The sequence below is a fragment of the Oceanimonas aquatica genome (genome assembly GCF_030732065.1).
GTDB lineage: Bacteria > Pseudomonadota > Gammaproteobacteria > Enterobacterales > Aeromonadaceae > Oceanimonas.
This window is the reverse complement of sequence record NZ_JAVBHX010000005.1, coordinates 55,281-108,879: the sequence shown is the minus strand read 5'-3', so window position 1 is coordinate 108,879 and position 53,599 is coordinate 55,281. Positions and strand designations below refer to the sequence as shown.

Annotated in this window: 58 protein-coding genes (1 of these 58 running past the window's edge); 38 read left to right on the top strand and 20 right to left on the bottom strand. The window is 61.4% G+C overall.

The window, feature by feature from the left end:
* A protein-coding gene (gene flgM, locus Q9290_RS08840) for a flagellar biosynthesis anti-sigma factor FlgM (protein WP_306079283.1) crosses the window boundary here: on the bottom strand, window positions 1-185 show its 5' portion. 94 nt of this gene lie to the left of the window's left edge; 185 of the gene's 279 nt are visible here — the first part of the coding sequence; its start codon is at window positions 183-185; its stop codon lies beyond the left edge, outside the window.
* Between the two features lie 58 nt (window positions 186-243).
* On the bottom strand, window positions 244-909 hold the full coding sequence (gene flgA, locus Q9290_RS08835) for a flagellar basal body P-ring formation chaperone FlgA (protein ID WP_306079282.1): 666 nt from the start codon (window positions 907-909) through the stop codon (window positions 244-246).
* Window positions 910-1,073: 164 nt separating this feature from the next.
* On the opposite strand from flgA, the gene flgB reads away from it, so the two are divergent.
* From flgB to Q9290_RS08775, 12 genes are read left to right on the top strand one after another with little or no spacing between them, the layout of a single operon-like run.
* Entirely contained in the window at window positions 1,074-1,439 is a 366-nt protein-coding gene (gene flgB, locus Q9290_RS08830) for a flagellar basal body rod protein FlgB (RefSeq protein WP_306079281.1), read from the top strand.
* Between the two features lie 2 nt (window positions 1,440-1,441).
* A complete protein-coding gene (flgC, locus tag Q9290_RS08825) occupies window positions 1,442-1,861 on the top strand; it encodes a flagellar basal body rod protein FlgC (RefSeq protein WP_306079280.1) in 420 nt (139 codons plus the stop codon).
* A gap of 2 nt (window positions 1,862-1,863) precedes the next feature.
* Window positions 1,864-2,520 carry a flagellar hook assembly protein FlgD gene (locus tag Q9290_RS08820; RefSeq protein WP_306079279.1) on the top strand — a complete coding sequence of 219 codons (657 nt, stop codon included), beginning with the start codon at window positions 1,864-1,866 and terminating at the stop codon, window positions 2,518-2,520.
* Between the two features lie 19 nt (window positions 2,521-2,539).
* Window positions 2,540-3,727, top strand: a complete 1,188-nt coding sequence (gene flgE, locus Q9290_RS08815) for a flagellar hook protein FlgE (protein ID WP_306079278.1) — start codon at window positions 2,540-2,542, stop codon at window positions 3,725-3,727.
* A 9-nt stretch (window positions 3,728-3,736) separates the two neighbouring features.
* Complete coding sequence (locus Q9290_RS08810) at window positions 3,737-4,465, top strand: flagellar basal body rod protein FlgF (protein ID WP_306079277.1); 729 nt, start codon at window positions 3,737-3,739, stop codon at window positions 4,463-4,465.
* A 54-nt stretch (window positions 4,466-4,519) separates the two neighbouring features.
* Window positions 4,520-5,305: a flagellar basal-body rod protein FlgG gene (gene flgG / locus Q9290_RS08805; protein WP_306079276.1), complete on the top strand. Its 786-nt coding sequence runs from the start codon at window positions 4,520-4,522 to the stop codon at window positions 5,303-5,305.
* Complete coding sequence (gene flgH / locus Q9290_RS08800) at window positions 5,305-5,976, top strand: flagellar basal body L-ring protein FlgH (RefSeq protein ID WP_306079275.1); 672 nt, start codon at window positions 5,305-5,307, stop codon at window positions 5,974-5,976. Before flgG ends, flgH begins: the two co-directional genes overlap by 1 nt.
* 8 nt (window positions 5,977-5,984) lie before the next feature.
* A complete protein-coding gene (fgIL, locus tag Q9290_RS08795; protein ID WP_306079274.1) occupies window positions 5,985-7,091 on the top strand; it encodes a lateral flagellar basal body P-ring FlgIL in 1,107 nt (368 codons plus the stop codon).
* A 17-nt stretch (window positions 7,092-7,108) separates the two neighbouring features.
* Window positions 7,109-7,495, top strand: coding sequence for a rod-binding protein (locus Q9290_RS08790; protein WP_306079273.1), 387 nt, complete (start codon window positions 7,109-7,111; stop codon window positions 7,493-7,495).
* A gap of 6 nt (window positions 7,496-7,501) precedes the next feature.
* Complete coding sequence (flgK, locus tag Q9290_RS08785) at window positions 7,502-8,824, top strand: flagellar hook-associated protein FlgK (RefSeq protein WP_306079272.1); 1,323 nt, start codon at window positions 7,502-7,504, stop codon at window positions 8,822-8,824.
* An 11-nt stretch (window positions 8,825-8,835) separates the two neighbouring features.
* Complete coding sequence (gene flgL / locus Q9290_RS08780) at window positions 8,836-9,732, top strand: flagellar hook-associated protein FlgL (RefSeq protein ID WP_306079271.1); 897 nt, start codon at window positions 8,836-8,838, stop codon at window positions 9,730-9,732.
* A 9-nt stretch (window positions 9,733-9,741) separates the two neighbouring features.
* Window positions 9,742-10,740 (top strand): hypothetical protein, encoded by a 999-nt coding sequence (locus tag Q9290_RS08775; protein ID WP_306079270.1) that lies wholly within the window; start codon window positions 9,742-9,744, stop codon window positions 10,738-10,740.
* Between the two features lie 16 nt (window positions 10,741-10,756).
* On the opposite strand, the gene Q9290_RS08770 is transcribed toward Q9290_RS08775, so the two are convergent.
* On the bottom strand, window positions 10,757-10,966 hold the full coding sequence (locus Q9290_RS08770) for a hypothetical protein (protein WP_306079269.1): 210 nt from the start codon (window positions 10,964-10,966) through the stop codon (window positions 10,757-10,759).
* On the opposite strand from Q9290_RS08770, the gene lafA reads away from it, so the two are divergent.
* The 9 genes from lafA (at window position 10,949) to Q9290_RS08725 (ending at window position 18,424) form a co-directional block, all read left to right on the top strand.
* A complete protein-coding gene (lafA, locus tag Q9290_RS08765) occupies window positions 10,949-11,830 on the top strand; it encodes a lateral flagellin LafA (RefSeq protein WP_306079268.1) in 882 nt (293 codons plus the stop codon). The genes Q9290_RS08770 and lafA overlap by 18 nt on opposite strands.
* Before the next feature lie 230 nt (window positions 11,831-12,060).
* A complete protein-coding gene (gene fliD / locus Q9290_RS08760) occupies window positions 12,061-13,395 on the top strand; it encodes a flagellar filament capping protein FliD (RefSeq protein WP_371930910.1) in 1,335 nt (444 codons plus the stop codon).
* A gap of 18 nt (window positions 13,396-13,413) precedes the next feature.
* Window positions 13,414-13,809, top strand: a complete 396-nt coding sequence (fliS, locus tag Q9290_RS08755; RefSeq protein WP_306079266.1) for a flagellar export chaperone FliS — start codon at window positions 13,414-13,416, stop codon at window positions 13,807-13,809.
* A complete protein-coding gene (locus Q9290_RS08750; protein WP_306079265.1) occupies window positions 13,806-14,210 on the top strand; it encodes a hypothetical protein in 405 nt (134 codons plus the stop codon). Before fliS ends, Q9290_RS08750 begins: the two co-directional genes overlap by 4 nt.
* Window positions 14,210-15,382: a flagellar hook-length control protein FliK gene (locus Q9290_RS08745; RefSeq protein ID WP_306079264.1), complete on the top strand. Its 1,173-nt coding sequence runs from the start codon at window positions 14,210-14,212 to the stop codon at window positions 15,380-15,382. Before Q9290_RS08750 ends, Q9290_RS08745 begins: the two co-directional genes overlap by 1 nt.
* Before the next feature lie 17 nt (window positions 15,383-15,399).
* Complete coding sequence (locus tag Q9290_RS08740) at window positions 15,400-15,885, top strand: flagellar basal body-associated FliL family protein (RefSeq protein WP_306079263.1); 486 nt, start codon at window positions 15,400-15,402, stop codon at window positions 15,883-15,885.
* 9 nt (window positions 15,886-15,894) lie between these two features.
* Complete coding sequence (locus Q9290_RS08735; protein ID WP_306079262.1) at window positions 15,895-16,605, top strand: FliA/WhiG family RNA polymerase sigma factor; 711 nt, start codon at window positions 15,895-15,897, stop codon at window positions 16,603-16,605.
* On the top strand, window positions 16,605-17,486 hold the full coding sequence (gene motA, locus Q9290_RS08730; RefSeq protein ID WP_306079261.1) for a flagellar motor stator protein MotA: 882 nt from the start codon (window positions 16,605-16,607) through the stop codon (window positions 17,484-17,486). Before Q9290_RS08735 ends, motA begins: the two co-directional genes overlap by 1 nt.
* Window positions 17,486-18,424 (top strand): OmpA family protein, encoded by a 939-nt coding sequence (locus Q9290_RS08725; RefSeq protein WP_306079260.1) that lies wholly within the window; start codon window positions 17,486-17,488, stop codon window positions 18,422-18,424. Before motA ends, Q9290_RS08725 begins: the two co-directional genes overlap by 1 nt.
* Here the strand turns inward: Q9290_RS08725 and Q9290_RS08720 are convergent.
* Window positions 18,418-19,329 carry a lytic transglycosylase domain-containing protein gene (locus tag Q9290_RS08720; RefSeq protein ID WP_306079259.1) on the bottom strand — a complete coding sequence of 304 codons (912 nt, stop codon included), beginning with the start codon at window positions 19,327-19,329 and terminating at the stop codon, window positions 18,418-18,420. The two genes, Q9290_RS08725 and Q9290_RS08720, sit on opposite strands and share 7 nt — an antisense overlap.
* Before the next feature lie 173 nt (window positions 19,330-19,502).
* Between Q9290_RS08720 and Q9290_RS08715 the strand changes: the two genes are divergently transcribed.
* The 3 genes from Q9290_RS08715 (at window position 19,503) to Q9290_RS08705 (ending at window position 22,685) form a co-directional block, all read left to right on the top strand.
* Window positions 19,503-19,802, top strand: a complete 300-nt coding sequence (locus Q9290_RS08715) for a hypothetical protein (protein ID WP_306079258.1) — start codon at window positions 19,503-19,505, stop codon at window positions 19,800-19,802.
* An 89-nt stretch (window positions 19,803-19,891) separates the two neighbouring features.
* Window positions 19,892-22,468 (top strand): putative bifunctional diguanylate cyclase/phosphodiesterase, encoded by a 2,577-nt coding sequence (locus Q9290_RS08710; RefSeq protein ID WP_306079257.1) that lies wholly within the window; start codon window positions 19,892-19,894, stop codon window positions 22,466-22,468.
* Between the two features lie 64 nt (window positions 22,469-22,532).
* Entirely contained in the window at window positions 22,533-22,685 is a 153-nt protein-coding gene (locus tag Q9290_RS08705; protein WP_306079256.1) for an entericidin A/B family lipoprotein, read from the top strand.
* A 46-nt stretch (window positions 22,686-22,731) separates the two neighbouring features.
* Here Q9290_RS08705 and Q9290_RS08700 read toward each other — a convergent pair whose 3' ends face one another.
* Together Q9290_RS08700 and hmpA are read right to left on the bottom strand one after the other, a co-directional pair.
* Window positions 22,732-23,571 (bottom strand): HpcH/HpaI aldolase/citrate lyase family protein, encoded by an 840-nt coding sequence (locus tag Q9290_RS08700; protein ID WP_306079255.1) that lies wholly within the window; start codon window positions 23,569-23,571, stop codon window positions 22,732-22,734.
* 135 nt (window positions 23,572-23,706) lie between these two features.
* Window positions 23,707-24,903 (bottom strand): NO-inducible flavohemoprotein, encoded by a 1,197-nt coding sequence (hmpA, locus tag Q9290_RS08695; protein ID WP_306079254.1) that lies wholly within the window; start codon window positions 24,901-24,903, stop codon window positions 23,707-23,709.
* Between the two features lie 172 nt (window positions 24,904-25,075).
* On the opposite strand from hmpA, the gene Q9290_RS08690 reads away from it, so the two are divergent.
* Window positions 25,076-25,672 (top strand): DUF4202 domain-containing protein, encoded by a 597-nt coding sequence (locus tag Q9290_RS08690; RefSeq protein ID WP_306079253.1) that lies wholly within the window; start codon window positions 25,076-25,078, stop codon window positions 25,670-25,672.
* Window positions 25,673-25,805: 133 nt separating this feature from the next.
* Window positions 25,806-27,152 (top strand): Na+/H+ antiporter family protein, encoded by a 1,347-nt coding sequence (locus Q9290_RS08685; protein WP_306079252.1) that lies wholly within the window; start codon window positions 25,806-25,808, stop codon window positions 27,150-27,152.
* A 53-nt stretch (window positions 27,153-27,205) separates the two neighbouring features.
* On the opposite strand, the gene Q9290_RS08680 is transcribed toward Q9290_RS08685, so the two are convergent.
* The 3 genes from Q9290_RS08680 to Q9290_RS08670 form a co-directional block, all read right to left on the bottom strand.
* Window positions 27,206-27,994, bottom strand: coding sequence for an alpha/beta fold hydrolase (locus Q9290_RS08680; protein ID WP_306079251.1), 789 nt, complete (start codon window positions 27,992-27,994; stop codon window positions 27,206-27,208).
* Window positions 27,991-29,043: a M14 family zinc carboxypeptidase gene (locus Q9290_RS08675; protein ID WP_306079250.1), complete on the bottom strand. Its 1,053-nt coding sequence runs from the start codon at window positions 29,041-29,043 to the stop codon at window positions 27,991-27,993. Before Q9290_RS08675 ends, Q9290_RS08680 begins: the two co-directional genes overlap by 4 nt.
* 105 nt (window positions 29,044-29,148) lie before the next feature.
* Window positions 29,149-30,063 carry a LysR substrate-binding domain-containing protein gene (locus Q9290_RS08670; RefSeq protein ID WP_306079249.1) on the bottom strand — a complete coding sequence of 305 codons (915 nt, stop codon included), beginning with the start codon at window positions 30,061-30,063 and terminating at the stop codon, window positions 29,149-29,151.
* 95 nt (window positions 30,064-30,158) lie between these two features.
* Here Q9290_RS08670 and Q9290_RS08665 point away from each other — a divergent pair, with 95 nt between their 5' ends.
* Both Q9290_RS08665 and Q9290_RS08660 read left to right on the top strand, forming a co-directional pair.
* Complete coding sequence (locus Q9290_RS08665; protein ID WP_306079248.1) at window positions 30,159-30,974, top strand: phytanoyl-CoA dioxygenase family protein; 816 nt, start codon at window positions 30,159-30,161, stop codon at window positions 30,972-30,974.
* Between the two features lie 133 nt (window positions 30,975-31,107).
* Entirely contained in the window at window positions 31,108-32,319 is a 1,212-nt protein-coding gene (locus Q9290_RS08660) for a YeeE/YedE family protein (RefSeq protein ID WP_306079247.1), read from the top strand.
* 64 nt (window positions 32,320-32,383) lie between these two features.
* Here the strand turns inward: Q9290_RS08660 and Q9290_RS08655 are convergent, their stop codons facing one another.
* Window positions 32,384-34,006, bottom strand: coding sequence for a GMC family oxidoreductase (locus Q9290_RS08655; protein WP_306079246.1), 1,623 nt, complete (start codon window positions 34,004-34,006; stop codon window positions 32,384-32,386).
* Between the two features lie 336 nt (window positions 34,007-34,342).
* Here Q9290_RS08655 and Q9290_RS08650 point away from each other — a divergent pair, with 336 nt between their 5' ends.
* The 4 genes from Q9290_RS08650 to Q9290_RS08635 are packed head-to-tail and all read left to right on the top strand — an operon-like array spanning window position 34,343 to window position 38,657.
* Window positions 34,343-35,356: a TRAP transporter substrate-binding protein gene (locus tag Q9290_RS08650; protein WP_306079245.1), complete on the top strand. Its 1,014-nt coding sequence runs from the start codon at window positions 34,343-34,345 to the stop codon at window positions 35,354-35,356.
* Window positions 35,357-35,415: 59 nt separating this feature from the next.
* Window positions 35,416-37,368, top strand: a complete 1,953-nt coding sequence (locus Q9290_RS08645) for a TRAP transporter large permease (protein ID WP_306079244.1) — start codon at window positions 35,416-35,418, stop codon at window positions 37,366-37,368.
* Between the two features lie 52 nt (window positions 37,369-37,420).
* On the top strand, window positions 37,421-37,846 hold the full coding sequence (locus tag Q9290_RS08640) for a GlcG/HbpS family heme-binding protein (protein WP_306079243.1): 426 nt from the start codon (window positions 37,421-37,423) through the stop codon (window positions 37,844-37,846).
* A 43-nt stretch (window positions 37,847-37,889) separates the two neighbouring features.
* A complete protein-coding gene (locus tag Q9290_RS08635; protein ID WP_306079242.1) occupies window positions 37,890-38,657 on the top strand; it encodes an IclR family transcriptional regulator in 768 nt (255 codons plus the stop codon).
* On the opposite strand, the gene pdxR is transcribed toward Q9290_RS08635, so the two are convergent.
* From pdxR to cynR, 6 genes are all read right to left on the bottom strand, one after another.
* A complete protein-coding gene (gene pdxR / locus Q9290_RS08630; RefSeq protein WP_306079241.1) occupies window positions 38,654-40,135 on the bottom strand; it encodes a MocR-like pyridoxine biosynthesis transcription factor PdxR in 1,482 nt (493 codons plus the stop codon). The two genes, Q9290_RS08635 and pdxR, sit on opposite strands and share 4 nt — an antisense overlap.
* 133 nt (window positions 40,136-40,268) lie before the next feature.
* Window positions 40,269-40,580: an AzlD family protein gene (locus Q9290_RS08625; RefSeq protein ID WP_306079240.1), complete on the bottom strand. Its 312-nt coding sequence runs from the start codon at window positions 40,578-40,580 to the stop codon at window positions 40,269-40,271.
* A complete protein-coding gene (locus tag Q9290_RS08620; RefSeq protein WP_306079239.1) occupies window positions 40,580-41,284 on the bottom strand; it encodes an AzlC family ABC transporter permease in 705 nt (234 codons plus the stop codon). Before Q9290_RS08620 ends, Q9290_RS08625 begins: the two co-directional genes overlap by 1 nt.
* A 126-nt stretch (window positions 41,285-41,410) precedes the next feature.
* Window positions 41,411-43,078 carry an energy-dependent translational throttle protein EttA gene (ettA, locus tag Q9290_RS08615; RefSeq protein WP_306079238.1) on the bottom strand — a complete coding sequence of 556 codons (1,668 nt, stop codon included), beginning with the start codon at window positions 43,076-43,078 and terminating at the stop codon, window positions 41,411-41,413.
* Between the two features lie 226 nt (window positions 43,079-43,304).
* Window positions 43,305-44,357 (bottom strand): BMP family protein, encoded by a 1,053-nt coding sequence (locus tag Q9290_RS08610; RefSeq protein WP_306079237.1) that lies wholly within the window; start codon window positions 44,355-44,357, stop codon window positions 43,305-43,307.
* Window positions 44,358-44,514: 157 nt separating this feature from the next.
* Window positions 44,515-45,405, bottom strand: coding sequence for a transcriptional regulator CynR (gene cynR, locus Q9290_RS08605; RefSeq protein WP_306079236.1), 891 nt, complete (start codon window positions 45,403-45,405; stop codon window positions 44,515-44,517).
* Between the two features lie 115 nt (window positions 45,406-45,520).
* Here cynR and Q9290_RS08600 point away from each other — a divergent pair, with 115 nt between their 5' ends.
* From Q9290_RS08600 to Q9290_RS08590, 3 genes are all read left to right on the top strand, one after another.
* Entirely contained in the window at window positions 45,521-46,180 is a 660-nt protein-coding gene (locus Q9290_RS08600; protein ID WP_306079235.1) for a carbonic anhydrase, read from the top strand.
* A gap of 43 nt (window positions 46,181-46,223) precedes the next feature.
* On the top strand, window positions 46,224-46,694 hold the full coding sequence (gene cynS, locus Q9290_RS08595) for a cyanase (RefSeq protein WP_306079234.1): 471 nt from the start codon (window positions 46,224-46,226) through the stop codon (window positions 46,692-46,694).
* A 367-nt stretch (window positions 46,695-47,061) separates the two neighbouring features.
* Complete coding sequence (locus Q9290_RS08590; RefSeq protein ID WP_306079233.1) at window positions 47,062-48,696, top strand: methyl-accepting chemotaxis protein; 1,635 nt, start codon at window positions 47,062-47,064, stop codon at window positions 48,694-48,696.
* 72 nt (window positions 48,697-48,768) lie between these two features.
* On the opposite strand, the gene Q9290_RS08585 is transcribed toward Q9290_RS08590, so the two are convergent.
* Genes Q9290_RS08585 through Q9290_RS08575 form a run of 3 tightly spaced genes read right to left on the bottom strand, consistent with a single transcriptional unit; the run spans window position 48,769 to window position 50,165 of the window.
* Window positions 48,769-49,194: an ExbD/TolR family protein gene (locus Q9290_RS08585; protein WP_306079232.1), complete on the bottom strand. Its 426-nt coding sequence runs from the start codon at window positions 49,192-49,194 to the stop codon at window positions 48,769-48,771.
* The gene (locus Q9290_RS08580) at window positions 49,191-49,811 is read right to left on the bottom strand and encodes a MotA/TolQ/ExbB proton channel family protein (protein WP_306079231.1); all 621 of its coding nucleotides are present in this window, start codon (window positions 49,809-49,811) and stop codon (window positions 49,191-49,193) included. Before Q9290_RS08580 ends, Q9290_RS08585 begins: the two co-directional genes overlap by 4 nt.
* Window positions 49,812-49,814: 3 nt before the next feature.
* On the bottom strand, window positions 49,815-50,165 hold the full coding sequence (locus Q9290_RS08575) for an energy transducer TonB (protein ID WP_306079230.1): 351 nt from the start codon (window positions 50,163-50,165) through the stop codon (window positions 49,815-49,817).
* A gap of 525 nt (window positions 50,166-50,690) precedes the next feature.
* Between Q9290_RS08575 and hutZ the strand changes: the two genes are divergently transcribed.
* The 3 genes from hutZ (at window position 50,691) to Q9290_RS08560 (ending at window position 53,038) form a co-directional block, all read left to right on the top strand.
* Window positions 50,691-51,233, top strand: coding sequence for a heme utilization protein HutZ (gene hutZ / locus Q9290_RS08570; protein WP_306079229.1), 543 nt, complete (start codon window positions 50,691-50,693; stop codon window positions 51,231-51,233).
* 134 nt (window positions 51,234-51,367) lie between these two features.
* The gene (locus tag Q9290_RS08565) at window positions 51,368-51,802 is read left to right on the top strand and encodes a CBS domain-containing protein (RefSeq protein WP_306079228.1); all 435 of its coding nucleotides are present in this window, start codon (window positions 51,368-51,370) and stop codon (window positions 51,800-51,802) included.
* A gap of 54 nt (window positions 51,803-51,856) precedes the next feature.
* A complete protein-coding gene (locus tag Q9290_RS08560) occupies window positions 51,857-53,038 on the top strand; it encodes a benzoate/H(+) symporter BenE family transporter (protein ID WP_306079227.1) in 1,182 nt (393 codons plus the stop codon).
* A 7-nt stretch (window positions 53,039-53,045) separates the two neighbouring features.
* Here Q9290_RS08560 and Q9290_RS08555 read toward each other — a convergent pair whose 3' ends face one another.
* The gene (locus Q9290_RS08555; protein WP_306079226.1) at window positions 53,046-53,543 is read right to left on the bottom strand and encodes a fasciclin domain-containing protein; all 498 of its coding nucleotides are present in this window, start codon (window positions 53,541-53,543) and stop codon (window positions 53,046-53,048) included.
* Window positions 53,544-53,599 lie beyond the last annotated feature (56 nt).

Here is a 53,599-nt window from a genome sequence, read left to right as displayed (position 1 = left end):
TTTTCCATGTCGACCTCGGGCAAGGCATTCAGGCTTTCCTGTGCCTGTTGCACCATGGCCAGCTCCGGGCTGAGTTCGGCCTGAGCCTGTTTACCCTGAGCCTGAGGCCTGGCCGTGGTCACCCGGGGGGAATCCTGGCTTGAAACCAGGGTCAGAGGAGGTGTGCGATGCGGGCTGATTTTCATATGAGGTTCCATTGTGTTTGCAGCTGTCTGTAATCAACGACCCCGTTGACGGCCATCTTTAACGCAGACTTTGTACCCGGTTTTTGTCTACGACTCTGGCTTGAATGACCTTGCCCGAGCCGGTGTTGCGCACCCGCACCAGCTCGCCCTGGCTGCCGTTACTCAAGGCCAGGCCCCGAGTAGTGATGGTAAAGCCGTCACCTACCGCCTCGATCACCACCTGTTCCTTCTTTTTGACCAGCCACGGTGGCGCCAGCAGCGCCGGATACAGAGGCTCCCCCGCCGGCAGATCCCGCAGCAGTCGCTGCCGGGGTGGCTGGCGCCCGGCCACAAAGCCCCTGTACAGCCGCTCCAGGCTCAGGCTCTGTAACTGCACTGCCGACGGCGTCAGCTCCTGCTCCCGGCGCAGGCGCTCGGCGGCCACCCACACCGGCATGCGCACCGTCACTTTCACCCGGGCGCGGGTGGTCCAGCCGGGCTCATCCGGGCAATGAACAAGATAAGGCACCCTGCCCCAGGGTTCGCCATCGGCCTGGGCCGGCTCAAAGCGCAGCGGCCGGGAGCACGCGGGCAGGCGGGATGCACCGGCGGGCAGCCAGGGCGTGAATTCGGCCTGGTAGGGCAGCCAGTCCTGCTCGGCGGCGTGCCGCGCCAGGCGTTGCTCGGCAGCCTGAGTCAGATCCCCGGCCAGCTCCGCCTGCACCGAGCAGGATAAGGTCAGCAACAGCAGCCAGGCCCGCTTTCCGGGGGGAAAAAGCCCTTCCCGAATGCACCGGAAAATGCCGGGGGTTAACTTGTAAATGTTTGAAAGTATTGTCATTTATTTGATGGCACAAATCTTGTAAGTCGAGGGCGAAACCAATGTGAGCAACTCGAAAGGTACAGCAAATGGCACTGGGGTTCGACAAGGCGCTGGGCATTCATCCACACGCATTATCGCTCAGGATGGACAGAACGCAATTACTGGCCGGCAACCTGGCCAACGTGGATACCCCCGGCTATCAGGCCCGGGATATCGACTACAAGGCGGTGTTGCAGCAGACCGAAAATGCCCTGCAGCAGGGCGTGGACAAGCCGGGTGTGCAGGCCGACAGCCTGTACCGGGTGCCTTACCAGCCGTCCCGGGATGGCAATACCGTCGAGCTGTCGGTGGAGCAGACCGCCTTTGCCGAAAACGCCATGGACTTTCAGACCAGCCTGACCTTTCTGAACATCAAGTTACGCGGCCTGCAACAGGCCATAGAAGGACGTTGATTATGTCGTTTCGCGGAGTTTATGACATCGCGGCCAGCGCCCTGCAGGCGCAGACCAGCCGCATGAATACCGTGGCCTCCAACCTGGCCAACGCCGGCTCGGTGGCCGCCAGTGAAGAGGAGGCCTACCGGGCCATCAAACCGGTGTTTGCCACCCTTTACCAGCAAACCCAGGCCGGCGAGCTGGCTGGTGCCAAGGTCAATATTGCCGGGGTGCTGCCCTCGGATCGTCTGCCCGAGCAGCGTTACCAGCCGGATCATCCGCTGGCCAACGCCGACGGCCACGTTTACTACGCCGGGGTCAATGTGATGGAAGAAATGGCCGACATGATGTCCGCCTCGCGCAGTTTTGAATCGGCGGTGGAGGTGATCGGCCGGGTCAACAGCATGCAGCAGGGCCTGCTCAACCTGGGGCAGCGTTAATCATGGCACTGGCAAGCATTAACGGGCTGGACAACGCCATGGGCAGCCAGAAGAGCGCCATCGCGCCGGGCAACGAGGTGGGCAACCTGCGCAGTGAATTTCTGCAGATGATGGTGGCCCAGATCAACAACCAGGATCCCCTCAACCCGCTCGACGGCACTCAGTACGTCACCCAGCTGGCCCAGTTCAGCATGGTGGAAGGCATTGAGCAGATGAAGTTGCAGGGGCAGCAGCAGGCCACCCTGCTCGATACCCTGCAGGTGCTGGGCAGCACCTCGCTGATGGGCAAAAAGGTCACGGTACCGGTGCAGTCCATCAGCCTGAGTGATGCGGAAAGCCTGAGCGGTACCCTGCCGGTGCCGGCGGGCACCGAGCAGCTCACCCTGGAGGTCTATGACCAGCAGGGCCAGCGGGTGCACCAGCAGGAGTGGACTTCTCCCACCGGCGATCAGACTTTTGCGCTGGCCGAGCTGCCTGCCGGTGAGTACGAGTTCAGGGTGACCGCCACTCGGGACGGCGAGAGCCTGTCGCTGTCGCCCTACATGGAGCGCACCGTGGAAAAAGTCAGCCTGCCTGCCGGGGGCGGCGACATCATGCTGGGACTGGCCGGTGTCGGCCAGATGTCATTGTTTCAGGTGACCGAGTTCGGTCAGTCCTAACACATTAAGGAAGTCAGTTATGTCCATGAGTATCGGCCTCAGCGGCCTGCGGGCCACCAGCCAGTCGCTGGGCGTGATCAGCCACAACATCGCCAACGTCTCCACCGCCGGCTTCAAGAGTGCCCGGGCGGAATTTGCCGCCGTTTACGGTGGCGGTCAGCCGGGCGGGGTAGAAGTGAACAACGTGTCCCAGAACTTCGAGCGGGACGGAGACGTGGTCAACACCGGCCGCGCCCTGGATCTGGCCATTTCCGGCAACGGTTTTTTCATGACCAGTCTGAACGGCCAGACCGCCTTTACCCGGGCCGGCACCTTTAACCGCGATGCCGACAACTATGTGGTGGCCGGCAATGGCATGCGCCTGCAGGGGTTCATGACCAACGAGGTCGGTGAGCTGCAGCAGGGGGTGGTCGAGGATCTGCGGGTGGACGGTGCCGGCCTGCCGGCCAAGGCCAGCACCCGGGTGGAATTTACCGCCAACCTGAAGGCGGACGCCGAAACCATCGACCCGGCGGTGACGCCCTTTGATCCGGCCGATGCCAACAGCTACAACTTTTCCCAGTCCAGTGAAGTCTTTGATTCGCTCGGCACCCGTCATGTGATGACCCAGTATTTCGTCAAGACCGCCGACAACACCTGGCAGGTGAATTACCAGATGGACGGCGCCGCCATGGGCACGCCTCAGACCATGACCTTTGACACCGCCGGCAAGCTGACTTCCGCCAATACCGTGAACCTGACCCACACCCTGGCCTCGGCCGACCCCCTCAACATCACCCTGAATCTGGAAGGCACCAGCCAGTATGCCGGCGACTTCAGCGTGTCCCGCAACCAGCCCGATGGCTACACCGCCGGCGAGCTGGCAGGGATTCGTTTTGAGTCCAATGGCGACATGTATGCGGTGTTCACCAATGGTCAGGATCAGCTCAAGGGCAAGGTGGTGATGGCGGACTTCGCCAACCCCAACGGCCTGCGTCAGGGCGACGGCACCAGCTGGTATCAGAGCTTTGCGTCCGGCGCACCCACCCTGGGTGACCCGGGTACCGGCACCCTGGGCAGCCTGACCGCCGGCGCCTATGAAGGCTCCAACGTCGAGCTGACCGGTGAGCTGGTCAACCTGATGACCGCCCAGCGCAACTACCAGGCCAACTCCAAAAGCATCAGCGCCGCCGACAAGATGACGCAGGTGCTGTTCAACTCCTTCTGAGGTCGCTGAATGGATCGTTTGCTTTATACCGCTATGTCCGGGGCCCAGCACGCCATGATGGCTCAGGGTATTCGTGCCAATAACCTGGCCAATGCCAATACCCAGGGGTTTCGCGCCGACTACGAGCAGGCCTCGGCCCGTTTTCTGAACGGTGACGGTCTGCATACCCGGGCCCTGGCCCGAAGCCTGCCTGCCGGCACCAACCTGGCTGCCGGCCCCCTGCAGCAAACCGGCCGCGAGCTGGATATCGCCATTCAGGGCGAGGGCTTTATCGCGGTGCAGAGCGGTGAGAATGAAGGCTACACCCGGGCCGGCAACATGCTGGTCAGCCCGGAAGGCGCCCTGACCATCAACGGCCACCCGGTGGTGGGGGAAGACGGCCCCCTGGTGCTGCCCGAGTTCAGCCGGCTTGAAATCGGCCGTGACGGCACCGTCAGCCTGACTCCACCGGGGGGCGGCGCCCTGATTGAAGGGGGCCGCATCAAGCTGGTGCGGCCCGAGGAAGGCCAGCTGCAAAAGGGTTTGGACGGCCTGTTCTACGCCGACCAGCCGGTGCCGCTGGCCATGGACGAGGACATTGCGCTGAAGCAGGGCTACCTGGAAGGGGCCAACGTCAACGTGGTGGAAGAGATGGTGCAGACCATGGCCCTGGGACGGCAGTTCGAGCTGCAGGTTCGGGCCATGAAAACCGCCGACGATCAGGCCCGGGCCGGCGCCCGGCTGATCCGCGGCAGCTGATCAACAGGGCTGCCGGCCTTCGGCAGCCGAGTAAACAGAACAGGGTAATTACGCATGCATGCAGCATTATGGGTAAGCAAGACCGGTCTGACCGCGCAGGATGCGCGCATGACCGCCATTTCCAACAACCTGGCCAACGTCAATACCGTGGGGTTCAAGCGGGACAGAGTCGCCTTTGAAGATCTGTTCTACCAGGTGCAGCGCCAGCCGGGCGCGGCGGCGGATCAGCAAAACCAGATCCCTACCGGCATTCAGATGGGTAACGGCGTCAAGGTGGTGGGTACCCAGAAGGTGTTTACCACCGGCAATTTTCAGAACACCGGTCAGGAGCTGGACATGGCCATTGTCGGCCAGGGCTTTTTTCAGATTGAGCGCCCCAACGGCGAGCTGGTGTATACCCGTAATGGCCAGTTTCACCGCAATTCCGAAGGCCTGATGGTCAACGCCGAGGGCCTGCCGCTGGTGCCCCAGGTTGAGATACCGGAAAACGCCATCAACGTCACCGTGGGCACCAACGGCATTGTTACCGCCAACCTGGCGGGGCAGGCCGAGCCTCAGGAGCTGGGCCTGATCACCCTGGCCAATTTCTCCAACCCCGCCGGCCTCGAGGCCATGGGCGGTAACCTGTATCGCCAGACCGCCGCCTCCGGCGAGCCGATGGAAGGCCAGGCCGGGGACGATGCCCTGGGCACCCTCAAGCAGGGCACCCTGGAAGGTTCCAACGTCAACGTGGTGGAGGAAATGGTGGACATGATCACCACTCAGCGCTCCTACGAGATGAACGCCAAGGTGGTGTCCGCCGCCGATCAGATGCTGAAGTTCGTCAGCCAGTCGCTGTGATGAAATCTCGTTATTGCATGCTGGCGGCCGTGTTGCTGATGCTGAGCGGCTGCACCACCTATGAGCTGATCCCGCCCGAGCCGGGCGAGGACGACTGGGCGCCAACGCCACCGACCGTGCCTGCTCACCAGCAGGCCCGCCATGGCAGTGCCTTCAGCAACCAGACCATGATCGCCCTGTTTCAGGACAGGCGCGCCTTTCGCGTGGGCGACATGCTGACGGTGTTGCTGCAGGAGCGCACCCAGTCCAGCAAGAAGGCCGACACCAGCCTCGACAAGAGCAGCAACATCGATATTCCGGTGCCGCTGGTGGGGCGCAAGCTGCGCACCAACCTGACGGTGGAAGGCGGTGCCGACCGGGACTTCAACGGCTCGGCCAGCACCAGCCAGCAGAACACCCTGTCGGGCTCGATCACGGTGACCGTGGCCGAGGTGCTGCCCAACAGCGTGCTTCGCGTGAAAGGGGAGAAGTGGATTCGGCTGAATCAGGGTGATGAATACGTGCGCCTGCAGGGGCTGGTGCGCATCGACGACATCGACAGCCAGAACCGGGTGCCGTCCCAGCGTCTGGGCGATGCCCGCATTACCTATGCCGGCCGCGGCGCCCTGGCCGACACCAACCAGGCCGGCTGGCTGTCGCGGTTCTTTAACAGCAGCTGGTTCCCCCTCTAGGAGCGAAGATGAAATATTCCTTTGTGATCATGCTCTGGCTGGTGCTCGCTGCTCTGGCGCCGGCCCGGGCCAGTGAGCGGCCCTTGCTGGACGTGGTGGACGTGCAGGGCATTCGCGACAACCAGCTGGTGGGCTACGGCCTGGTGGTGGGCCTGTCGGGCACCGGTGATCGCAGCCAGGTCAAGTTTACCGGCCAATCGATGACCAACATGCTGCGCCAGTTCGGCGTGCAGCTCGAAGACGGCACCGACCCCCGGCTCAAGAACGTGGCGGCGGTGTCGGTGCATGCCACTTTGCCGGCGCTGGCCGGGCGCGGCCAGACTCTGGATGTGACGGTGTCGTCTATCGGTGACGCCAAGAGCCTGCGCGGCGGCACCCTGCTGCTGACGCCCCTGCGCGGGGTGGACGGCCAGGTCTACGCCGTGGCTCAGGGCAACCTGGTGGTGGGCGGGCTCAAGGCCGAGGGCAACAGCGGCTCCTCCATTACCGTCAATGTGCCCACCGCCGGACGCATTCCCAACGGTGCGCTGATCGAGCAGGAAATTCCTTCGAGCTTTGTCAGCGAGCCGGTGGTGACCCTGAACCTGAAGGACGCCAACTTTCGCAGCGCTCGTAACGTGGAGCTGGCCATTAATCAGGTGTTTGGTCCCGATGTGGCCCAGGCTACCGGCCCCCGGGCCATTGAGGTACGGGCGCCGGCGGATGCCCGCCAGCGGGTGACCTTTATGTCGATGCTAGAAGATGTGCGCGTCGAGACGGGGCCCAAACGCCCGAAAGTGGTGTTCAACAGTCGCACCGGCACCGTGGTGGTGGGGCAGAACGTACGGGTGCGTCCGGCGGCGGTGAGCCACGGCGATCTGACGGTGACCATTACCGAGCGCTTTAACGTGAGCCAGCCCAATGCCCTGTCTCAGGGTGAAACCGCGGTCACGCCCGAGTCGGATCTCAAGGTGGATCAGGAGCCGGGCAAGATGTTTGTCTGGCCCGAAGGCACCGAACTCAATGAAATCGTACAGGCGGTCAACAGTCTGGGTGCCAAGCCGGATGCGCTGATGTCGATTCTGCAGGCACTGGACGAAGCCGGCGCCCTTGAGGGCGAGCTGGTGGTGTTGTAACGGGGAGCAAAACAACAATGAAAACCGAACAGAGCCAGTATCTTAACTGGCAGGGGCTGGAGCGCATCAAGCGCCAGTCGCCCGAGCAGGGGCTGGAAAAGGCCGCCGAGCAGTTTGAAGCCATGTTTTTGCAGATGGTGCTGAAAAACATGCGCTCCGCCACCGATGCCCTGCGGGATCCCGACAGCCCTTTTGCCCCGGGCCCTCAGCAGGCGATGATGCGTGACTGGCACGATGGCCAGATTGCCATGAACATGGCTTCCCAGGGCCAGACCGGGCTTCGGGAGCTGATGGTGAACCAGCTTGGGGGCCAGTTAAAGAGTGCCGCCGGGGCGGTCGTTAACAACAATGAGACCTCCCTTGCCGCCTTCAGCCAGCCGCTGCGGGTGGCCAAAAACGGATAATGTGAAATGGCGATGATTAACAATGGCCTGTCGGGGCTGCAGGCGGCCCAGACCGCCCTCAACACCATGAGCCAGAATGTGGCCAACGTGAACGTACCCGGTTACAGCCGTCAGGAAGTGCAGTTGGCGGCCCGCCAGACCGGCTTTGGGGTAATGGGCGGCAGCGGCGTTCAGGTGACCGGTCTGCGCCGGGTGGCCGACGAGTTTCTCACCGCCCAGTTGTGGCGGGCCGAGTCGGAGGCGGGCCAGCGCCGGCAGGTAAGCGATTACCTGGGACAGATGGAAACCGTGCTGGGCAGTGAAGACAGCAGCCTGCTGCCCGGGCTTAACCAGTTTTTCGCCTCCCTGCACGGGGCGGCGGAAACCCCCCAGAGTGTGGCGCCGCGCCAGCAGATCATCGCCTCCGCCAAGGCCCTGGCCCAGCGCTTCAACCACCTCAGCTCCCAGCTCGATGCCCAGGAGCGGCGAGTGCTGGATCAGCTCGATGCCACCAACAGTCAGGCCAACAGCCTGCTGACCCAGGTGGCGGAGCTCAACGAAAAAATCAAGGCGGTGGGCGCCAAGGGCGGTAATGTTGGCATTCTGGAAGACAGTCGTGACGAGACCCTGCGCCAGCTTGCCGGGCTGGTGGATATTCGCTCGTCCCGTCAGGCCGACGGCACCATCAATGTCAGCCTGACTCAAGGGCAGCCACTGGTCTTGGGTAACCAGGCGGCGCAAATCAGCCGCGACGATACCCAGGTATCCGTGCATTTCAGTGGCCAGGACTATCCCCTTAACGGGGACATCGGCGGCAGCCTGGGCGGGCTGATGCTGCACCGGGCACAGCAGCTGCAACCGGCCCGTGACGAGCTCGACACCATTGCCGAAGGGATGGCCGACCAGATTAACCAGCAGCTGGCTCAGGGGGTGGATCTCAACGGCCAGCCGGGTGCGCCGCTGTTCAGTTTTACTCCCGGTGATGGCGCCGGCAGCCTCAAGGTCAGTGACGGTTTTACCCCCGAGCAGCTGGCCCTGTCCGGCAGCACCAGCCCGGGGCCGGGCAACAACGATAACCTGCAGGCCCTGCTGGGGCTGGAAGACGGCAGTTACGAAAGTTATCGCGGCCTGGTGGGCGATCTCGCCATTACCAGCGCCCAGTGGCAGGCCGATGCGGCGGCGTCCGACAATATTCGTATTGAGGCCCAGGCCCGGCGCGATGGCGTGAGCGGCGTCAACCTCGACGAAGAAGCCATGAACATGATGAACTATGTGCAGAACTACCAGGCCAACGCCAAGGTGATCGGCACCGCCGATCAGCTGTTCAATACCCTGCTGAACATGATTTAACGGGAGCCGATATGCGCGTCAGTACAGGACAAATTCAGCGGATCATGATGCAGAGCATGCAGCAGGGCGGCGCCGACTACGGCAAGCTGCTGCAACAGATGGGCAGCGGTGACCGCATCATGAAGCCGTCGGACGATCCCCTCGCCACGGTACGGCTGCAGGGGATCGACAAGGAAATCAGTGCCATCGAGCAGTACGAGAAAAACGCGGTACAGGTCACCAGCCGGCTGGGCCAGCAGGAAACCCAGATCGACGCCATGAAGGACATACTGCTGCGCCTGCGGGACATGACGGTGGAGGCGGGTAACGGCACCTACAACCTGGAAGAGCGCCGGGCCCTGACTCAGGAGATGGAGTCCCTCAAGGCCACCCTGCTGGATCTGGTCAATGCCCGCAACGAAGAGGGGCATTACCTGTTTTCCGGTTCCCGGACCGACGTGCCGGCGGTGGCCGAAACCGCCCCTGGCGTGTTCACCTATCAGGGGGATGACTACCAGCGCCAGGTGACCATTGCCAACGGCGTGACTGTGGCCGCCAACGACACCGCCGAAGGGCTGATGTTCAACGGTGGCAACCTGCTGCAGGAGGTGCACGATTTTATCGGGCTGCTGGACACCGCCACCGGCAATATCGGCACTTCGGTGGCCGACATGCTCAACAGCCTGGACAAGGGCATCGGCAACCTGACCCGCACCCTCACCGACATTGGCGGGCGCATCAACGGCCTGGAGCAGGTGGTGGCCACCCATGGTGAAATGAAGGTGTTCGGCCAGGGCCTGCACAATGAGCTGTCGGCACTGGATTACGGCGAAGCGGCCATGAACATGCAGCAGATGCTGCTGGCGCTGCAAAGCAGCCAGCAGGCCTTTGTGAATGTGAACAAGCTGTCGCTGTTCAATGCCGTGTAAGGACATCTGATGCAACTCGCCAGCACGCGCCCCGGCGCGGTTCAGACGTCGCTTGATCCCGCCGGTGGCATTGCCGCCGCGCCCGGCCTGGCCGACAAGGCCGACAGCAGCAAAGCTCTTTCTGGTTCTCCTGCCGGGCTGTCGGCGCCGGGCCGCTATCAGCAATGGGGCAAGCTCAGTCAGGCCCAGTCCAGCGTGGCCCGGCTGCAGGCGGCGGAGCAATCCCTGAGCCAGGCCTGGCAGCAGTTGCGCACCCTGGCCCAGCGCATGCAGGCCTCCACCATGAGTGCCGACCAGCAGCAACAATGGGGTGAGCAATTGTCGCGGCTCAGCGACCAGCTGCAACAGCAGGGCCGGCTCGATGCCCGGCTGCAACCCAAGGCACTGGAAGGCAACGCCGCCCGTCATCGCTTTCAGCTCGACAAGGTGGATCTGCTGGGCGTCAAGGGCACGCGGGAGCGCATTACCCTGCTGCTGGCGGGCCAGCAGCAGGCCATGGGCATTACCATTCGGCCCGGCCAGCGGCCCGCCGACACGCTTGGCCAGCTTAACCGCCATTTAAAACCCCTCGGCATCGCAGCCTCCGCGGAGCAGGGCCGGGTACAGCTGGTGGCCACCGACAGAGCCGAGGCCATTTTGCGCCAGCCCATATTGATGCAGGGCGAGGGCGTTCGTGTGCCGGCGGGTGAGCCGGTGCTGATCAAGCCCACTCCCGAGTCTGATGCGCTGCTGCCTCTGCAGCAGGCGGCGCGCAAGGGAGAGCTGGCCAGCGAACGGGAGCACCTGCAGCGGGTACTAAACCACATTCAGGACTACACCGCCCGGTTACAGGAGCAGCGCCGCTTTATTTTGCAGCAAATGTCTGCTGAATGGCCGGCGGTGCCAACCCCCACCGGCGAGGCGCCACTCGGCAACCGCGGCAGCCCCTTTGAAAAGCTGGTGTCGGCCCTGGTGGCTCAGGCCAACGTCGCCCGCCATAACGCCGTGGCGTTATTGCGCAAGGAGTAAGCCAGCTTCGCACTTGTTAAACTCCGGCATTGTCTGCCGGAGTTTTTCTTTTTTCAGTATTCATTCGTTTTAGCTCTCGCGTTTTACTTCTCACCTCTTTCGCTTTACGACTTGCAAATTTTTTTATTTTTTCTTTCAAGTTGTCCCAATTCGTCGCCGTTTTAAATGGGTGAATCAAGCCAATCATGCTTTTAAAAAGGAAACGATTATGGGCCTGTCTATTCATACCAATTACACCGCACTGGTCACCCAGAACACCCTGAACAGCACCAACAAAATGCTGGGCACCGCCATGGAGCGCCTGGGCACCGGTTTCCGCATTAACAGTGCCGCCGATGATGCTGCCGGCCTGCAGATCGCTACCCGCCTGCAAGCCCAGAGCAACGGCATGAGCGTGGCCATGCGCAACTCTCAGGACGCCATCTCTCTGCTGCAGACCGCCGAAGGTTCTTTCGATGAAATGACCAACATCGTTCAGCGCATGAAAGACCTGTCTACTCAGGCGGCGAACGACACCAACAGCGCCGACGATCGCAAGGCCCTGTCTGCCGAGTTCAACGAACTGGGCAAAGAGCTGGCCAACGTCATGACCAACACCCAGTATGCCGGCGAAGCCCTGTTCGACGTGGCCGGTACCGGTGGCAAGTTCGGTACCGCCGGTGGTATGACCTTCCAGATTGGCTCCAGCTCCGCCGAAGCCATGACCATGGACGTATCCACCGAAGTGGGTGCCGTGGCTACCGCCCTGGGAGCTCTGAACGCCCAGTTTGCCGCTGCTCCCGCTGCCGATGCCAAGCTGGAAACCCAGGCCGGCGCCAGCGGTGCCATCGACCTGGCCAATACCGCCCTCGATGCCATCGGTACCGTGCGTGCCCAGTTTGGTGCCAACATGAACCGTCTGGAGCACACCATCAACAACCTGTCCAACATGCGTGAGAACAACGAAGCCGCCAAGGGCCGCATCATGGATGCCGACTTTGCCCAGGAAGCGTCCAGCATGTCCAAGAACCAGATGCTGATGCAGTCCGGCATGTCGGTGCTGAGCAATGCCAACCAGATGAGCGGTCTGGTGATGTCTCTGCTGCGCTAAGCGCGGATTAACGGGGCCGAAGCATCGGCCCCGGTTGTGTTCCTTTCTTTTTTGCCGGGCGGTAATACCGCCACAGGTACGTCTTCTTTCTTTTTCGGCCCACTGTTGTGGGCCGCTTTTTTATTTTTTTTGTTTCTGCTTTTCCCTTCTTTTTATTATTCAAGTCACAGGTTGTCGTTGTCGTTGTTCGAATAATAAGTACGCAGTTATTTATTATTTCGGAGGTGGCGATGTTTGGAATGAACGGAATGGATCCGTCCTCAATGGCACAGATGCTGATGTCGGCGGACCGGGCTCCCCTCGACGGCCTGCTGCGCACCCAGCGCGGCCAGCTGAGCGCCCAGAAAGAGGCCTACAGCCAGATCAAGGGAAAGCTGCAGGCATTGCAGGATGCCATCAAGAGTCTTACCACGGGCACCGGCCTCAGCAGTCAGTCGGCCAGTTTCAGTGCCGAAGGGTACGCCAGCGCCACGGTGAAATCGGGGGCGGCCAATGCCGACTATCAGCTTTATGTCAAACAGCTGGCTCAGCCGGATCAGTACTCTCTGGCGCTGGACGAGAACTGGACCGTACCCAGCCAGGGCCTGCTCGATATCACCCTCGATGGCCAGACCCTGAGCCTGGATCTGTCGACCCTGGATCCGTCCACTGGTCTCTCCGGTCTGCGGGACGCCATCAATCAGGCGGCAGACAACAACGGCGTGCAGGCGTCTCTGGTGCGGGCCGATGGCCAGACCCACCTGATGCTGACCGGCAGCAAAACCGGTGCCAGCCAGGCCATGACCATCAACCTGAGCGGAGGTAACGGTGAAGCCGCCTACACAGAGCTGCAAACCGCCATCACCAACAAGACCCAATTGTCCGGTGCCCAGGATGCAGTCATCGAACTCGGCGGCGCCAGCGGCTTGCAGGTGTCGAGCAGTACCAACACCTTTGATGGCCAGATAGACGGCCTCACCCTGACGGTGACCAAAGCCCACGCTCAGGATGAATTCGGCAATTACACCGATGCGCCGCTCGGGCTCAGCGTGGCGACGGATCAGGCCGCCATTGAGGAGTCGCTGAGTGGCATTGTGGACGCCTACAACGCCCTGGTAAGCGAGGTGCAGAAGCACACCCAAAGTAAGGAAGGCAAGGGGGCCGCGCTCGCCGGCGACAGCATGGCCCGGGGCCTGCTGGGGCGGTTGCGCGGTACCTTGTCCAATCCGCCCGCCGATTTCAGCCTGGCACAGCTCGGCATCAAAACCGACCGTTACGGCAAGCTGTCCCTCGACACCGCCGCCATGGCCAAACTGCAGGAAAGCCAGCCCGGCGCACTGGAAGAGGCCTTTACCGGTGCCAATGGCCTGCTGACCCGGCTGGAGGCCGACGCCAAACCCTATCTGGATCGCAACGGCACCCTGGTGCAGCGGGACCGCAGCCTGCAAAGCGGTCTGGACCGCATTGCCGACCGGCAGGAAGCCCTGGATATGAGAATGGACAAGGTCTATCAGCGCTATCTGTCCCAGTTCACCCGCATGCAAACATTGGCACAGCAAATGCAACAGACCATGAGCATGTTTTAACGGAGCCAGGAGCTGACCATGTTTGATGCCGATGCCGGCCTTGATATTTACCAGCACACCCAGACCGATGCCCGCGCCGCTCAGGCCTCGCCCCGGGAGCTGGTACTGATGCTGATGGACGGACTGATGGATGAGATCGCCCGGGCCGAGGGCCATATTGTTGCCGGCCGGGTTGAGCAAAAGGGCAAGTCTATCTCCAAAGCCATTGATATTATTGGAGGTTTGGACAGCTCCCTGGACATGAACAACGGCGGTGAGCTGGCCCTCAACCTGCATGCCCTGTACGACTTTTGCGGTCGCCAGCTGTTCAGCGCCAGCGTGAACAACGATGCCTCACTGCTGGAGCCGGTAAACAGAGTGCTGACCGATTTGCGTGACGGCTGGCAGGGTCTGGGCAGCGAGGTACCGGCATGACGCGGGAGCGGAATGGTTCCGGTCCCGCGGCGGAAGCGGCGATTCCTTCCGCTGCCGGCGTGCGGGATGAGGGCGGTCGCTCCGAGCTGGCGCCCATCTTTGCCCGTTTGCTGATGCTGCAACAGCGTACCGCTCAGGCGCTGGATGCCGGCCAGTGGGGCTGGCTGAGTGAACTCGACAGCCAGCTGCAAAAGGCCCTGACCGAACTGGAACCCTACCGGGCGCAACTGAACCCCAAACAAACCAGCCTGCTGCAGCGGTTTGCCGAGCAGTATCGCCAGCACTGGCGCAAGGTCAGCGAGCAGGCCGGTGAGCTGGATCGCCAGCTTGGCCGCTTGCGCGACCAGCGCCAGGGCTCTCTGGCCTATGACTGGGTCAGCCAGCTGGAGGACGGAGCGTGATGTCATTGCCTGCGGCCCTGCCGGCACAGGGCAGGGCGGCGCCGGCGGGGGCCGGCAACAGCGTCATGGCCGGAGCCGATGCCCGGACGGAAGCGGGCGGCTTTGCCGGTGTGGCCGAACGCATTCGCAGCCGCCTTGATTCTTCCGCCGTGACCGGTGAGGCACTGGCCCTGCCGGCGGATGAGCCGGTGAGTACCGGCGTCGAACCCGAACACACACCGGCTGCCGAAGGCGCCGAAACCGACGCCGGCGTTGCCCGGAAAGATGATGCGGCCCCGGACATCGTTCAGTCCGATTCGAGCCCGAATGATGAGCTCATTCTTCGCGACGAGGGCGCTCTCGACAAGGAAGAGAGCGCGCCAGCCGATACCGGCACAAATACCGCTGTTGAAACCGAAGCGAATGCTCAGGCGGTGATATCGGTTTCAGGGCTGAGTGAGCCCGAGCCCGATGCGGTGCCTGCTCCTCAGGCTCAGGCGGCTTCCGCCGAAGCGCCGGTGCAGCTCTGGCGCCTGCGTGAGCAGGCCCAGACCAGAGGGACTGAGCCCCGGCATACTCTGCCCGACACCGCGGCTCGCCAGACCTCCAGGTTGCCCGAGCCCAACGCCCTGCTGCTGCAACGTCTGAGCGGCAGCGAAGCGGCACCTGCTGCGCAGGCAGCAACCAGCCCGGCCACCCCAGAGGCGCCTCCGCTCTTTGCTCATGCCCTGTCCGCACTGCGCACGGCCCCCACCGGCAGTCACGAATGGGCGCCGGTGCAGTTGCAGCCCGGTGACAAGGCCGCCCTCGGCGAACAGCTGCTACAAACACTGAAAGACAAGGTGGAACTGCAACTCAACCAGCGGGTACAGCAGGCCCGCATCAAGCTGGATCCGCCCGAAATGGGACGCATGGAGCTAACCGTGCGGCTCGAGGGTGAGCGCCTGCATGTGCAGATCAACGCCAGCCACAGCGGTTTGCGCGACGCCATTACCGCCCAGGCCGACCGGCTGCGTCACGATCTGCTGGCCCATCACGGCGCTGGCGTGGAAGTGCACGTGGGTCAGGATGGCCGGCAGGAGCAGCCCCCCTTATTTAACCAAGACATGCAAATCGGTGCGGCAGTGGCCGAACCGGAAGACGAGCGTGCCAGCGGGCCCATGGGCCTTGGCTGGATCAACGCCCTGGCCTGACAGAGGAAACCAATCAAGTGGCTAAAAAATCCCGTTCCCCCCTGATGATGGCATTGCTGCTGCTGGCGGTACTGCTGACCGGCATGGGCGCCGGTACCTTTGTGCTGGCCGATTACCGGCAGCAACTGGAAGCGGATGGCTGGCTGGCCCTGTTCAAGTCGAGCCCCGAGCCCGAGCCGGTGACCGAGCCGCAATTTCAGCCATTGGAGCAATTCGTGATCGGCCTGCCCGGCGCCGAGCGTAACCATTATATGGTGCTGGAGCTGGCGCTGATGAGTCGCCGGCCACAGCAGGTGGCGTTGTGGGAAGGCGTGCTGCCGGCCTTGCGCAACACTACCCTGACCTACTTCAGCGGCTTTGATCACGAGCAGGTACAGGCGCAGTTGCAGGACATGAGCAAATTCGAGAGTGAACTGCAGGTGGCATTGAACCAGCGGCTGCAGGGCTATGGCTATGCGCCGTCGGTGGAAGCCGTGCTGATCACCAAGCTGGTTATTCAATAGGAGATGGCCATGTTGCTGGAGCAGGAATGGTCCCGGGACTGCGATGCGGGCACCCACAACGAAAGCTACTGGCTTAATCAGTACCTGCCGCTGGTCAAGCGGGTGCTGGGCCAGCTCAGAAACCAGGTCAACACGGTGATCGACGCCGACGATCTGTCCCAGATTGGCATCATGGGGCTGCTGGAAGCCATTCGCCGCTATGGCGGCCCGCCCGATGAGGGCTTTGCCGGCTTTGCCTTCAAACGGGTGCGCGGGGCCATTCTCGACGAGCTGCGCCGCCACGACTGGCGCCCGCGCCAGCTGCGCCAGCAAAGCCATCAGTGTGCGCAGACCGAGCGCGAGCTGATGCGCAGTCTGGGTCGGCGCCCCACCGAGACCGAGCTGGCCGATGCCATGGGGGTGGAGATGGACGAGTTGCGAAACATTCTTTACGCGGGCCAGATGGCGGAAATGGACAGCCTGCAGCAATTGCTGGAGCACGGCCATGAGCCGGCCCAGGATGAAGCCCTCGACCGGCTGGAGCAGCAGCGCCACATTCGGGCGCTGCTGGGCCGCCTGCCGGAGCGGGAGCAGCGGCTGATGTCGCTGTATTACCAGCACGATCTGAACATGAAGGAAATCGCCCTGGTGCTGGATTTGACCGAATCCAGGGTATGCCAGCTGCACAAGCAGTGCCTGGCGTTGTTGAACCGGGAATTTGCCCAGGGTGGAGAAAAATAATGCAGAAGCTCGCAGGTATCGCCGTTATTCTGGTGTGCGTGTTTGGTGGGTTTATCATGGCCAACGGCAAGCTGGCGGCGCTGTGGCAGCCGGCGGAGATCGTGATCATTCTGGGTGCCGGCCTGGGGGCCTTGATCCTCGGTAACTCCGGTGCCGTGCTCAAGGGCATCTGGCATCAGCTCAAGGCGGTGGCCCGCGGCCAGAAAAACGATGCCGAGCTGTATCGCCAGTTGCTGCCGCTGCTGCACCAGCTGTTGCAGGAAACCCGGCTCAAGGGCCTGAAGGCGCTCGATGGCCACGTGGAGTCGCCGGGTTCCAGCCCGCTGTTCGGCCGTTACCCATTGGTGGCCGAGAACCCCGAACTGCTGGGGTTTATTATCGATAATCTGCGCATGCTGGGCATGGGCAAGCTCACCGCCCATGAGCTGGAAACCCTGCTGGAGCAGGAAATCGACGCCCTGGAAGAAAGCATGCTCAAACCGTCCCATGCCATGGCCAAAACCGCCGACGCCATGCCCGGTTTTGGCATTCTGGCGGCGGTGATGGGCATCATCATCACCATGCAGCACCTGGACGGTCCCCTTACCTACATAGGGGTGCACGTGGCCGCGGCCCTGGTGGGCACCTTTCTCGGTATTTTCGTCTGTTATTGCCTGCTGAGCCCGCTCAGCAACGCCATGGAGCAGTGGGTCAGCCGGCGCATTACTGCCCTGGAGTGTGTGAAATCGGTGCTGGTTGCCCATGTCGGCGGCAAGTCGCCGTTGCTGGCGGTGGATGCGGGCCGCAAGCTGATTGAGCAGGACATCAAGCCCGGCTTTATCGACATGGAGTCCTGGGTCAGTGAGAACGACAACAACAATAACGGTGCGGAAGCGGCCTGATGCGCGAACACGGAACTGTTATCGTCAAGCGCCGGTCGCGCAATAAGGGGGAGGCCAGTCACGGTGGCGCCTGGAAGGTGGCCTTTGCCGACTTCGCCCTGGCCATGATGGCCTTGTTCATGGTGTTGTGGATCCTGGCGGTATCGAGCGAACAGGAGCGGGAAACCGTATCCAGCAAGCTGCGCGATTACTCGGTGTTTGAGGGCAGCACCAGTCCCTACCTGCTGGGCGGCACGCCCTTTCCGGTGGATTTGCAGGGCCAGCCGCTGGAGCAGATCCCCGGTCAGGCCACCGAGCTGCAGGATATTTCCCTGGCCACCGAGCCGTTGCAAAGCCCCGCCGAGCTGCGCCCGGGCCGGGTGGAAAGCGAGCAGGACAAGCGCCGGCTGGCGCTCCTGATCGGTGAGCTGGCGGAACGTCAGGGCATGGAAAACAACCTGGAGCTGGATATCGTGCCCGAAGGATTGCGTATTCGCATTCACGATCAGAGCGACCAGCCCATGTTCACCCGTGGCAGCGCCCGCATGGAAAAGGAGTTCGAGCAGTTACTGCATACCCTGGCGCCGATTTTTGAAAAGGTGGAAAACCGCCTGGTGATCTCCGGCCATACCGACTCGGTGCGCTACGTCAGTCAGCACTATTCCAACTGGGATCTGTCCGGTGCCCGGGCGCAGAATGTGCGCCAGCTGCTGGAGCTGTCCGGCGTCCCCCGTGAACGGGTGCTGCAGGTGGTGGCCATGGCCGATCAGGCGCCCTTTGACCGGGACAACCCCACCTCCGGTGACAATCGCCGGGTCGAGCTGCTGCTGCTGAGCCAGCAGGCAGAGCAATTGTTGCAGACGCTGTTTGAAGCGGGGCTGCCCGACGGCATCTTCAACAAGCAGCAGCAAAGTGCCCGTCTGGCCGCCGAGGCAAAGCCGGCGATCATCACTCAGTAAGGGCGCCAGCCCGGTGGGGCGTCCTGGCTGAAGACAGCCCCCACTTCCCCAAACAGGCCGCCGGCGCCGGACAAGTCCAGCCCCGCGGCCTGCGTCGTAAACAGCGGTTGCGCATTAATGGGTACCAGCCGCTGTGCCCGGTGTTGACCGGTGTGGCCCACAAGAATCGAGACTTCCCGCTCCGCCGGCACGCTGTTCCCTTTCAGGGCCAGGTTCTGGGCCTTCAGCTCCTTGACCGTGACTCCCAGCCGGTGCGCCAGGGTGCTCAGTGACAGCGGGCCTTTGACCTTGTGCTCGGTCAGTGACGGCCGGCTGGCCCTGGGGGGCCCCAGCAGCTTTTGTACCGCCAGAAAGCGGGGCACATAGCGCCGGGTTTCGGCGGGCAGCGGCAGCTGCCAGAAATTACGGCTGCCGCTGCGCTTCATGGCCCGCCGCACCCGTCCTTCGCCGGCGTTATAGGCCGCCAGGGCCAGCAGCCAGTCGCCGTCGAAATAGTCATGCAGCCAGGCCAGGTAGGTGAGCGCCGCCCGGCTGGCGCTGAGCGGGGCCAGCCGGCCGTCGTAGTCGTCGTTCACCAGAATGCCAAAGCGCTCTGCCGTGGCCGGCATCAGCTGCCACAGTCCGGCGGCGCCGGCGGGCGACAGGGCGCCGGGCAGATAGGCGCTTTCCACCACCGGCAGCCAGGCCAGCCGGGCGGGCAGACGATGGGCGCGCAGCAGCGGCAGCAGGTGGGGAAGCCAGGCTTCCGCCCTGGCGCGGCTGCGCTCGAGGTAAGCCGGATGGCGGCGCAGGTAGTCGAGCTCTTTTTTGACCGCAGGATGAGCGTACAGCCCTTCGTCAAAGGAAAAAGCCGAAGCCGGCGTGGCCCAGAGCCACAGCGCAAACAGAGGAAACAGAATTTTCATGGCGAAGTGACTAGCAAGTTGCGTACCCGGTCGCAAAGCCGTTTGATGCCGGCCTGGTGGCGCATGGGGAATCCGGTTTTTCACTCGCTGGGAACCCGGTCTCGCACCCGGTTTCATTTCGCATCGCATTTGGCCGTTTGTCAGGATGGGAGACTTTATTCCAAGGAGACACCATGCGCCAGCCCCAGGGGCTGCGGCCGACCCTCGGACGCCAACTGCATAAACTGACCCTTTATCTTATCGTGCTGCAGCCACTGTTGTTGCTGCTCTACGCCTGGCGCGCACCTTACATGCGGCTGGGGGAATTTGCCCTGGCCAGCCTGCTGTTGCTGGGTTACCAGTGGGCCATGGGCCGGCTGCTGTTTTTGCAGGCCCGACGCAGCAACGACGGCTACCTGGTGTATCCGGTGGTGGGGGCGGCCCTGCTGCTGGCCCTGCTGGTAATGCTGGCGGCGCTGAACCAGCGATTTTGATTTGCATCAAATAACCCTGGGGTTGGCGGTGCGTCGAATGACGCCCTCACATATAATCGCCGCTTTGGAAACAGGGAGAGTTCCATATTATGGCCGGACGTCCGACCACCATTCGGCGGTATCTGCTTAACCGCACCCTGCTGTTTTCCGTCATCGGTTTTTTGCTGTTGCTGGTGGTGGCCAATCAGGCCTATCAAAGCAGTGTGCGGCAAAGTGCGCGTCAGGTGGCGGCCTCGGTGGCGCAGACCACCTTTAATTCCATGTATTCCATCATGAGTCAGGGCTGGAGCCGCACTCAGCTGGAAACCTTTCTGACCCAGCTGGAGCAGGGCAGCCGAGAGCAGGGCTTTCATATCGGCCTGTACCGGGGCGAGCTGGTAAGCGAGCGTTTTGGCCCCATTGAACAGCGCGCCCCCGACGAGGTGCTGCTGGCCGCCGCCACCAGCGGGCGGATCACCGCCCTGGATCAGGGCGAACACCTGCGTTATCTCTATCCGCTCAAGGCGCACAGCGATTGCCTGGCCTGCCACACCAATGCCAGGGCGGGCGACACCCTTGGAGTGATTTCGGTGGAGCAGGATCTGTCCGGCCAGCTGGGCATGGCCAGCCGCAACCTGCTTTATTACCTGTTGCTGCTGTCGCCGCTGCCCCTGCTGTTTGCCTTCTGGGCGGTGCGGCGGGTCAGCCTCAATATCAATCAGTCGGTGCAGCACCTGTCCCGCAGCATTGCCCAGGTGGAAAGCCTGTCTGATCTGTCGCGAATGGGCAGTGAACGGCAGCAATTTCGCTTTAGTGAGATGAACTCCATCTTTGGTCAGGTAGAGCAGCTGGCCGACAAGCTGCGCAACATCGCCGTAGACAAGGATCTGCTGGAATTCGAGATCCGGCTGCTGGAAAAATTCGTGATCACCTCGGAGGTAGTGCGTGACTGGCGAGAATACGTCAATGTACTGATGCTCGACATCAATCAGGTACTCGATATTTACACCATGTTTTCCATCTTCAAGGTGGACGACGAGCTGTTCGATCTGGAAATCTTCTGGCTGTACCCACCGGCGCCGGCTACCAGGGAAATGATGGAGCAGGCGGTGCTGGCCCGGCTGCGTACCGGCGATACGCCCTTCAGCCATGGCGAATTCACCCTGCATCACAACGTGGTCAACCATGATCACGACCATGTGCTGGAGCTGGATGAAAAGGACATTGAACTGCAGACCAAGTCGCTGCTGGTGGAAGCCCCCAAGATCGGCGGCATTGTCGGTATCGGCGTGCAGGCCGACATCGTCAAGGACAAGACCCGGGTACTGGTGCTGGAGAGCATTCTGTCCACCCTGCTCAACGTGGTGGGCTCGGTCAAGGCCATCTACAAGTACACGCGGGATCTGGAGTACTACGCCACGCGGGATCCGCTCACCAACCTGTATAACCAGCGCATGCTGTGGGAACTGCTCGACTACGAGCTGGATCGCAGTCGCCGGCATGGCTATTCGGTGGCCATGCTGCTGCTCGATCTCGATAACTTCAAGTCCATTAACGATGGTTACGGCCATGCCTGTGGCGATCACCTGCTGACCGAGCTGTCGGTACTGCTGAAAGGCCAGCTGGGCACCGGGGACGTGCTGGCCCGCTACGGGGGCGACGAGTTCGTGATCGTGCTGACCGAGGCCGGCATGGAGCGCGCCCGGGACGTCAGTGAGCGCATATTGGCGGCGGTGGACGGTTTTGCCATGGATCACGACGGCGGCCAGATAAGAGTGACCTGCTCGGTGGGTGTGGGCATCTTCCCCGAACATGCCGGTAACGCCAAGGATCTGTTTTTGTTTGTTGATAACCTCATGTACCGGGCCAAGAGCCAGGGCAAAAACCGGGTATGCCTGCCCGGTGACGAGGATGTGGCGGACATCTTTCGCGATCTGAGCGAAAAAACTCAGCTGGTGGTGCAGGCTATTGAGCAGCGTACCCTGCTGCCGGTGTTTCAGCCCATACTGCCGCTGGAGGCCGGGGCGCCCATGGCGGTGGAGGTGCTGAGCCGTATTCGTCTGGCCGACGACAGCCTGATGAACGCCGGCGAGTTTATTGAAATTGCCGAGTCCATGGGCAAGGTGCACCTGCTGGACTATATCGTGATGGAAAAGGCCTTTGCCCAGGTGCGGGAAACCGGATTTGACGGCCTGGTGTTTATCAACCTGTCGCCCCGGGCCGTGCTGGTGGGGGATTTTCTTACCCGGGTGCGCACCCTGGTGGCCGATTACGGCATTGATGCCGAGCGGGTGGTGTTCGAGATCACCGAGCGCGACACCATCAAGAGCATGACGCTGCTGGAGCAGTTTGTGCGGGCCCTGAAGGATTCCGGCTTTTTACTGGCGATCGACGACTTTGGCTCGGGGTTCTCGTCATTTCATTACCTGAAACACCTGCCCATCGATTTTGTGAAAATCGAGGGCGAGTTTATTGCCAACATGACCCACGACAGCCGGGATTTGGCCTTTGTCAGCAGCATTACGCAACTGGCCAGGCAACTGGGGGTGAAAACCGTGGCCGAGTACGTGGAAAACCAGGACGTACTGGACATGGTCAGGGCCACCGGCATCGATCATGCGCAAGGGTTTCATGTCGGCCGACCCCATCCGCAACTGAGCACCTGGCTGCAGATGGAATCGCTCTGAAATCAAGCTTCAAACGCCGCCGGCACGACTATACTGATAGCGTTTTTTCTACAGGAGGAAGCGAATGATGGCAGTGCGACGTATGGCGTTATGGATCCTGGCCGGACTGACCCTGAGCCTGGCCGGTTGCAACACCTTTGCCGGTGCCGGCAAGGACATTGAGAAGGGCGGTGAGGCGGTGCAGGAAGCGGCCCGGGACGTACAGAGCAGGTATTAATGGCCCCAGGCTCGACCAAAGCCGGGACACCTGTCCCGGCTTTTGCTTATTCGGTCGCGTTGCTTTCTTGCAGTATGCGCCGGGCCCGGGCCATGACCGGGCTGTCCACCATGCGTTCATTCACCGCCACCACGGCCCCGTTGACCTTTTGCTCGGCAGCCAGCACCCGATCGGCCCAGGCCCGCTGGGCCGGCGTGGGAGCCAGTGCCTGCGTGGCGGTTGCCACCTGACGGGGATGAACCAGCAGCACTCCGCCAAAGCCCAGTTTCAGGCCCTCGCGCACATAGTTCTGCAATCCGGCGTCATCGTTAAAGGCGGTATAAACGGCATCCAGCGGAGCGGCCAGCCCGTGGGCCCGTGAAACCACCACCAGCTGACTGCGAATGGGCAGAAAGGGCATCTGATCATGTGGTTCACCCGCCGGCGGCGGGTAGTCCATGGCCAGATCCAGCGCCATGTCGAGCTGGCCAAACAGCAGCCGGGCCACGCCGTGAGTAGCGGCAATGTCATTCAGCCGGTGCAGGGCGCAGGCCGATTCGATAAAGGGCAGCAGCGGCTTGTCGGTCACGTTGGCCAGCTCCGCCAGCGCCTCGGCGTCTTCCGCCTTGGGCACCACGACCGCGGCCACGGCATCGGAGCGGCACAGCGCCATGTCCTGGTTGAACCAGGGACTGCCGGTGCCGTTGATGCGCACCAGCACGGAGGCCGGCGGCTGCTCCATCAGCCAGCTGGTCAGCGTGCCCCGGGCGGCGTCCTTGTCCGCCGGCGGCACGGCGTCTTCCAGATCGATGATAACGGCATCGGCACCACTGTTCAGGGCCTTGGCAAACCGCTCCGGGCGGTTGGCCGGTACAAACAGCAGGGTCTGCAGCGCATTGATATTCATAGAAAACTCCATGTAACCCTTCGCCTGGGCAAAGCGATGTGAAGGAGCCTTCTGTTTAGAACAAACAAGGCCCGGCTGCAAGCAGCACGGGCCTTGTTATATCACTTTGACGGAGCAGCGGTGCCCGAGCCTGAATTACAGGCTCTGGTGCGGGCCGAACACTTCGTAGTGCAGTTGTTCGTCGGCAATACCCCAGCCGGACAGGGTGTCTTTCACCATGGCCATAAAGGGCACAGGTCCGCAGAAATAGTAGTGAGCGCCCGGCTGGCTGATGGCCTCACGCAGCTTGCTCAAATCCATCATGCCGGTGGCGTCAAAGTCTTCCGCAGGCCGGTCGCTTTCCAGCGGTGCCCGGTACCAGGTGTGGGTTTCCAGGTTGGCATGAGCCTGGCGGCGGGCCTGAATGTCTGCTTTAAAGGCGTGCTGGGCGCCGTTTTCACAGGCGTGCAGCCAGTGAACGGGGGCCGGGTGATTCTGGCTCAGCAGCTGGTCGAGCATGGCGCGCATCGGGGTCAGGCCCACGCCGCCGGAGATCAGCACCACCGGGGTATCGGGCGCTACTTCCATAAAGAAGTCGCCGGCAGGGGGCAGCACCTGAAGGGTATCGCCTTGCTGCACATGGTCGTGCATAAAGTTTGATGCCACGCCACCCTGTTCGCGCTTGACCGCAATACGGTAGTGCTCACCGTTGGGGGCCTGGCACAGGGAATACTGGCGGTATTCCTTATGCTCCAGCCGGTCCGAGTCCAGGTGCAGGTTAAGGTACTGGCCGGGCTGAAAGTCCACCACAGCGCCGCCGTCGGCGGGCGCCAGCAGAAAGCTGGTGATGTGCTCGCTTTCCACTCGCTTTTCCTTCACCACAAAAGCCCGGGTGCCGCGCCAGCCACCGGCTCGAGTTTCGTTGTCCTGGTAGATCTGCTCTTCCCGGCCAATAAAGATGTCGGCCAGGGCGCCGTAGGCCTGGGCCCAGGCGTCGATCACCTCGGGGGTGGCGGCGTCGGGAGCCAGCTCTTTAATGGTCTCCAGCAGGTGGTGGCCAACAATGGCGTACTGCTCGGGCTGAATGGCAAAGCCGGTGTGCTTGTGGGCAATGCGCTCCACGGCGGCGCTCAGCACGGCGGGATTGTCGATGTTTTTGGCGTAGGCCAGCACGGCGGCAAACAGGGCGGCGGGCTGGCGACCGGTTTTCTGGTGACTGAGGTTGAACACATCCTTCAGCTCGGGGTTGTCGCGAAACATCCGCTGGTAAAAATGTTCGGTAAGGGCGGTATTGGCCGACTCCAGCAGGGGAACGGTGCTTTTCACGATATCAATGGTGCGAGCATCCAGCATGAGTACCTCGTTGGCTGTATTAAGGTGTATTCAAAATGTCACTTATGGGGCCGGAATAATATAGGTACATTTGAAATGCATCAATGAATATTTGCATTTTTTATGCATCAGGCTCGAGCTGGCGGGCCGCTGCCGGTATGATTGCGGGCATTGTGTGAAAGGAGTCTGCCAAATGTCGTCTTCATCGGGTTTCAGCCGAGTAATATCCGCCATCGATCAACTTAACGCCGAGGATCCCAACCTGCAGACCCACGAGGGTAAAGACTGGCCCAAGGAGTTGTTGTACAGCGAGCGAATGACGCAACAACTGCATGATTTTGCCCCCGATGCCGACGAACTGCTGCATATTGCCGCCCGGGCGCAACATGTACGCCGCTGGGCCATTCCCCGAAGCGATTACCCTATGGACCGGGCCGGCTACAAGCGCTGGCGCAGTGAACTGGCGCAGTATCACGCCGATGTCACCACCGGGCTGATGGCGGAAGCGGGATACGGTGAAGACGAGCAATTGCGGGTCAGCGAACTGCTGCTGAAAAAGCGGCTCAAGCAGGATGAGAGCGTGCAGACCCTGGAAGACGTGATCTGTCTGGTGTTCCTGCAGTTTTACCTGGAAGACTTCGCCGCCCGTCATGAAGAAAGCAAGGTGGTGGACATTATCGGCAAAACCTGGCGGAAAATGTCGGAAAAAGGCCATAACGCCGCCCTGGCGCTGGCGCTGACGCTGCCACCGGCCATGCAGACACTGGTAGGCAAGGCGCTGGCCGAATGAACATAGCGTTAAGGCTATGTACGGCATACGCAAAATATATTTATTTTAAATTTGTTAATAATGTTAATTTTTTGTTGTGCATCGGGGCCGGTGCACCCTTAACAGGATGTGAGCGAGAAGGGGAGAGGATCCGATGAATGCCATAGTGCTGGCGATTTTGGTAATGGTGGGCCTGTGTCTGGCCCGGGTATCGGTGGTGTTTTCACTGGTGGTGGCTGCCCTGGTCGGTGGGCTCTGGGCCGGCATGTCGGTGGACCAGGTGATTTCGGCCTTTAACGAGGGCCTGGGCGGCGGCGCGACCGTGGCGCTGGCCTACGCCACTCTGGGGGCCTTTGCGGTGGCGCTGTCGCGCACCGGTATTACCGCCATGGTGTCCGACAAGGCCCTGGCCTGGGTGGGCGCCCGGTCTCAGGGAGAGCCCGGTCAGGCCGGTGGCATTAAATGGTTGCTGTTTGTGGCGCTGATCCTGGTGGGAGCGGCATCCGGTACCGTGGTGCCGGTGCATATTGCCTTTATTCCCATTCTGGTGCCGCCCCTGCTCGGGCTGATGAACATGCTGCAGCTGGACCGGCGCGCGGTGGCCTGCGTGATCACCTTTAGTATCACCATTATGTACATGACCACGCCGGTGGGCTTTGGCACCATTTTCCTCAACGATATTCTCACCAACAGCGTGAACCAGGCCGGTGAAGGGCTGGGCATGCATGTCAGCACGGGCATGGCTCCCAAGGCCATGCTGCTGCCGGCGGTCGGCATGGTGCTGGGGCTGCTGGTGGCGGTGCTGTTCAGCTACCGTCGTCCCCGGGGCTATCAGTCGCCGCTGAATGAAGTGAAGGATGAAAAGGTCAGCCGGCCAACGCTTAGCCGCAAACAGCTGCTGATGATCGGGGTGGCCATTGTGGGGGCCCTGGTGGTGCAGCTGACCACCGGCTCCATGGTACTGGGTGGGCTGCTGGGCTTTGCGCTGCTGTCGATGAACGGCCTGTTCAAGTGGAAGGATCAGGACGATGTGTTTACGCAGGGCATGCGGCTGATGGCGCTGATCGGCTTTATCATGATCGCCGCTTCCGGCTTTGCCGGGGTCATGAAGGCGTCCGGCGCCATTCCCGAGCTGGTGGCGGGCTCCGGTGATCTGATCGGCGACAATCCGGGGCTGGCGGCGCTGGTGATGCTGCTGGTGGGGCTGTTTATTACCATGGGCATCGGCTCGTCGTTTTCCACCATTCCTATCATTGCGGCCATCTATGTGCCCCTGGCCATCAGCTTTGGCTTTTCGCCGCTGGCCACCCTGGCGCTGGTGGGTACCGCCGGTGCGCTGGGCGATGCGGGCTCACCGGCATCCGACTCCACCCTGGGGCCCACCGCCGGCCTGAACGCCGATGGTCAGCATGATCATATTCGTGATTCGGTGATCCCCACCTTTATTCACTACAACATTCCGCTGGTGATTTTTGGCTGGATAGCGGCCCAGGTACTGTAATTGCAACATGAAGCCGACAACCGCCTGCAAAAGCGCCGAAAGGCGCTTTTTTCTTATTCGTTCACATAACCGGCCAGCTCGTTCAGCAGCCAGTCCGGATCGTCGTGGGGCAGGTCATGGCCGGCCCAGGCATGCTCACGCACTTGTGTGTGCCAGTAGTCGGCCAGGGCATGGCTGCAGCGTGCATCCACCAGCCGGTCATGGCGGCTGCACAGGATCAGGGGTGTGATGCCGAGTGCTTGAGCGGGCACTCGAAAGCGGGCGGCGGCGGCAAGCTGGCGCACAAAGTTGCGATGCAGCACCGGGTATTCATTGGCGTAGCCCACCCAGCGCTGCAGGGTAGCGCGGCGATCATCGCGGCGGGCGCAGGTCAGCCGGTACACCTGGGCTTCCCGCTGTTTTCTTGGCAGCAGCAATGCCAGCAACAACCGAGGCAGGGCGACGGGACGCATGCGCTGCCAGAACGGACTGAGGCCGCAGCTCGAGTTGACCAGCACCAGCCCGGCCACTTCACGCGGATAACGGGCGGCCCACTGTGCCGCTATCATGCCGCCCATCGACAGTCCCAGCAGGTTTACCGGCGCGGTAAGATTGGCTTCCATACGGACCTGCTCCAGCATGCCGGCAATGAAACGGGCACTGTGTTGCTCGTGCTTCACGCCATTGCCGGCCAGCTCCAGGCACTGCACCGGCGCACCCAGACGGGTGGCGAGCCGGTCGGGAAAGTCTCCCCAGTAGCGGCATTCCCGCGCCAGGCCGCGCAGCAGGATCCAGCCGGGCGGAGGGGTACCTGGCTTGGTTAAGGGCTGAGCAAGGCGGGTTTGGGCCGGTACTTGGGTCATTTTGTTCCCCAGCGGCGCTCGGCGCCGGTTTGATGGTGATGCCGTTGAGCCCCGGCCGGCAGCCAGTTTTGCCAGCCATCGACGGCCCGCAACAGAAAGTCGAGCAGCAACTGATGGCGGCGCAGAGTGCGCTGATGGCGGTGGGGCACCAGGGGGTTGAACAGGCCGGTATAGCTGGTGAGCTGGCGCAGGTTCTTTTTTACCCAGAGCCAGGATCCCATTTCCAGCGTCAGGGGCAGAAAGATCTGTGTCTCGCGGGGCAGGTGCCGACGGTACAGGTAATCCCAGAGATCACCGTGGGTACGGTAATGATGATGTTGCGGCTCGAACAGATAGGGATGGTGGGGGTGGCTGCGTTCAAACAGCCGCAACAGGGCATGCAGCTCGGCGGCATGCTCCAGCAACTGGCGTCGCCCCGCGTACGGAAACCAGATCCGGTCGCGCATGCCAAAGCCCGAGTGGCAGTCCAGGGCCAGGGTAAAGGGGGCGGTCGCGAGCTGCTCTTCTGCCAGTGAGCAGATTGCCAGTGCTTCCGTTTGCATGGGGGTCTCCGGCTCGCCCCGGTACCAGGGCAGCCAGCGACCCAGGCGATGCCCGCAGACCGGCCAGGGGCCGGGCTGCTCGGCGTTGACCGGGGCATTGCGCATCAGATCGATGCCATTGCCGTTGCAGCGCCAGCCCCGCGCCATGCCCACCGGATTGAGCAGGGGGCAGAGCACGATACGCACCCGCTGCAGCAGTTGTTGCAGGCTGCGATCCCAGCGCAGACGCTGAAGCAGGGTGTCGAGCTGTGCCAGCACCAGCTGAGTGCCGATTCGCTCTATGCCGTGCACACCGCCGCAGAGCAGCAGCACCGGTGCTTCGCGCCGGGGACTGCCGAGCTCAAGAGCATACACCGGCAGTGTGCGGCCCTTGTCTTCCACCTCGGCCAGTACCCGGCTGCGCAAGGCCGGCGCCCCTCGGCGGATCAGCCGCTCGAGCATGCGCAACTCCGGCAGCCGTTTGTCATGGAAGGGGCCGTTAGCGGGCGTGGGCGGTTTGATGGTCATGGCCAGGGTTCGCCTGAGTCGAAAAGCTACACCGCAGTGTAGCGCTCACGGGGCGTTTTGCTGCTGGCATTATCGAACAGAGCCAGAAAAAGCGGAGCGCCGGACTCAGCCCTGCCCGGAACGAGGCGCAGCCCCGGTGACCTGTTCCAGAAACAGCCGCGCCGGCAACGACAGCGGAAAGTCTGCAGAGCGGGCCAGCACCACTCGCTGGGGCGGCACGTCATCGGAGAGAGGCACACAGGCAATGGGGGCGCCGTCGTAGCTTTGATCGCCAGCGGGCCGGGTGCACGACAGCGCCACGCCGTGGCCATGGGCCACCAGGCCGCGCTGCATTTCAAACGACAGGGTGTGATGTATGCGCGCCGGCTGCAGATCCCGGTGCCAGAACAGCGACAGAAAATATTCCCGGGTCAGCGGCAAGTCCTGCAATATCAGCATGTCTTCGGCCAGTTCCGCCAGGCTCAGTTGTGCCTGCCCGGCCAGGGCATGGCTGGCGGGCAGCAGGGCGTAGGGCCTGAGTTCGTCCAGCACGTGCAGCTCACACTCCGGCGGCAGCCCCAGGCCATAACTCAGCACCAGCTCGGCTTTGCCCTGCTCCAGGCCCTTGCGCACCCCGGCCAGATCCTGCTCCTGCATGATCACGCGAATGCGGGGGTAACGGCGTTCAAATTCGCTCACCAGCCGGGGCAGGTAGTAGGGGGCGATGTCCCGAAAGCAGCCGATCACCAGCTGACCTTCCACCTCGGTGTCGTGCTGGTGCTGGCTGTCGAGCAGGTTGTGGGACAGGGTGAGAATATGCCGGGCTTCCTTGAACAGCACTTCGCCCTTGGGGCTCAGACTGACGCCCTGGCCCCGGTGACGCTGAAACAAGGGTTGGCCAAGCAGGCCTTCCAGCTGGGTAATGGCGATGGACACAGATGGCTGGGACACATGCAGTGCCTCGGCAGCCTTGCTGATGCTGCCGTGCTGGGCCACGGCCACAAAGTAGCCAAGCTGACGAAAGGTAAAGGGTATAGTCATTATGCTATGAGCTTTATATTTAAACTGTATTTTTATGCTATGTAAAAAGGCTGTTAAAGTCGAGCCGTGAACGAACATTGGGGAAGGAGTGAAACATGACCACCGCCACCGCCAGCCAAACCTGGCTGACCGACGAGCAGAAAGCCGCCTACCAGCGTGACGGCGCCATTATCATCAAGGGCGTATTCAAGGACTGGATCGAACCACTGCGCGCCGGTTTTGACCGCGTGCTGCAAAATCCCAGCGAGCACGGCCGGGAAAACGTCACCGGCACCGAAACCGGCCGTTTCTTTGAAGATTACTGTAACTGGCAGCGTATTCCCGAATTTCGCCAGTGGATTGAGCAGTCACCCGGCGCGGCCATTGTGGGTGAGGCTACCGACTCCAAAGCGATTCAGGTGTTTCACGAGCACATTCTGGTCAAGGAGCCGGGTACCTCCAAGGCCACGCCCTGGCACCAGGATAACCCCTATTACTGCGTGGACGGCGAGCAGACCGGTAGCTACTGGATACCGCTCGATCCCATCACCCCGGAAAATGCCCTGCAGGTGGTATTGGGCTCGCACCGCTGGCCCAAGCCGGTGCGCCCGAGCAAGTGGTCCACCAATGCGTCCTGGTATGCCGACGACAGCCCCTACATGGACATGCCGGACATCGATAACGGCGACTTTGAGATTTTGATCCCGGAGCTGGAGCTGGGCGACGCCCTGCTGTTCAACTTTAAAACCGTGCACGGCGCCCCCGGCAACCAGACTCAACACCGCCGCCGGGCTTTTTCCACCCGCTTTATGGGCGACGACGTCCGTTACGTGAACCGGGGCGGCCCCACTTCACCGCCCTTTGACGGCATCAACCTGCAAACCGGCGATAAAATGCGTGAAGACTGGTTTCCGGTGGTATGGCGCCGCTAATACCAATTCGGTTTGCTAGCTGAATAATTCAACAGGTTATGCTTTTTCAGCATAACCTGTTTTATTTTGTTATTTCGGCCCTCAGTCCAGCCTCGCTAGAATCCCGCCTTTTATTGGTTACCGGAGAAACAAAATGACCACAGCCATTGCCGCGGCGAGCGAGCGCCGCACGCCCCTGAGCCTGGGCGTTCTGGCGCTGATCCTGGCCGGCACCCTGGCTCTGCTGCAACTGGCCGGTGTGCGTCAGATGGCCCTGTTTGCGGTGGGCGCTGCCCTGGGGCTGGTGCTGTATCACGCCGCCTTTGGCTTTACTTCCTCCTGGCGGGTCATGATCGCCGAGCGGCGCGGGCGCGGCCTGCGGGCCCAGATGGTGATGCTGGCACTGGCGGTAATGTTGTTTTTCCCGGCCCTGAGCCAGGGTGAGCTGGCCGGCCAGGCGGTCAACGGCTTTGTGGATCCCGTGGGGGTGTCGGTAGTGGTGGGGGCCTTTATCTTCGGTATCGGCATGCAATTGGGTGGTGGCTGCGCCTCGGGCACCCTGTTCACCGCCGGCGGCGGCAATGCCCGCATGCTGGTGACGCTGGTGTTTTTCTGTGTGGGTTCGCTGATCTCCACTCACCATGTGGACTGGTGGTTTTCTCTGCCGGCGTTTGAGCCCGTCTCCCTGGTCGAGCAACTGGGGCTGGCCCCGGCGCTGGTGCTTAACCTGGTGGTGTTTGCCGGTATTGCCTGGCTGACCCTGATCCTGGAGAAGCGTCGTCATGGTCGTCTGGAAGCGGAGCCGGCCAGCTCCCATCGGGGTCTGGCACGCCTGCTGAAGGGACCCTGGCCGCTGGTATGGGGCGCCGTGGCGCTGGTGCTGCTGAACTACGCCACTCTGGCACTGGCTGGTCGTCCCTGGGGCGTGACTTCCGCCTTTGCGCTGTGGAGTGCCAAACTGGCCCAGGGGGCCGGGCTGGATGTAACCGGTTGGGCCTTCTGGCAGTTCCCGGGTAATGCCAGTGCCCTGGCGGCGCCGGTGTGGCAGGACATCACCAGTGTCATGAACATCGGCATCATGCTGGGTGCCTTGCTGGCGGCGGTGCTGGCCGGCAAGTTTGCTCCCAACCTGCGTATTCCGCGTCGCTCCCTGCTGGCCGCGGTGATCGGCGGCCTGCTGCTGGGCTACGGTGCCCGCATGGCCTATGGCTGTAATATCGGTGCCTACTTCAGCGGTATCGCCTCCGGCAGCCTGCATGGCTGGATCTGGCTGGTGGCGGCCTTTACCGGCAACCTGGTGGGTGTGCGCCTGCGCGGCTGGTTCTTTCCCGGCGAGCGTCCCAAGCCGGCCCTGAACGGCTGCTGAGATAACGTCGTTAATGCCAAGAAGCCCGCATCAAGCGGGCTTTTTTGTGTCTCCATGCTTTCGTTCAGCCGTGGCCTTGATCTTCCTTGATCATGTCGGCGGCCTTTTCTCCGATCATGATGGAGGGGGCATTGGTGTTGCCGGACACGATCACCGGCATGATGGAGGCGTCGGCCACCCTCAGCCCCTCGATGCCATGCACGCGCAGCCGGCTGTCGACCACCGCCATCTCGTCCTGTCCCATTTTGCAGGTACTGGTGGGATGGTAAATGGTCTGGCTGAAACGCCGGGCCGCCTTCAGCAGTTCCTCGTCACTCTGGTACTGGCGACCAGGCACATGTTCGTCGGTGATCACCGGTTTCAGGGCCTCGGCTTCGGCAATGCGCCGGGCCACCTTGATGGCATCCACCGCCACCCGGCAGTCTTCTTCGGCAGACAGGTAGTTGGGCTGAATGGAGGGGTACTGATACGGATCGGCGCTGCGAATACGGATCCGGCCCCGGCTGTAGGGACGTAGCTGACATACCGAGGCGGTGAAGGCCGAGAATGGATGCACTCCGTCACCGGGTTTGTCCGCACTCAGCGGCTGCATGTGGAACTGGATGTCAGGCCTGCCCATTCCGTCTCGTGATTGAGTAAACACGTAGACTTGGCTGGCGGCCAGGGTTAGGGGGCCGGTGCGGGACAGCGCATACTGTATGCCAACGCCCATTTTTTTCAGCAGGTTGTTCACCTCGTCGTTCAGGGTGCGGCAGCTGGTTTTGAACACCAGGCGGATCTGCAGGTGATCCTGCAGATTTTCGCCCACGCCGGGCAGGGCGTGCTGGCATTTAACGCCCACCGAGGCCAGGTGTTCGGGATCGCCAATGCCGGAGCATTGCAGAATTTGCGGTGAGCCAATGGCGCCGGCGCTCAGCACAACTTCCCGGGTGGCCCGGGCCAGCAGCCGCTTACCCTTGTGTTCAAACTCGATACCGGTGGCCTGCTTGCCTTCCAGCAGAATGCGCCGGGTATGGGCTCGGGTGAGCAGGGTAAGGTTGGGACGCCTGAGCGCCGGTCGCAAAAAGGCCTTGGCACTGCTGCAGCGCAGGCCCTTGTGGGCGGTCTGCTGAAAATAGCCCACTCCTTCCTGGCGCTCGCCATTGCAGTCCGGGTTGGCGGGAATGCCGGTTTGCCGGGCCGCCTCGATAAAGCGATCGGCAATTTCCCGGCGCAGCCGCAAATCGGACACCTTGAGCGGTCCGTTCACGCCGTGGTAGGCGTCCGGGCCCCTGGACTGACACTCGGACTTTTTGAAATAAGGCAGCACTTCATTAAAACTCCAGCCTTCGTTGCCGAGGGCGGCCCAGTCGTCGTAGTCCTGATGCTGGCCACGAATATAAAGCAGGCCGTTGAGGGAGCTGGACCCGCCCAGGACCTTGCCTCGGGGCCACTGCAGCTGACGACCGGCGATGCCCTGATCCGGATCCGTCACATAGCACCAGTCGGTGGCCGGGTTGTGCATGGTCTTGAAGTAGCCTACCGGTACATGGATCCAGGGGTTCACATCCCTGCCACCCGCTTCCAGTAACAGCACGCTAACGGCGGGATCCTCGCTGAGCCGGTTGGCCAGCACACAACCGGCGGAGCCGGCGCCCACCACGACATAGTCAAACTCGCCGAACACCTTATCCTGGTATAAAGACATAATCACTCCATGAAAATGAGACATTTTGTATCAAAATAATTAAGTCGACGCATTTGGCAAGTTTTTTGTTGGGTTTTTGTTGTGATTTTGAGACTGAGATCCGGTGCTTTTTGCAGTAAGAGTACCCTGAAAGGAAAAGATTGGTGCTGATGATGCTGGCGCTTCTATTTTAAGATTTTGAAAAACAATTAAATTTATTTAAATGATACTTTTTGTATCGATTTTATTGATCGTTTTATTGACATCTTCACTGTTCGGTTTTTATAGTTCCACTTGTTGGATTGACGGTAACCATTTTTTAACATTGATCAACAGTGAGACAGGGAGAAGTCATTTATGAAGTGCATATCAGGTGTCGTATCATCCGCCGTGCTGGCCATGCTGTTCAGCGGTCAGGCCGCCGCCGAGTATCAGGGCCCCAAGGTTCAGTTCAAGCTGGCGCATCCGGCCCCCCCGGGCAGTCATATAACGGCGGCATACAAGAAATTTGCTGAGCTGGTGAAGGAAAAGTCCGATGGTCGCATTCGGGTCAAGGTGTTTCCGGGCTCCATTCTGGGCAGCGATCGGGTGATGATCGAAGGAGCCCAGCGCGGCACCCTGGAGGTGGGAGTCAGCTCCACTCCCAATCTGGCCAGTTTTACCCCCGTCTTTCAGGTCTTTGATCTGCCCTATATCACCAGCCCAGACAAGCAGGAGCAGCTGTACCGCGCCCTCGACAAGGGTCAGCCGCTGCATGCCTACCTGGAGCAGGCGGCCAACGACATCGGCCTGCAGCCGCTGATGTATGCCGAATATGGCTATCGCAACTTTGTGTCGAAGGAGCGTCCGCTGACCGGGCCCGATTCCCTGGCCGGGCTCAAGATGCGCACCACCGACTCGCCGGTGGACGTGGCGGTGACGAAGGCGCTGGGCGCCAACCCGTCTCCCATTTCCTGGGGTGAGGTGTATACCGCCCTGCAACAGGGCACCATCGATGCCGAGGGTAACACCTTTGATTTGATGGTGGGGGCCAAACACCACGAAAATCTGCAATACGCCATTACCTCGGCCCACAACTACGGCATGCAGGTGGCCATGGCCAACAAGAAATGGTGGGACAGTCTGACGAACGAGGCTAGGGCCCTGCTGGAAGAGGCGTCCACCGAGGCACTGGAATATCAGCGTACCGTGGCCTACCCCGCCGATCAACAGAAAGCGCGGGAAAGCATGCTGGCCGCCGGTGTCACCATTCATGAAACTACCGAAGAGGACATGGCCCGTTTCAAGGAGCTGACCCGGCCTGTGTTTAATCAGTTTGCCGAGCGCCTGCCCGACGAGCTGGTGAAGCTGGTACAGGACACCCAGAGCTGAGTTTTTTCCTTCAGCCCGGGTAGTCCCGGGCTGTAGCCAACCCGATTCCGGAGCCACCTATGGATACCCTGAAGCTGGACGGTGCCCTGGCGCACAAACGGCCGTGTCTGCAACTGACCCGGCTGTTTCATAGCCTGGAAAAACCCTTGCTGTTTATCGGTCTGCTGGCGATGATACTGATCATCAACTATCAGACCTTCTTTCGTTACACTCTCTCGACCCTGCTTGAGCTAGTGGCGACCCCTGGCTTTGCCCAGGCGGTGGCAGGCTGGATTGACCCGGATGCCCTGCGCCAGAGCCTGCGCAATACCGCTGGTTGGGGCGTCTGGACCGAAGAGCTGGCCCGCTACATCTTTATCTGGATCTCCTACCTGGCGGTATCGCTGTCCATTCTGACCCGCAGTGGCATACGGGTGGACGTGTTGCATAACCGTCTGCCCGAGCGGGCTCAGGCCGTGCTGTGGATTGCCATTGATGCCTGCACTCTGGTATTGGTAACAATGTTTGCGGTGATGGGGGCGGATTATGTGAAAATGCAGCTGCTGATGCCCCAGACCACCCCGGCGCTGCAGATCGGCTACTACTTGCCCTACCTGATCCTGCCCATCGGCTTTGGCCTGATGGTGCTGCGCACCCTGCAGTCGCTGTGGCGTCAGGGACGCGCCATGCCCTTTACCCATGTGCTGCTGGGCCTGGCTCTGGCGGCTGCGTTGTTCTTGCCGGTCATGCTGTCGGACGAATGGAGCGCCACTGGCCTGCTGTTTGGCTACTTTGTACTGTTTCTGCTGCTGGGTGTGCCCATCGCCTTTGCCCTGGGGCTGGCCGGTCTGGTCACCGTGCTGGGGGCGGGCACCCTGCCGGTGGATTATCTGGCGCAAATCGCCTTTTCTTCCATCGACTCTTTTCCCATTATGGCCATTCCCTTCTTTATCGCCGCCGGCGTCTTTATGGGCGCGGGTGGCCTGTCCAGCCGCTTGCTGGCGCTGGGCGACGAACTGGTTGGAGCCCTGCCCGGGGGCATGGCGCTGGCCAGCATCATGACCTGTATTTTCTTTGCCGCCATCAGCGGCTCGGGCCCGGCCACGGTGGCGGCCATCGGCTCCATTACCATACCGGCCATGGTGGCCCGGGGCTACGACAAGTATTTTGCTGCCACTGTGGTGGCCTGCGCTGGGGCTATCGGAGTGATTATTCCGCCCAGCAACCCCTTTGTGGTCTATGGCGTCTCGGCCCAGGTGTCCATCGGTGAACTGTTTATCGCCGGTATTATTCCCGGCTTGATTATGGGCGGCGCGCTGATGCTGGTGGCCTTCCTGATCTCCAAAAAGCATGGCTGGTACGGTGAGGTGCGCGAGCGCTCCCTGAAAACCCTGCTGGTTTGCACCTGGCAGGCCAAGTGGGCGCTGATGGTGCCGGTGATCGTGCTGGGTGGGATTTATGGCGGCATCATGACGCCGACCGAGGCGGCGGCGGTGGCGGCCTTTTACGGCCTGCTGGTGGGGCTCTTTATTCACAAGGAGCTCTCTCTGGCCAGCCTGTGGCATGCCAGTCAGGAAGCGGTGGGTATTTCCTCCATTATTATCGTGCTGATGGCCATGGCCACAATCTTCGGTAATATCATGACCATAGAGCAGATCCCCGAAACCATCGCCGATCTGATCCTGTCCATCACCAGCAACAAGTGGGCGATCCTCATCATGATCAACCTCTTCCTGCTGTGGATCGGCATCTTTATGGAAGCGCTGGCGGCCATCGTGATCTTGACGCCCATTCTGCTGCCCCTGGTCACCGCCGTGGGCGTACACCCGGTGCACTTTGGGGTAATGATGGTGATGAACCTGGCCATCGGCTTTATCACTCCGCCAGTGGGGGTCAACTTGTTTGTGGCCAGTGGTCTCGCCAAGGTGAGCATCGGAGGGCTGGCCAGTCGGGTATGGCCCTATCTGCTGGTGATGATAGCGGTGCTGCTACTGATCACCTATGTGCCATCTCTTTCCCTGTTGTTGCTGTAAAAACCCGGTATTCAGGGGCCTTCGGGCCCCTTTTGTGATCAAGGAGCGCATGATGGCGTCATTATACGATGCGGTGAGGGCTGGCGAGCGGCTGGCGACCCGGCTTGAAAGTGAACCCGGGTCGCCGGTGTGCCTGACGGTGGTGGATGACAGCGGCAGCCTGGTATATCTCTATCGCATGGCCGGGGCGCCGCCCCGGCTGGTGGCCATTGCCACCGCCAAAGCCTATACCGCAGTCAGAATGGGCCAGCCGACCCGGGCCTTTCGTGAGCGGCTGGAGCAGGAAAAGCTGACTCTGGCGGATTTTCAGGATGCGGGGCTGACCTCCCTGCCAGGAGGCTGGCCGCTGCAGCGGGCCGGTAACCTTTTGGCCGGCCTGGGGATCAGTGGCCGCACCTTGGACGAGGATGAGCAGCTGTGCCGGCGCTGGCTCGACGGCCTGAACATGGACTTGCAGGGAAGCGGCGTAGCATCCTGATTTCCCTATGATAAGATGCCTGCTCAAGGATAGAGGAGAGCCTATGAGCACCGCCGCCAGTGCCACCAATTCAACCCTGCTTCGTGCCTTTGCCCTGCTGGAGGAAGTTCTTGCAGAGGAGAGGGGCGTGACGGCCGCCGAGCTGTGCCAGCGGCTCGATGTGCCCAAACCCACCATACACCGCATTATCGGTCAGCTGGAGCAGGAAGGCCTGCTACAAAAGGAGCCGGATGGCCGTTATCTGGCGCCGGGTCCCCGGCTGCGGCGCATGGCCCTGAACACGCTGGCCCACCGCAGCGTGGGGGCCGCCCGCCGAGCGGTGTTGCAGCGGCTGGCGGACGAGCTGGGGGAAACCTGCAACCTGACCCTGCTGGATGGCCATGAGCTGGTGTATTTCGAACGGGTGGAAACCAACTGGCCGGTACGCATTCAGCTGCATCCGGGCTCACGCATGCCGCTGCACTGCACCGCCAGCGGCAAGCTGTTTCTGGCCATGATGCCGGTGCATCAGCGCAAGGCACTGTTGTCGGGACTGTCCCTGAAGGCCCACACTGCCCGGACCATTACCGACCGGGAGCGGCTGGAGCAGGAGCTGGACACCATTGCCGCCCAGGCCCTGAGCACCGATAACGAAGAACTGATCGAAGGCATGGTGGCGCTGGCGGTGCCCATTTACAACGAGGTGGGCCAGGTGCGGGCGGCGGTGGCAGTGCATGCCCCCACCATTCGCAAGCCGCTGTCTAGCCTGATGGAGTGGGCGCCGGCCCTGCGCCAGGCGGCCCTGCAACTGGAAAAGGTGATCGACCTTTAAGGGTGACTCAGCCTGTTCTTCAGCTTATTTTTCAACTCGGCCAGCAGCCGAATGCCCGGCTCGATGCGCTCCAGCGGTATGGCCGAGAAACCGAGCTTGAGGGTGTTGGTTGGCAGGCCTTCACCAATGTGGTAGCTGTCGCCGCTGATGATCAGCAGATCTTGCTCCGCCGCTAGTCGCTTCAGGGCGGCGCCATCCAGCCCGGGAGGCAGGGTCAGCCAGCAGGACGAGCCGCCGATCGATGACACCTGGCAGTCCGGCAGGTGCTGCTGCAGGGCCTCGGCCAGGCAACGGGCCCGCTGTTCAAACTCCCGGGCCAGTTTGCGCATCAGGGTGTCGTGATAGCCGAGCGACAGAAACAGGGCCACGGCCCGCTGGTTGTTGAGGGGCGGGTGGCGCAGCATCAGCTGGCGCAGGTTGCGGGCCTCCTGAATGACCGGCGCCGGTGCCACCAGAAAGCCCATGCGCAGGCCGGGCGCCAGGGTTTTTGACAGGCTGCCCACATAGAGCACCCGGCCCTTGTCATCCAGGCTTTTCAGCGCCGGGGTCGGATGACTGTCAAAATTCATCTCCATTTCGTAATCGTCTTCAATCAGCAGAAAATCGTGCTGTTCGGCCTGCTCGAGCAATGCCTGCCGGCGTACCAGTGGCAGGGTAACCGTGGTTGGACACTGGTGGCTGGGCGTCAGGTAGATGGCGTCGCAACCGGACAGGCGGTCGTCCACTACCAGCCCCTGCTCGTCCACCGCCAGGCTCTGCACCCGGGCGCCGAACAGGCGGGCGATATGGGCGGCACTGGGGTATCCGGGATCCTCGATACCGAAACAGGACTGGTCGTCCAGCAGCAGTTGGGCCAGCAGATAAAGCGCCTGCTGGGAGCCGACGGTGATCAGGATCTCATCATTATTTGCCTGTATGCCCCGGCTGGGCAGAATGCGTTTTTGCAGTTGCTCGATCAGCATGGGGTCGTCGCTGTCATAGCGATCCGAGCCCCAGTCCCGAATGGCCTGCACGCTCACGGCATCGCGCCAGCACCGGCGCCAGTGCTGTACCGGGAACAGACTGTTGTCGAGCTGACTGTAGACAAAGGGATAGCGGTAATGCTGCCAGTTGTGAGACAGACTGGCATTGGGCTGCTGGCCCGGCCGGGACTTCAGCCTGCTGGTCCAGTCCAGGCTTGCTCCCGGCCTGGCGGTGCTGCCGGGACTGGCAGGGCTCGCCGGCTCGGCCTGAAAGTGGGGGTTGACGAAATAACCATGTCGCTCACGGGAGATAAGATAACCATCGGCCACCAGACTGTCGTACACCAATACCACGGTATTGCGGGACACATTCAGATTTTTGGCCAGGTTGCGGCAGGAAGGCAGGGGCTTGTCGGTGGGCAGAAAGCCGCCCAGAATGGAGCTGACCAGCTGCTCCCTTACCTGCCGCTGCAGGGTGGCCGGAGCGCTTCTGTCCAGGTGAAACAATGCGGGCATGGTGGTGCTCTCCCTTGCTATCGATAAATCGGGCCAGTGATGACCGGCCTGCTACAGTACAGCTAAAAACGAAATAATATGAGACATATTGTTTCGATTTTTATGTGATCGCAAGGGGGATACTGTATATGTTTTAAAGCATTTGTCGCCACAGGGCGGCGGTGAGTACGCCGGCGGCGATGGCGGGCAGGGGCTTTTTCAGCACCAGCATTACCAGGCCGGTGGCCAGCAGGGCGGCCCGGGCGCCGCCGTCACCATTTATTGCCTGGGGAGTAAGAATGGCGATCAGCACAGAGCCCGACATGGCGCTGATAAAGTTCTGTACCCGGCGGTTGATGGGAATAAACGACATCACCAGCACCCCACCCAGGCGGGTGAACAGGGTGACCACCGCCATGATGGCGATAATCAGCAGAGTGCCGTGACCGGCGGTTTCGAGCATCATCAGTGCTTCTCCATCCAGATGGCGCCAAGGGTGCCGCCGGCCAGCGCCCCTACCACCACATGACTGTTTTCCGGCAGCCACCAGTAGGCGGCCATGGAGCTCATGCCGGCCACCACCCAAATGGCCAGGGTACGCATATCCTTGCGGGCACCCAGGGCCATGGCCAGCAGAAAGCAGCCCAGCACCATGTCGAGGCCAATGCTGACCGGATCCTCAATGGCGCTGCCAAAGCGAATGCCGAGAAAGGTGCCGACCATCCAGAAGCCCCAGATCGCCATGCCGCCGCCAAACAAAATGCCCAGCGCCCGCTCGCCCTTGTGAAAGTGCTGCATGGCCAGGGCCCAGTTGGCGTCTGAAGCAAACAGCATAATGCCGTAGCGTTTGGCCGGGGGCAGGTGGCGCAGCCAGGGGTACAGAGTGGCCCCCATCAGCAGGTGGCGGGCATTAATGGCAAAGGTGGTGATCGCCAGTGGCACCACGGGCACCTGCAGGCCCCAGATGTCGAGGGCGGCGAACTGGGAGGTGCCGGCAAACACGGTGGCGCTCATCAGCACAATGTGGCCGTCGCTGAGACCGGTCTGGTGTGCCGCCAGACCAAAGGCCAGGCCAAAGGCGGCCACAAAAAAGGAAAGCGGCAGCAACTGCTTGAAGCCCTGCCAGGTGTCCTGCCGGTCCAGCCGTGCCTGGGCCGCATGGGTGTCCATAGGTATTCCGCGTGTGAAGACGTAAAACCGACAGCATATCATAGGGAGCGGCAAGGGCGAGGCGAAGGATCACAGATACCAAAAGGCCCGCACGGGGCGGGCCTTTGTCGGCACTAGCGGCAAGCCTTACTTGGCGATGCGCTTGTACTTGATGCGGTGAGGCTGAATGGCCTCGGCGCCGTAGGTTTTCTTCTTCCAGTCTTCGTATTCGGTGAAGTTGCCTTCGAAGAATTCCACCTTGCCCTCATCCTGGTAGTCGAGGATATGGGTGGCGATACGGTCGAGGAACCAGCGGTCGTGAGAGATCACCATGGCGCAGCCGGGGAATTCCAGCAGGGCGTTTTCCAGGGCGCGCAGGGTTTCCACGTCCAGGTCGTTGGTGGGTTCGTCGAGCAGCAGCACGTTGCCGCCGGTCTGCAGCAGCTTGGCCATATGCAGACGGCCGCGCTCACCACCAGACAGCTCGCCAACCCGCTTTTGCTGGTCGGTGCCCTTGAAGTTGAACCGGCCGAGATAAGCCCGGCTGGGGATCTCCAGGTTGCCGATGCGCATCATGTCGAGGCCGCCGGACACTTCTTCCCATACGGTCTTGTTGTTGTCCATGGCGTCGCGGAACTGCTCCACCGAGGCCAGCTGCACTGTGTCCCCAAGGGTGATGTTGCCGGAGTCCGGCTGCTCGGCACCGGTGAGCATGCGGAACAGGGTGGACTTACCGGCACCGTTGGGGCCGATAATGCCGACAATGGCGCCCTTGGGAATGCTGAATGACAGATCGTCGATCAGCACACGGTCGCCGTAGGACTTGGTCAGATTCTCAACGTCCACCACCTTGTCACCCAGGCGCGGACCGGGCGGAATGAACAGCTCGTTGGTCTCGTTGCGCTTCTGGTAATCCTGGGTCTGCAGCTCTTCAAAGCGGGCCATACGGGCCTTGGACTTGGCCTGACGACCTTTCGGGTTCTGACGCACCCACTCCAGTTCCTTTTGAATGGACTTCTGGCGGGCGGCTTCGGAGGATTGCTCCTGGGCCAGACGCTGATCCTTTTGCTCCAGCCAGGAAGAGTAGTTGCCTTCCCAGGGAATGCCTTCGCCCCGGTCCAGCTCCAGGATCCAGCCGGCGACGTTGTCGAGGAAGTAACGGTCGTGGGTAATGGCCACGACGGTGCCTTCGTAGTCGTGCAGGAAGCGCTCCAGCCAGGCCACGGACTCGGCGTCCAGGTGGTTGGTGGGTTCGTCAAGCAGCAGCATGTCGGGCTTTTCCAGCAGCAGCTTGCACATGGCCACTCGGCGGCGCTCACCACCGGACAGCTTGCCTACAACGGCATCCCAGGGCGGCAGGCGCAGGGCGTCGGCAGCGCGCTCAAGCTGGTTGTCGAGGTTGTGGCCGTCGTGGGCCTGAATAATGGCTTCCAGCTCGCCCTGGCGCTTGGCCAGCTTGTCGAAGTCGGCATCCGGGTCGGCGTAGGCGGTGTAGACCTCGTCCAGCTCCTTGAGGGCGCCGGCCACTTCGGCTACGCCTTCTTCTACTTCCTGGCGCACGGTGTGCTCGGGGTTGAGCTGGGGCTCCTGAGGCAGGTAGCCGATCTTGATGCCGGGCTGGGCGCGGGCTTCACCTTCAATCTCGGTGTCGATGCCGGCCATGATGCGCAGCAGGGTGGACTTACCCGCGCCGTTCAGACCCAGAACACCAATTTTGGCGCCGGGGAAAAACGACAGGGAGATATTTTTCAGAATATGACGCTTGGGCGGAACCACCTTGCCCACGCGGTGCATGGTGTAAACAAATTGAGCCATTTCTATATTGTCCTGATAAATCAGTGAGTTGACAGGCCATATTGGCAGGCTTTGCTAGGGAATGCCTAACGCCTGCGGCCAACGCAGGGCCATGGCGCTATATGGTACTTGGCTGGGCGGGGAATGCCAGTGGCGAGTGGGGTGAAAAAGTACAGGCAGCCGTGCTGGTGCTTCGCATTGCGGTGTGTCTGACCTAAAACCCCGCTCGATGAGCGGGGTTTTTCTATCAGGATTTGGTCTTCAGGGTTTCCTTGAAGGACTGATCCACAAAGTCGCCGGTGGCGGGGTGGAATTCCTTGCCCTCATAGGTGGTTTTCATGACGATGTCGCCGTTAATCAGCTGCTGGGCCAGTTCATCCAGTTTGGCGCGTACCTCGGGGGACACGTCGTCCGCCAGGGTCAGCTTGACCACCTCGCCCTGACCCAGGCCGATTTCGGTAATCTGGTTGGGCTGCCATTCGCCATTGGTGAAATCCTGGGCGGCGTTCAAAATGGCCACGCTGGCATCGGCCACTGCCGAGCCCACGAAAGTGTCGTCCACCTGGGTCCAGTCGGACACATTACCGATATGGCGTACGTCGCCATTGTGCTTCTTGATCTCGTCAATCACGCCCTGGCGACCGCCGTTGAGCATGGTGTAGATAACGTCAACACCCTGTTCAATCTCGGCGGCGGCCGCGTCGGCATTGATGCCGGTGTTGTCCAGATCACCGGTGAACCAGGTCAGGTATTTGGCGTCGGGGTTGACGTGCATCAGGCCGTCATAAAAGGCGGCGCGGCCAATCAGGCCCGGCTTGGGCCAGGCACCGGAAATATGGCCCACCACATCCGATTCGGTGGTCAGGCCCGCCAGCGCACCGGCCAGCCAGGCGGAGTCTTCCTGGCGCACCACATAGCTCGACAGGTTGGGCCCCTGCACATGGCCCTGAATGACCACAAACTTGATGTCGGGGAATTCTCGGCTCACGGTCTCGGCCGGGCCGTTGCACTGGCCTCCGTGGGCGATGATCATGTCCGGGCCTTTCTTGGCCAGCTCGCGCATGGCGTCGGTGAGCAGCACCGGATCCGAGGTGGCGGAAATATTGGATACAAAGCTGGCGTTTACATCCAGCTGATCGCGAATCTTTTCATAGCCACGGTGAGCGGCCTGCATAAAGCCGCCGTCGTCGTGCTTGCCGGGGATCAGCACGGCAATGTCGGTGTCGGCAGCCATGGCCTGCGCCAGGGGAGTGAGGGCCAGGCCGGCGGCGATCAGCAGGTTACGTCCGATTCTGTTCATGGTTTCTTCCTTGATTGTTTCTGCGTCAGCTGTGGGTTGTGAACTTTATTGGTGAGGCAACCCTATACTTTTGTCTTATTGGTGTTAACGGGTTGTTGTTTTTGTTGCGGGAGACGTCACAAAAACGAAGGGAGAACAAGGCAGGGTGGGGAATAAGTCAACAAGGCCGCTCCGGCGCCGAAATGGGCTCGGCCAGGGTCATAAAAGCGCGTGCGGCGGCGCTCTGATAAGCCCCCTTTCTCAGCAACAGCACGGCGGTGCGTTTCAGCTCTGCCGGTGTCAGCGTCAGGGCCACCAAATCTTCCCGTTCCTGCGTTAACTGGGCGGGCAGCAAGGACGCCAGCGGGGTGTTTCTGACCACTTCGATCACCGCGTTGACCGAATTGGCTTCCATCATCACCCTGGGCTGCAAGTCGTGCTGACGGCAATAACGATCGATTTGCTCGCGGGTGGCAAACTCGCCATTGAGCAGTACCAGCGACAGCGAGCCCAGGATCTGGGCGTCCAGACGCTGCTGTCCGGCGAGTGGGTGCTCTCGGTTGATCACCAGCGCCAGCCGCTCCTCCAGCAGGAAACGGGATTCGATATCGGGGTGGTGCACCTCTTCAAAGGCGATGCCCAGATCGAAGTCGTCATCGAGCAGTCGCTCTTCCATGCGTTCCTGCGACATCTCTTCAATCTGTACCCTGATATTGGCATGACGCTGGTGGAAGCGACGCACCAATGGGCCAATCAGGTAAGGCGTAAAGGTGGGGGTAATGGCGATGCGCAGGGTACCGCGACTGAGATCGCTCACATCATGAATGGCCCGCTTGCCTTCTTCAAGCTCCCGCAGCACCCGGCGGGCGTAGTCGGCATAGATGTCACCGGCATCGGTCAGCGCAATGCTGCGCCCCGAACGATCGAACAGGCGGGTGCCCAGGCTTTCTTCAAATTGTTTGATTTGCTGGGACAGCGCCGGCTGCGACACATGCAGTGCCGAGGCTGCCCGGGTGAAGTTACGGTGTTCGACCACGGCCAGAAAGTAACGAAGGTGACGCAACAGCATGGTGTTTACCTATAAGTTTAAATTATTGCTTTAATTGTAAATGGGTCTTTCACCTTATTAAAAGGGCGGCGTACCATCTCCTCATCGATTAGCGAGTGGTCCGGAGAGCCCAATCATGAAAGAGATCATCGAAGGTTTTTTGAAGTTCCGCGAAGAGGTATTTCCGATACACGAAGACCTGTTCCGGGGGCTGGCGCATCAGCAGCGTCCGCGCACCCTGTTTATTTCCTGCTCTGACAGTCGTCTGGTCCCCGAGCTGGTGACCCAGCATCAACCCGGTGGTCTGTTTGTGATCCGCAACGCCGGCAACATCGTGCCCTCTTACGGGCCCGAGCCGGGCGGAGTATCGGCCTCGGTGGAATATGCCGTCACCGCCCTGCAGGTAACGGATGTGGTGATCTGCGGCCATTCGGATTGTGGTGCCATGAAGGCCATTGCCACCTGTGCCTGCATGGACGAGATGCCCGCCGTTGGCAGCTGGCTGCGCTATGCCGACTCGGCCCGCATCGTCAACCAGGCCCGTCATTATGCCAGCGAGCGGGCGCGTATCGAGTCGATGGTCCGCGAAAACGTGATTGCCCAGCTGGCCAATATACAAACCCACCCTTCGGTACGCCTGGCGCTGGAAGAAGGCCGGCTGGCCCTTCACGGCTGGGTGTACGACATCGAATCGGGACGCATTGAGGCCTTTGACGGCGCCAGCCGTAGCTTTGTGTCCCTGGCCGAGCACACCGAGGTCTGCGCAACGCCCGCGCAGTTTGCCACGGCGGTGTAACGCCCTCCCTTGTTCCATTCATCAACCCTGAAGAGGTAATACCATGCTACATGCTCAAAACAGTAAAGATGCACGCCTGGCCCTGACCGATCGGATTATGGCCATCAAGGGCGAAAAGGACCTGTCCTATGCCCAGCTTGCCGAGGGCACCGGCCTGAGCACCACCTTTATTACCGCGGCATTGCTGGGCCAGCATCCGCTGCCGGCCGAAGCGGCTGCGGTGGTGGCCGAAAAACTGGCGCTGGATGCCGAAGCGACCGCTCTGCTGCAGACCATTCCGATGCGCGGCAGTCTGGAGCCGGGCGTGCCGACGGACCCGACTGTTTACCGCTTTTACGAAATGCTGCAGGTGTACGGCACCACCTTCAAGGCGCTGGTCCATGAAGAGTTCGGCGATGGCATCATCAGCGCCATCAACTTCAAGGCCGATATCAAGAAGGTGGAAGATCCGGAAGGCGGCTCCCGTGCCGTGATCACCCTGGACGGCAAGTTCCTTCCTTACAAACCGTTCTGATGCTTTCGGTATAAAAACGCCGGTGCCAGGCACCGGCGTTTTCACGTCCTGGTTTTACTGCTGCCAGTCGTCTTCTCTCCGCTGTATTTTGCCGTTCATTTTGACATGAGGGCCTTGCAGGCCATGTGATTGCGCTTTGTTACGCTGAAGCGTGCGCTTTCAGGGATCAGCATTTTTAAAAAAGAATATTGTACAAGGGAATGGTGTTTGTATAACCTTTCTCGGTGCTTGTACAACCTTTTGCTGTTTGTATAAGAATTTACCCGGTTTGATTGTTTCCTGTGTGACGACGTTGCCGTGCCGAATGGCGGTACCAGATAACATACCTTGTGGTTGCCTTCCAACCTGATGTCCCTAATGGAGCCTGATGATGATGATGTTGCGTAAATGGTCGATTAAAACGCGTTTGCTGGTGCTGACCGGGGTGTTGCTGCTGGGCTGTCTGTTAATGGCCCTCAGCGGACTGACGGCGCTGCAGCGCAGTGTGGCGGGACTTAATACCGTGTATCAGGACAGGGTGGTACCTCTGCGGGATCTCAAGGTGATCGCTGATATGTATGCGGTGAATATTGTGGGCAGCAGTCAGAAGGTACGCAGTGGTGATCTGTCCCATGAGCAGGCTCTGGATGAGCTGGACAAGGCAAACCGGCAAATAGATATATACTGGCGTGATTACATCTCGACCCAGATGGTGGCGGAAGAAGCACGACTGGTCGAGGAACTGGAGCCGCTGATGAAGGCCACCAAGGCGCCGTTGTCCCGTCTGGCAGACATCTTGCGCCGGCAGGATGATCAGGCGCTGACCCAGTTTGTGCGCCAGGAGCTGTATCCCTTGATCGATCCGTTGGCAGAGCGCTTTGACCGTCTGATGGAAGTGCAACTGGAGCAGTCCCGGCTGGAATATAACCATGCCATTACGGCTTATGAGCAGGCCCGCAATGGTGTGATTGGCCGGCTGCTGCTTATGCTGGTGCTGGGCGGGGGGCTGGCGTTGTGGCTGATCCGCAGCATTATTCAGCCGCTGGAAACTCTGAAAGACGCGGCCGCCCAGGTAGCCGACGGAGACCTGCGCCATGCAGTGGAGCACAGTGGTAATGACGAAATTGCTCAGGTGCAGCAGTCGGTACGCGAGATGCAGCTGGCGCTCAATACCACGCTGCGGGAAATTCAGGGATCCTCCACTCAGCTGGCGGCGGCAGCGGAAGAGCTGCATGTGGTGACCGGAGAAACCACCAGAGGTATCAGCCAGCAGAATGAAGAAGTGCAAATGGCGGCCACGGCGGTCACCGAAATGTCGGCGGCGGTAGAAGAAGTGGCCGGCAATGCCAACCGCACTTCTTCGGCTTCCAGTGAAACCTCCCGGGTGGCGGAAGAGGGGCGTCAACAGGTGTCGGCAACTCGTGGCGTGATCGATCAGCTGGCAGATCAGCTGGACAATACTTCCGGCACGGTAGAGCGGCTGGCCACCGAAGCGGCCAATATCGGTCAGGTGCTGGATGTCATCCAGGCCATTGCCGAGCAGACCAATCTGCTGGCGCTGAACGCGGCCATTGAAGCGGCCCGGGCCGGTGAAGCGGGGCGCGGCTTTGCCGTGGTCGCCGACGAAGTGCGCAATCTGGCCCAGCGCACCCAGAGCTCTACTGCCGAGATTGAGCGAATTATCTCCACCATTCAGCAGGCCACCGGCGAGTCGGTGAATGAAATGCAGCAAAGTGCGGATTATGCCAGCCGCAGCCGCTCCATGGCCGGTGAGGCGGAGCAGGCGCTGAATCGCATCGCCGAGCGGGTGGGCGAGATTAACGACATGAACCTGGTTATTGCCAGTGCAGCAGAAGAGCAGGCCCAGGTGGCCCGAGAAATCGACCGCAACCTGGTGACCATCAGCAGTATTGCCGAGCAAAGCGCCACCGGCGTGACCCAGACCTCGTCGGCAAGCGATGAGCTGGCCAGGCTGGCCGGACAGATGAGTCAGCTGGTGGGGCGCTTTCGTTTGTCGGCGTGATGATGCAATGGGTGGGTTCTGAGCATACAGCGCCAGAACCGGCCGGCGGCCGCAGAGGCCGCCTTTTTTTATTTACTGCTCTTTCTCCATCAGGACCTCGGTGGCCTGGATCTCGTGTTCCTGCAAAAAGGCCAGCAGTTTCATCATGTTGCCCACGGTCACGGCGCTGTCCGACGCCAGCATCAGGTTTGCCTTTTTCAGGGCTTCCAGCTGGCTTTCCAGCACCGGCCTGAAGGCGGCCCAGTCTTCATATTTTTCTCCCTGCAGTGCCCAGGCCGGGCTGCCCGCCAGCAGGTTGATGGTCATGCTCTTGTCGTCCTGCACCACCGACAGCGCCTCGCTGTCGGTTTTGGGCAAGTCCACTTCAAGGGACTGCAGCGGAATGTTGGCGGTGAGCAGCAAAAACACCAGCACGATAAAAATGATATCGAGCAGGGGGGTAATGTCGGGGGTCATGGCGCGCCAAGCGGACTGGTTCGCCTCCGGGCTTTTGATCATGCACGGCCTCCCAGCCCCAGCCCTTCCAGAAACAGGTTGCAGCGGTTCAACTCGTGGGTCAGGCGGTCGAGCAGGCGGTCGGCCCAGAGACCGAACAGCTGGGCCCCGGCAATGGCGGGCAGAGCAATCAGCAGGCCGGCGGCAGTGGTGCTCATGGCCAGGCCCAGGCCATCGGCGAGCAGCGCCGGGGTGACCGGCTCACCGCTTTCGCCTATGCTTTTGAACATGTTTATCAGGCCCAACACGGTTCCCAGCAGGCCCAGCAGCGGGCTGATGACGCCCACCAGGGTCAGCACCCGCAGGCCGGAATGCAGCCGGCCGCGCTGCTGCTGCAGCCAGACCGCGGCCAGGTCTTCACGAATGGCCTTGGAGCATTCCTGATGCTCTACCAGCAGCCTGCACCCCTGCAGCATCACGGATGCCGGGGTTTTGTCGTCCCTGTCGGGGTAGGACAGGCCCTCTTTGCGCAGCCGGCGCTTTTCCTGCTCACCGCGCAGGCTGGTCCACAGCAGGGTGAGGCTGCGTTCCAGCCACAGCGCCAGGGTGATGATGGAGCAGACGATCAGGGGCCAGCTCATCAGGCCCAGTTGTGAATGCAATTGATTAAGAAACGCCATGATTTAGTCCAGTTTGAAACGAATGGGGATCTGTACGCGGTGAGCCAGGGCCTGGCCGTTTTCCACGTAGGCGGAAAAACGCCACCTGGCGATGGCCTTGAGCGCGGTTTTGTCGAGCACTTGCACGCCGGAGGAGCGGGCCAGCACCCGTTTGGTTTGTTTGCCTTGCTCATCCAGCCACACTTCCACTATCACGGTGCCTTCAAGGCCGCGGCGCCGGGCCTGCACCGGATAGGCAATGGGGGAGGGCCGGGTGCGGAAGCTCGGCTTTTCAATGCGCTTGGGGGCGCTGTCTTTGGTCTGAGTCTGTGGCTTGAGTGCCTGCTTGACCGGCTCGGGTGGGGGCTCGGGCAAGGCTTCGGGTACCGGCTCCGGCCTGGGTGCCGGTCTCGGTTTCGGCTCCGGCGTCGGCTTGGGTTCCGGTCTCGGTTTCGGCCTGGGTTCTGGTTTCGGCTCTGGTTTCGGCTCCGGCCTGGGGGCCGGTTTTGGCGGCTCCGGCGGCGTGGTCACGGCAGGCAACATGCGCACACTGATGGGCCCCGGGTTGTCAGCCGGCGCCAGTGCAATTTCCATGGGGGTTCGCTCCATCGCATGAGCCAGCAAGCCATGCAGCAGCAGTGAGGTCACAGCAAAGAGGCCGTAGCGTCGAACACTCAAGGTAACTCCCGGTCAGGTTTAAGAGAGAGGCACGGAGTGCCATAGCATACGTATTTTTATGATGATGTCTATGGTAATGATAATGGGTTTCATTTATCTGTTTGTTTCTACCGAGTGCCGAGCTTCCCGTCCCGTGAGGGCTGTTGTATGGTCAGGGTTGCCCCTGGTCGCATCGAAAAAACGGGTTGGATGACGGTCTTTCATGCCTGAAGGAATGGCAACATGGTAGATAACACAGAGAAACAGGCGCGGCGGCAGGGCCGGCTGGCGCCGGAAATGTATGAATTTCGGGACAGCATAAAAACCCTGATGCTGGCCACGGTAAATGCCGAGGGCATGCCCAACGTCAGCTATGCGCCCTTTGCCCTGCGGGAAGACGGTTATTACATTCTTATCAGCGAGCTGGCTCGCCACACACAAAACCTGCTGGCCAACCCGGTCGTCTCGCTGATGATGGTGGAGGATGAGCAGGACTGCCGCACCCTGTTTGCCCGCAGGCGGCTGACCTTTGACGCCTGTCCCGAGCGGGTGGAACGCAACACCGAGGCCTGGCAGGCAGGCATAGCGGCGCTCACCGAGCGCCATGGCGACACCGTCACCGGCCTGACCGGCCTCGGCGACTTTCATCTGTTCCGGCTGGTGCCTGTTCAGGGATTGTTCGTCAAGGGCTTTGGTCAGGCTTTTGCGGTAAGCGGCGACGACCTGGTGAACGTGCAGCCCCTGACCGGCGGTCACCGGCCCCTGGTGGCCGGCAAGCGCGGTTAAACCCCCCAAACAAGCCCGTGAGTCACTGATTTGCGTGGGCTTTTTGTTTTTTGTTTGCAACCAAAGCGGCGCTGTGCCAAAACAGGGCACATACTTTGTGTTAATCGTGACGAACCAGAAAAAGGAAGTTTCTCATGGCCCTGGAACACGTTGGCGACATCATGACCCGCGATCTGCTGACCCTGGATCAGACCGCGACCCTCAAAGACGCTCACGATCTGATGCGGGAGAAAAGCATTCGCCATATTCCGGTGGTGGATCCGCTCACCGGCAAGCTGCTGGGCGTGCTCACGCAAAAGCGCATGATCGCCACCATCATGAGCCTGTTGTCCGACTATGGCGTCAGCGCTCTGGAGCGGCGGGAGCGCCAGTGCCGGGTAATGGAAATTATCGACGCAGACATGGAAAGCGTGGACGTGCAGGCACCGCTCACCGAGGTGGTGGACTTTTTTCTCAGCAACAAGCACGGCTGCCTGACGGTGGTGGATGAAGAAGGCCGGCTGCAGGGCATGGTCACCTCGTCCGACTTTGTGCGTTTGTGCGCCGAGTTGCTGAAAACCCGGCATTAATCTTTCTCATTTCTCAAAGGCGCAGCCCGGCTGCGCCTTTTTTTTGGAGCTTTCATGTTCAGCCTGTCTCATCTTTCCGCGGGCTTTATTGCCGTGCTGGTCGGCTACAGCAGCTCGGCCGCCATTATCTTTCAGGCGGCGGCATCCGCCGGTGCCAGCCAGGCCCAGACCAGCTCCTGGATGTGGGCCCTGGGGCTGGGATCGGGCCTGACCACCCTGCTGCTGACCCTGCGGTACCGTCAGCCGGTGCTCACCGCCTGGTCCACGCCCGGTGCGGCGCTGCTGGTGACCGCCCTGGCCGGCCTGCCCATGAGCGAGGCGGTGGGGGTGTTTCTGTTCAGCTCGGCGTTGCTGCTGATCTGTGGTCTCACCGGCTGGTTTGATCACATCATGCGGCTGTTGCCCGGCGGCCTGGCGGCGGCCATGCTGGGGGGCGTGCTGCTTAACTTTGGGCTGGATCTGTTTGTGTCGGTGCAAACGGCACCGGTACTGGTGATCACCATGCTGACAGTGTATCTGGCGTTGCGCCAGCGGCTGCCCCGTTATGTTATTCCCCTGTGTTTGCTCACCGGGCTGGCACTGGCGGCGGGGCAGGGGCTGCTGCACCTGGAGCGGCTCGACTGGCAGCCGGCGAGCCCCCTGCTGATGTGGCCCGAGTTCAGCCTGGCCAGCCTGATTGGCGTGGGCATACCGCTGTTTATGGTGACCATGGCTTCTCAGAACGTACCTGGGGTGGCGGTGTTGCGGGCCCACGGCTATGAGGTACCGGCCTCGCCTTTGGTGAGTGTGACCGGCTTCGCCGGTGTGCTGCTGGCGCCCTTTGGCGGCTTTGCCTTTAATCTGGCGGCGATCAGCGCCGCCATCTGCATGGGGCCGGAAGTGGATGCCGCGCCCGAACGGCGTTACAAGGCCAGCCTGTGGGCCGGGCTGTTTTATATTCTGATGGGGCTGTTTGCCGCCACCGTGGTGTCGCTGTTTGCGGCCCTGCCCAAGGAGCTGATCATGGCCATCGCCGGCCTGGCGCTGCTCGGCACCATCGGCAACAGCCTGACCCTGGCCCTGTGCGATGAGCACGAGCGCGATGCGGCCCTGCTCACCTTTATGGTGACGGCGTCGGGAGTGTCGTTGCTGGGTATTGGCAGTGCTTTCTGGGGGCTGGTGGTCGGGGGCGGGGTGCACTGGCTGAATCAGCTGCGCCTGAAAAAACAACACGGCCACCCCAGGGGTGGCCGGTAAACTCTGCTCAGGGCATCAGCACGGTGTCGATGGCATGGATCACACCATTGCTGGCTTTGACATCGGCCTGCACCACAATGGCGTCGTTAATCATCACCTGGTCACCCGAGGTGCTGATGGCAAGGTCGCCACCCTGCACCGTGGTGGCGCTGTCGGCCTTCATGGCATCGGCGGCCATAATTTTTCCGGGCACCACATGGTAGGTCAGGATAGACACCAGCTGCTCCTTGTTCTCCGGTTTCAGCAAGTCTGCCACGGTATTGTCGGGCAGCTTGGCAAAGGCCTCATCGGTAGGCGCAAACACGGTAAAGGGACCTTCTCCCTTTAGGGTGTCTACCAGATCGGCGGCTTTCACCGCGGTGACCAGGGTGGTGAAACTGCCTGCCGCGACGGCGGTATCCACAATATCCGCTTTTTCTTCGTGATGGGCGGCCATGACGGTGCTGGCGCCCAGCAGGGTCAGTGCGGCGCAGCTGGCTGAAAAACGACGTGCCATTGTATTCATGTTTCCTCCGGGCAATGCTCGAATGAGAAAAAACATTACAAACTGGACTCACGGGC

What these genes read in the sequence shown, in the direction of transcription:
- flgB (WP_306079281.1), top strand. Translation starts at nt 1,074, where the DNA reads ATGGCACTGGGGTTCGACAAGGCGCTGGGCATTCATCCACACGCATTA.
- flgC (WP_306079280.1), top strand. Translation starts at nt 1,442, where the DNA reads ATGTCGTTTCGCGGAGTTTATGACATCGCGGCCAGCGCCCTGCAGGCG.
- Q9290_RS08820 (WP_306079279.1), top strand. Translation starts at nt 1,864, where the DNA reads ATGGCACTGGCAAGCATTAACGGGCTGGACAACGCCATGGGCAGCCAG.
- flgE (WP_306079278.1), top strand. Translation starts at nt 2,540, where the DNA reads ATGTCCATGAGTATCGGCCTCAGCGGCCTGCGGGCCACCAGCCAGTCG.
- Q9290_RS08810 (WP_306079277.1), top strand. Translation starts at nt 3,737, where the DNA reads ATGGATCGTTTGCTTTATACCGCTATGTCCGGGGCCCAGCACGCCATG.
- flgG (WP_306079276.1), top strand. Translation starts at nt 4,520, where the DNA reads ATGCATGCAGCATTATGGGTAAGCAAGACCGGTCTGACCGCGCAGGAT.
- flgH (WP_306079275.1), top strand. Translation starts at nt 5,305, where the DNA reads ATGAAATCTCGTTATTGCATGCTGGCGGCCGTGTTGCTGATGCTGAGC.
- fgIL (WP_306079274.1), top strand. Translation starts at nt 5,985, where the DNA reads ATGAAATATTCCTTTGTGATCATGCTCTGGCTGGTGCTCGCTGCTCTG.
- Q9290_RS08790 (WP_306079273.1), top strand. Translation starts at nt 7,109, where the DNA reads ATGAAAACCGAACAGAGCCAGTATCTTAACTGGCAGGGGCTGGAGCGC.
- flgK (WP_306079272.1), top strand. Translation starts at nt 7,502, where the DNA reads ATGGCGATGATTAACAATGGCCTGTCGGGGCTGCAGGCGGCCCAGACC.
- flgL (WP_306079271.1), top strand. Translation starts at nt 8,836, where the DNA reads ATGCGCGTCAGTACAGGACAAATTCAGCGGATCATGATGCAGAGCATG.
- Q9290_RS08775 (WP_306079270.1), top strand. Translation starts at nt 9,742, where the DNA reads ATGCAACTCGCCAGCACGCGCCCCGGCGCGGTTCAGACGTCGCTTGAT.
- lafA (WP_306079268.1), top strand. Translation starts at nt 10,949, where the DNA reads ATGGGCCTGTCTATTCATACCAATTACACCGCACTGGTCACCCAGAAC.
- Q9290_RS08770 (WP_306079269.1), bottom strand. Translation starts at nt 10,966, where the DNA reads ATGAATAGACAGGCCCATAATCGTTTCCTTTTTAAAAGCATGATTGGC.
- fliD (WP_371930910.1), top strand. Translation starts at nt 12,061, where the DNA reads ATGTTTGGAATGAACGGAATGGATCCGTCCTCAATGGCACAGATGCTG.
- fliS (WP_306079266.1), top strand. Translation starts at nt 13,414, where the DNA reads ATGTTTGATGCCGATGCCGGCCTTGATATTTACCAGCACACCCAGACC.
- Q9290_RS08750 (WP_306079265.1), top strand. Translation starts at nt 13,806, where the DNA reads ATGACGCGGGAGCGGAATGGTTCCGGTCCCGCGGCGGAAGCGGCGATT.
- Q9290_RS08745 (WP_306079264.1), top strand. Translation starts at nt 14,210, where the DNA reads ATGTCATTGCCTGCGGCCCTGCCGGCACAGGGCAGGGCGGCGCCGGCG.
- Q9290_RS08735 (WP_306079262.1), top strand. Translation starts at nt 15,895, where the DNA reads ATGTTGCTGGAGCAGGAATGGTCCCGGGACTGCGATGCGGGCACCCAC.
- motA (WP_306079261.1), top strand. Translation starts at nt 16,605, where the DNA reads ATGCAGAAGCTCGCAGGTATCGCCGTTATTCTGGTGTGCGTGTTTGGT.
- Q9290_RS08725 (WP_306079260.1), top strand. Translation starts at nt 17,486, where the DNA reads ATGCGCGAACACGGAACTGTTATCGTCAAGCGCCGGTCGCGCAATAAG.
- Q9290_RS08720 (WP_306079259.1), bottom strand. Translation starts at nt 19,329, where the DNA reads ATGAAAATTCTGTTTCCTCTGTTTGCGCTGTGGCTCTGGGCCACGCCG.
- Q9290_RS08715 (WP_306079258.1), top strand. Translation starts at nt 19,503, where the DNA reads ATGCGCCAGCCCCAGGGGCTGCGGCCGACCCTCGGACGCCAACTGCAT.
- Q9290_RS08710 (WP_306079257.1), top strand. Translation starts at nt 19,892, where the DNA reads ATGGCCGGACGTCCGACCACCATTCGGCGGTATCTGCTTAACCGCACC.
- Q9290_RS08705 (WP_306079256.1), top strand. Translation starts at nt 22,533, where the DNA reads ATGATGGCAGTGCGACGTATGGCGTTATGGATCCTGGCCGGACTGACC.
- Q9290_RS08700 (WP_306079255.1), bottom strand. Translation starts at nt 23,571, where the DNA reads ATGAATATCAATGCGCTGCAGACCCTGCTGTTTGTACCGGCCAACCGC.
- hmpA (WP_306079254.1), bottom strand. Translation starts at nt 24,903, where the DNA reads ATGCTGGATGCTCGCACCATTGATATCGTGAAAAGCACCGTTCCCCTG.
- Q9290_RS08690 (WP_306079253.1), top strand. Translation starts at nt 25,076, where the DNA reads ATGTCGTCTTCATCGGGTTTCAGCCGAGTAATATCCGCCATCGATCAA.
- Q9290_RS08685 (WP_306079252.1), top strand. Translation starts at nt 25,806, where the DNA reads ATGAATGCCATAGTGCTGGCGATTTTGGTAATGGTGGGCCTGTGTCTG.
- Q9290_RS08680 (WP_306079251.1), bottom strand. Translation starts at nt 27,994, where the DNA reads ATGACCCAAGTACCGGCCCAAACCCGCCTTGCTCAGCCCTTAACCAAG.
- Q9290_RS08675 (WP_306079250.1), bottom strand. Translation starts at nt 29,043, where the DNA reads ATGACCATCAAACCGCCCACGCCCGCTAACGGCCCCTTCCATGACAAA.
- Q9290_RS08670 (WP_306079249.1), bottom strand. Translation starts at nt 30,063, where the DNA reads ATGACTATACCCTTTACCTTTCGTCAGCTTGGCTACTTTGTGGCCGTG.
- Q9290_RS08665 (WP_306079248.1), top strand. Translation starts at nt 30,159, where the DNA reads ATGACCACCGCCACCGCCAGCCAAACCTGGCTGACCGACGAGCAGAAA.
- Q9290_RS08660 (WP_306079247.1), top strand. Translation starts at nt 31,108, where the DNA reads ATGACCACAGCCATTGCCGCGGCGAGCGAGCGCCGCACGCCCCTGAGC.
- Q9290_RS08655 (WP_306079246.1), bottom strand. Translation starts at nt 34,006, where the DNA reads ATGTCTTTATACCAGGATAAGGTGTTCGGCGAGTTTGACTATGTCGTG.
- Q9290_RS08650 (WP_306079245.1), top strand. Translation starts at nt 34,343, where the DNA reads ATGAAGTGCATATCAGGTGTCGTATCATCCGCCGTGCTGGCCATGCTG.
- Q9290_RS08645 (WP_306079244.1), top strand. Translation starts at nt 35,416, where the DNA reads ATGGATACCCTGAAGCTGGACGGTGCCCTGGCGCACAAACGGCCGTGT.
- Q9290_RS08640 (WP_306079243.1), top strand. Translation starts at nt 37,421, where the DNA reads ATGGCGTCATTATACGATGCGGTGAGGGCTGGCGAGCGGCTGGCGACC.
- Q9290_RS08635 (WP_306079242.1), top strand. Translation starts at nt 37,890, where the DNA reads ATGAGCACCGCCGCCAGTGCCACCAATTCAACCCTGCTTCGTGCCTTT.
- pdxR (WP_306079241.1), bottom strand. Translation starts at nt 40,135, where the DNA reads ATGCCCGCATTGTTTCACCTGGACAGAAGCGCTCCGGCCACCCTGCAG.
- Q9290_RS08625 (WP_306079240.1), bottom strand. Translation starts at nt 40,580, where the DNA reads ATGATGCTCGAAACCGCCGGTCACGGCACTCTGCTGATTATCGCCATC.
- Q9290_RS08620 (WP_306079239.1), bottom strand. Translation starts at nt 41,284, where the DNA reads ATGGACACCCATGCGGCCCAGGCACGGCTGGACCGGCAGGACACCTGG.
- ettA (WP_306079238.1), bottom strand. Translation starts at nt 43,078, where the DNA reads ATGGCTCAATTTGTTTACACCATGCACCGCGTGGGCAAGGTGGTTCCG.
- Q9290_RS08610 (WP_306079237.1), bottom strand. Translation starts at nt 44,357, where the DNA reads ATGAACAGAATCGGACGTAACCTGCTGATCGCCGCCGGCCTGGCCCTC.
- cynR (WP_306079236.1), bottom strand. Translation starts at nt 45,405, where the DNA reads ATGCTGTTGCGTCACCTTCGTTACTTTCTGGCCGTGGTCGAACACCGT.
- Q9290_RS08600 (WP_306079235.1), top strand. Translation starts at nt 45,521, where the DNA reads ATGAAAGAGATCATCGAAGGTTTTTTGAAGTTCCGCGAAGAGGTATTT.
- cynS (WP_306079234.1), top strand. Translation starts at nt 46,224, where the DNA reads ATGCTACATGCTCAAAACAGTAAAGATGCACGCCTGGCCCTGACCGAT.
- Q9290_RS08590 (WP_306079233.1), top strand. Translation starts at nt 47,062, where the DNA reads ATGATGATGATGTTGCGTAAATGGTCGATTAAAACGCGTTTGCTGGTG.
- Q9290_RS08585 (WP_306079232.1), bottom strand. Translation starts at nt 49,194, where the DNA reads ATGATCAAAAGCCCGGAGGCGAACCAGTCCGCTTGGCGCGCCATGACC.
- Q9290_RS08580 (WP_306079231.1), bottom strand. Translation starts at nt 49,811, where the DNA reads ATGGCGTTTCTTAATCAATTGCATTCACAACTGGGCCTGATGAGCTGG.
- hutZ (WP_306079229.1), top strand. Translation starts at nt 50,691, where the DNA reads ATGGTAGATAACACAGAGAAACAGGCGCGGCGGCAGGGCCGGCTGGCG.
- Q9290_RS08565 (WP_306079228.1), top strand. Translation starts at nt 51,368, where the DNA reads ATGGCCCTGGAACACGTTGGCGACATCATGACCCGCGATCTGCTGACC.
- Q9290_RS08560 (WP_306079227.1), top strand. Translation starts at nt 51,857, where the DNA reads ATGTTCAGCCTGTCTCATCTTTCCGCGGGCTTTATTGCCGTGCTGGTC.
- Q9290_RS08555 (WP_306079226.1), bottom strand. Translation starts at nt 53,543, where the DNA reads ATGAATACAATGGCACGTCGTTTTTCAGCCAGCTGCGCCGCACTGACC.